The 45,063-nt window shown below is 71.2% G+C and carries 41 protein-coding genes and 1 pseudogene; 21 read left to right on the top strand and 21 right to left on the bottom strand.

From position 1 onward, the window contains the following. Positions 1-244: 244 nt before the first annotated feature. Positions 245-1,453, bottom strand: a complete 1,209-nt coding sequence (locus ABZU52_RS19010; protein WP_354972319.1) for a DUF349 domain-containing protein — start codon at positions 1,451-1,453, stop codon at positions 245-247. Between the two features lie 150 nt (positions 1,454-1,603). Here ABZU52_RS19010 and ABZU52_RS19005 point away from each other — a divergent pair, with 150 nt between their 5' ends. From ABZU52_RS19005 to dapF, 3 genes are read left to right on the top strand one after another with little or no spacing between them, the layout of a single operon-like run. Further along, positions 1,604-2,371, top strand: a complete 768-nt coding sequence (locus ABZU52_RS19005; RefSeq protein ID WP_354972318.1) for a hypothetical protein — start codon at positions 1,604-1,606, stop codon at positions 2,369-2,371. Beyond that, positions 2,368-3,282, top strand: coding sequence for a tRNA (adenosine(37)-N6)-dimethylallyltransferase MiaA (gene miaA, locus ABZU52_RS19000; RefSeq protein WP_354972317.1), 915 nt, complete (start codon positions 2,368-2,370; stop codon positions 3,280-3,282). The genes ABZU52_RS19005 and miaA overlap by 4 nt, the downstream gene beginning before the upstream one ends. Before the next feature lie 7 nt (positions 3,283-3,289). Then, positions 3,290-4,126, top strand: coding sequence for a diaminopimelate epimerase (dapF, locus tag ABZU52_RS18995; protein ID WP_354972316.1), 837 nt, complete (start codon positions 3,290-3,292; stop codon positions 4,124-4,126). A 96-nt stretch (positions 4,127-4,222) separates the two neighbouring features. On the opposite strand, the gene ABZU52_RS18990 is transcribed toward dapF, so the two are convergent. Further along, positions 4,223-5,689, bottom strand: a complete 1,467-nt coding sequence (locus ABZU52_RS18990) for an NAD-dependent malic enzyme (protein ID WP_354972315.1) — start codon at positions 5,687-5,689, stop codon at positions 4,223-4,225. 183 nt (positions 5,690-5,872) lie between these two features. Between ABZU52_RS18990 and hflX the strand changes: the two genes are divergently transcribed. Together hflX and ABZU52_RS18980 are read left to right on the top strand one after the other, a co-directional pair. After that, positions 5,873-7,327: a GTPase HflX gene (hflX, locus tag ABZU52_RS18985; RefSeq protein WP_354972314.1), complete on the top strand. Its 1,455-nt coding sequence runs from the start codon at positions 5,873-5,875 to the stop codon at positions 7,325-7,327. 50 nt (positions 7,328-7,377) lie between these two features. Next, positions 7,378-9,120, top strand: coding sequence for a hypothetical protein (locus ABZU52_RS18980; protein ID WP_354972313.1), 1,743 nt, complete (start codon positions 7,378-7,380; stop codon positions 9,118-9,120). Between the two features lie 73 nt (positions 9,121-9,193). Here the strand turns inward: ABZU52_RS18980 and lexA are convergent, their stop codons facing one another. Next, positions 9,194-9,979: a transcriptional repressor LexA gene (lexA, locus tag ABZU52_RS18975; protein ID WP_091400540.1), complete on the bottom strand. Its 786-nt coding sequence runs from the start codon at positions 9,977-9,979 to the stop codon at positions 9,194-9,196. A gap of 537 nt (positions 9,980-10,516) precedes the next feature. On the opposite strand from lexA, the gene nrdR reads away from it, so the two are divergent. Then, positions 10,517-11,017 carry a transcriptional regulator NrdR gene (nrdR, locus tag ABZU52_RS18970; RefSeq protein WP_091400542.1) on the top strand — a complete coding sequence of 167 codons (501 nt, stop codon included), beginning with the start codon at positions 10,517-10,519 and terminating at the stop codon, positions 11,015-11,017. A gap of 34 nt (positions 11,018-11,051) precedes the next feature. Continuing rightward, complete coding sequence (locus ABZU52_RS18965) at positions 11,052-13,958, top strand: vitamin B12-dependent ribonucleotide reductase (RefSeq protein ID WP_354972312.1); 2,907 nt, start codon at positions 11,052-11,054, stop codon at positions 13,956-13,958. Between the two features lie 125 nt (positions 13,959-14,083). Here ABZU52_RS18965 and ABZU52_RS18960 read toward each other — a convergent pair. Further along, a pseudogene (locus tag ABZU52_RS18960) lies at positions 14,084-14,632 on the bottom strand (bifunctional 5,10-methylenetetrahydrofolate dehydrogenase/5,10-methenyltetrahydrofolate cyclohydrolase). A gap of 206 nt (positions 14,633-14,838) precedes the next feature. Further along, positions 14,839-15,150 (bottom strand): NIPSNAP family protein, encoded by a 312-nt coding sequence (locus tag ABZU52_RS18955; protein WP_354972311.1) that lies wholly within the window; start codon positions 15,148-15,150, stop codon positions 14,839-14,841. A gap of 87 nt (positions 15,151-15,237) precedes the next feature. On the opposite strand from ABZU52_RS18955, the gene ABZU52_RS18950 reads away from it, so the two are divergent. The 3 genes from ABZU52_RS18950 to ABZU52_RS18940 all read left to right on the top strand — a co-directional run bounded on the left by ABZU52_RS18950 (position 15,238) and on the right by ABZU52_RS18940 (position 17,828). Next, positions 15,238-15,807, top strand: a complete 570-nt coding sequence (locus ABZU52_RS18950) for a sigma-70 family RNA polymerase sigma factor (RefSeq protein ID WP_354972310.1) — start codon at positions 15,238-15,240, stop codon at positions 15,805-15,807. Between the two features lie 16 nt (positions 15,808-15,823). Continuing rightward, positions 15,824-16,789, top strand: coding sequence for a CU044_5270 family protein (locus ABZU52_RS18945; protein ID WP_354972309.1), 966 nt, complete (start codon positions 15,824-15,826; stop codon positions 16,787-16,789). Between the two features lie 100 nt (positions 16,790-16,889). After that, positions 16,890-17,828 (top strand): DUF2332 domain-containing protein, encoded by a 939-nt coding sequence (locus ABZU52_RS18940; protein ID WP_354972308.1) that lies wholly within the window; start codon positions 16,890-16,892, stop codon positions 17,826-17,828. Between the two features lie 52 nt (positions 17,829-17,880). Here ABZU52_RS18940 and ABZU52_RS18935 read toward each other — a convergent pair whose 3' ends face one another. From ABZU52_RS18935 to ABZU52_RS18915, 5 genes are read right to left on the bottom strand one after another with little or no spacing between them, the layout of a single operon-like run. Continuing rightward, positions 17,881-18,822 carry a MerR family transcriptional regulator gene (locus ABZU52_RS18935; RefSeq protein WP_354972307.1) on the bottom strand — a complete coding sequence of 314 codons (942 nt, stop codon included), beginning with the start codon at positions 18,820-18,822 and terminating at the stop codon, positions 17,881-17,883. Positions 18,823-18,875: 53 nt separating this feature from the next. Next, positions 18,876-19,439, bottom strand: a complete 564-nt coding sequence (locus tag ABZU52_RS18930; protein WP_354972306.1) for a dihydrofolate reductase family protein — start codon at positions 19,437-19,439, stop codon at positions 18,876-18,878. Between the two features lie 38 nt (positions 19,440-19,477). Then, entirely contained in the window at positions 19,478-20,023 is a 546-nt protein-coding gene (locus ABZU52_RS18925; RefSeq protein ID WP_354972305.1) for a GNAT family N-acetyltransferase, read from the bottom strand. After that, positions 20,020-22,617, bottom strand: coding sequence for a methyltransferase domain-containing protein (locus tag ABZU52_RS18920; protein ID WP_354972304.1), 2,598 nt, complete (start codon positions 22,615-22,617; stop codon positions 20,020-20,022). The genes ABZU52_RS18925 and ABZU52_RS18920 overlap by 4 nt, the downstream gene beginning before the upstream one ends. Beyond that, a complete protein-coding gene (locus tag ABZU52_RS18915; RefSeq protein WP_354972303.1) occupies positions 22,614-23,672 on the bottom strand; it encodes a hypothetical protein in 1,059 nt (352 codons plus the stop codon). Before ABZU52_RS18915 ends, ABZU52_RS18920 begins: the two co-directional genes overlap by 4 nt. A gap of 388 nt (positions 23,673-24,060) precedes the next feature. On the opposite strand from ABZU52_RS18915, the gene ABZU52_RS18910 reads away from it, so the two are divergent. Both ABZU52_RS18910 and ABZU52_RS18905 read left to right on the top strand, forming a co-directional pair. Further along, positions 24,061-24,315, top strand: coding sequence for a DUF5522 domain-containing protein (locus ABZU52_RS18910; RefSeq protein ID WP_354972302.1), 255 nt, complete (start codon positions 24,061-24,063; stop codon positions 24,313-24,315). 88 nt (positions 24,316-24,403) lie between these two features. After that, a complete protein-coding gene (locus tag ABZU52_RS18905) occupies positions 24,404-24,952 on the top strand; it encodes a hypothetical protein (RefSeq protein WP_354972301.1) in 549 nt (182 codons plus the stop codon). Positions 24,953-24,971: 19 nt separating this feature from the next. On the opposite strand, the gene ABZU52_RS18900 is transcribed toward ABZU52_RS18905, so the two are convergent. Then, positions 24,972-25,661, bottom strand: a complete 690-nt coding sequence (locus ABZU52_RS18900) for a metal-dependent transcriptional regulator (protein WP_354972300.1) — start codon at positions 25,659-25,661, stop codon at positions 24,972-24,974. A 100-nt stretch (positions 25,662-25,761) separates the two neighbouring features. Between ABZU52_RS18900 and ABZU52_RS18895 the strand changes: the two genes are divergently transcribed. From ABZU52_RS18895 to ABZU52_RS18885, 3 genes are read left to right on the top strand one after another with little or no spacing between them, the layout of a single operon-like run. After that, the gene (locus ABZU52_RS18895) at positions 25,762-26,616 is read left to right on the top strand and encodes a sulfurtransferase (protein WP_354972299.1); all 855 of its coding nucleotides are present in this window, start codon (positions 25,762-25,764) and stop codon (positions 26,614-26,616) included. Between the two features lie 48 nt (positions 26,617-26,664). Further along, entirely contained in the window at positions 26,665-27,846 is a 1,182-nt protein-coding gene (locus ABZU52_RS18890) for an acetoin utilization protein AcuC (RefSeq protein WP_354972298.1), read from the top strand. 14 nt (positions 27,847-27,860) lie between these two features. After that, the gene (locus ABZU52_RS18885; RefSeq protein WP_354972297.1) at positions 27,861-30,416 is read left to right on the top strand and encodes a GNAT family N-acetyltransferase; all 2,556 of its coding nucleotides are present in this window, start codon (positions 27,861-27,863) and stop codon (positions 30,414-30,416) included. 10 nt (positions 30,417-30,426) lie between these two features. On the opposite strand, the gene ABZU52_RS18880 is transcribed toward ABZU52_RS18885, so the two are convergent. Beyond that, positions 30,427-30,834 (bottom strand): VOC family protein, encoded by a 408-nt coding sequence (locus ABZU52_RS18880; RefSeq protein WP_354972296.1) that lies wholly within the window; start codon positions 30,832-30,834, stop codon positions 30,427-30,429. A gap of 108 nt (positions 30,835-30,942) precedes the next feature. Beyond that, entirely contained in the window at positions 30,943-31,947 is a 1,005-nt protein-coding gene (gene sigB / locus ABZU52_RS18875; protein WP_354972295.1) for an RNA polymerase sigma factor SigB, read from the bottom strand. 244 nt (positions 31,948-32,191) lie between these two features. Here sigB and ABZU52_RS18870 point away from each other — a divergent pair, with 244 nt between their 5' ends. Beyond that, the gene (locus ABZU52_RS18870; RefSeq protein ID WP_354972321.1) at positions 32,192-32,980 is read left to right on the top strand and encodes a sporulation protein; all 789 of its coding nucleotides are present in this window, start codon (positions 32,192-32,194) and stop codon (positions 32,978-32,980) included. Here the strand turns inward: ABZU52_RS18870 and dtd are convergent. From dtd to ABZU52_RS18850, 4 genes are all read right to left on the bottom strand, one after another. Beyond that, entirely contained in the window at positions 32,977-33,399 is a 423-nt protein-coding gene (dtd, locus tag ABZU52_RS18865) for a D-aminoacyl-tRNA deacylase (protein WP_354972294.1), read from the bottom strand. The genes ABZU52_RS18870 and dtd overlap by 4 nt on opposite strands. A 46-nt stretch (positions 33,400-33,445) precedes the next feature. Beyond that, the gene (locus ABZU52_RS18860; RefSeq protein WP_354972293.1) at positions 33,446-34,930 is read right to left on the bottom strand and encodes a methyltransferase; all 1,485 of its coding nucleotides are present in this window, start codon (positions 34,928-34,930) and stop codon (positions 33,446-33,448) included. 144 nt (positions 34,931-35,074) lie between these two features. Further along, entirely contained in the window at positions 35,075-36,271 is a 1,197-nt protein-coding gene (locus tag ABZU52_RS18855; RefSeq protein WP_354972292.1) for a HipA domain-containing protein, read from the bottom strand. A gap of 1 nt (position 36,272) precedes the next feature. Further along, on the bottom strand, positions 36,273-37,862 hold the full coding sequence (locus tag ABZU52_RS18850) for a DUF262 domain-containing protein (protein WP_354972291.1): 1,590 nt from the start codon (positions 37,860-37,862) through the stop codon (positions 36,273-36,275). A gap of 123 nt (positions 37,863-37,985) precedes the next feature. Between ABZU52_RS18850 and ABZU52_RS18845 the strand changes: the two genes are divergently transcribed. Beyond that, positions 37,986-38,570 (top strand): HhH-GPD-type base excision DNA repair protein, encoded by a 585-nt coding sequence (locus ABZU52_RS18845; RefSeq protein WP_354972290.1) that lies wholly within the window; start codon positions 37,986-37,988, stop codon positions 38,568-38,570. Positions 38,571-38,573: 3 nt separating this feature from the next. On the opposite strand, the gene ABZU52_RS18840 is transcribed toward ABZU52_RS18845, so the two are convergent. After that, on the bottom strand, positions 38,574-38,885 hold the full coding sequence (locus tag ABZU52_RS18840) for a hypothetical protein (protein WP_354972320.1): 312 nt from the start codon (positions 38,883-38,885) through the stop codon (positions 38,574-38,576). 14 nt (positions 38,886-38,899) lie between these two features. Beyond that, positions 38,900-39,187 carry a hypothetical protein gene (locus ABZU52_RS18835; protein ID WP_124771959.1) on the bottom strand — a complete coding sequence of 96 codons (288 nt, stop codon included), beginning with the start codon at positions 39,185-39,187 and terminating at the stop codon, positions 38,900-38,902. A 104-nt stretch (positions 39,188-39,291) separates the two neighbouring features. On the opposite strand from ABZU52_RS18835, the gene ABZU52_RS18830 reads away from it, so the two are divergent. Then, positions 39,292-39,651, top strand: a complete 360-nt coding sequence (locus ABZU52_RS18830) for a DUF3099 domain-containing protein (RefSeq protein ID WP_354972289.1) — start codon at positions 39,292-39,294, stop codon at positions 39,649-39,651. A 27-nt stretch (positions 39,652-39,678) separates the two neighbouring features. Here the strand turns inward: ABZU52_RS18830 and ABZU52_RS18825 are convergent, their stop codons facing one another. Then, on the bottom strand, positions 39,679-40,578 hold the full coding sequence (locus tag ABZU52_RS18825) for a PfkB family carbohydrate kinase (protein ID WP_354972288.1): 900 nt from the start codon (positions 40,576-40,578) through the stop codon (positions 39,679-39,681). Next, positions 40,575-41,510, bottom strand: coding sequence for a pseudouridine-5'-phosphate glycosidase (locus ABZU52_RS18820; protein WP_354972287.1), 936 nt, complete (start codon positions 41,508-41,510; stop codon positions 40,575-40,577). Before ABZU52_RS18820 ends, ABZU52_RS18825 begins: the two co-directional genes overlap by 4 nt. Before the next feature lie 88 nt (positions 41,511-41,598). On the opposite strand from ABZU52_RS18820, the gene ABZU52_RS18815 reads away from it, so the two are divergent. From ABZU52_RS18815 to ABZU52_RS18805, 3 genes are all read left to right on the top strand, one after another. Further along, positions 41,599-41,817 (top strand): DUF3039 domain-containing protein, encoded by a 219-nt coding sequence (locus ABZU52_RS18815; protein WP_007456912.1) that lies wholly within the window; start codon positions 41,599-41,601, stop codon positions 41,815-41,817. Positions 41,818-41,857: 40 nt separating this feature from the next. Beyond that, positions 41,858-42,502 (top strand): trimeric intracellular cation channel family protein, encoded by a 645-nt coding sequence (locus ABZU52_RS18810; RefSeq protein ID WP_354972286.1) that lies wholly within the window; start codon positions 41,858-41,860, stop codon positions 42,500-42,502. A gap of 174 nt (positions 42,503-42,676) precedes the next feature. After that, positions 42,677-44,410, top strand: a complete 1,734-nt coding sequence (locus ABZU52_RS18805) for a DEAD/DEAH box helicase (protein WP_354972285.1) — start codon at positions 42,677-42,679, stop codon at positions 44,408-44,410. The last annotated feature ends 653 nt before the right edge of the window (positions 44,411-45,063 follow it).

The following is a 45,063-nucleotide window of genomic DNA, read 5'->3' as shown; positions in this document are numbered from 1 at the left end:
GTGCGGTGCGGTGCGGTGCGGTGCGGTGCGGTGCGGTGCGGTGCGGTGCGGTGCGGTGCGGTGCGGTGCGGTGCGGTGCGGTGCGGTGCGGTGCGCGAAGGCGCGAAGGCGCGAAGGCGTGAGGGCGCGGTGCGTGAGGGCGCGGTGCGCGAAGGCGCGGTGCGCGAAGGCGCGGGGATGGGCGGGTCGGACACGCGGGAGCCCCCGGTCCCGCGCGGGACCGGGGGCTCCGGACGTCGTCAGCTCAGCCGGCCTGCTCGGCGAGTTGCAGGAACTGCCGCTTGGAGGCGAGGGCCTGCTCAGCCTCCTTGATCCGGCGGGCGTCCCCGGCGCTCTGCGCCCGGGCCAGCCGGTCTTCGGCCTCCGCCACCTGCGCCCGCATCTGGGCGAGCAGCGGGTTGTCTTCCTTGGTGGTGCGCCGCCACGCCGAGTCCATCACGTCACGGACCTTGTCGTCGATGACGCGCAGTCGGCGCTCCAGCCCGGCGGCCGCCTCGCGGGGCACCCGGCCGGCCTCGTGCCACTGGGCCTGGATCTCCCGCAGCTTGGCCTGGGCGCCCTTCGGGTCGGCGTCGATGTCCAACGCCTCGGCCTCGGCGAGCAGGGCCTGCTTGCGCTCCAGGTTGCCGCGCTGCTCGTTGTCCCGCGCGGAGAAGACCTCGCTGCGCCGGCTGAAGAACGCGTCCTGCGCACCCCGGAATCGTTCCCAGAGCTTCTGCTCGGCCTCCTTGGAGGCGCGCGGGGCGGCCTTCCACTGGGTCATCAGGTCCTTGAGCTGGTTGGCGGTGGCGGCCCAGTCGGTGGAGTCCTGGAGCTTCTCCGCTTCGGCGACCAACTCCTCCTTGACCGTCTGCGCCTGCTTGCGCTGCGAGTCCAGGGAGGCGAAGTGGGCGCCGCGGCGGCGGGTGAAACCGTCCCGGGCGGCGGCGAACCGCTTCCACAGCTCACCGTCGGCCTTCTTGTCGACGCCGCGGATGGTCTTCCACTCGTCGAGGATCTCCTTGAGCCGGTCCCCGGCGGTCTTCCACCCGGTGGATTCGGCGGCCAGCTTCTCGGCCTCCTCGACCAGCGCGGTCTTGCGGGCCAGGGCTTCGCCGCGAGCGGCGTCCCGGGCGGCGCGCGCTTCGCCGGCCTTCTCCTCGGCGAGGGTCGCCAGCTTGTCCAGGCGTGTGGCCAGCGCGTCGATGTCGCCGACCACGTTGGCCTCGGGCAGCGTGGCACGGATCCGCCGGATCGTGCTCAACGAGTGCCCGGCGTCCGCCGCACCCGACTTGAGCCGAGCCTCGGTAAGGTCCACCTCGGTCACCAGGTCGGCGAAGCGACGCGCGAAGTGTGCCAGGCCCTCCTCCGGTGCTCCCGCCTGCCAGGATCCGACCACCCGCTCGCCCTCGGTGGTCTTGACGTACACGGTGCCGTCCGCGTCCACCCGTCCGAAGGCAGTCCAGTCGCTCATGTACCCATCCTCGTTCTCCCGGCGTCGAGGGATCGATCCCCCGTCGCCGCCACGGCGCAGCCAAGTTGCTTCCGGCATTGTCACAGGTCCGACCCGGTCCGCGTCGAGCGCCTATCGCCGACCGTGACCATACGGTGTCCTAGTGGCCGAATGACCGGATCAGCTCGGAGACGCACCGGGGATTCCCGCTACGGTGAACGGGTGCCACTGGTCGCCGCCGCTGTCTGCCCGCATCCGCCCCTGCTCGTGCCCGAGGTGGCCGGCTCCGCGGCCCCGGAGTTGGACGATCTGCGGGCGGCCTGTGACACCGCCGTACGCCGGCTGTTGGCGACCGATCCGGACCTGGTGGTGCTGTTGGGCACCGGCCCGGTGACCGGCCCGATCCGCACCCCGGCGACCGGTTCCCTCCAGCCCTGGGGGGTCGACCTGGATGTGCCGTTGGGTGCCGACCAGCCGGACCGGGGCGCGGTGCTGCCGTTGAGCCTGACCATCGGCGCGTGGCTGCTGGCCCGCCAGGACAGCCGACCGCCGGTGGTGGCCGTGCAGGTGGCCGCCGACGCCGGCCCGGCGGAGCTGGCCGCGCTCGCCGACGAGGTGGGTGCCGCCGGTGACCGGGTGGCGTCGCTGGTGCTCGGGGACGGGTCGGCCTGCCGGGGAGAGAAAGCGCCCGGGTACGACGACGCGCGGGCCCTCCCGTACGACCAGGGGGTTGCCGCGGCGCTGGCCGACGCGGACCTGGACGTCCTGCTCGACCTGGACCCGGTGGTGTCGGCGGAGCTGAAGGCCGCCGGTCGCGCTCCCTGGCAGGTGCTCGCCGGCGCGGCCCGCGCGGCCGGCGGAGGGTGGCGCGGCGAGTTGCTGCATGACTCCGCCCCCTACGGCGTGGCCTACTTTGTGGCGTGCTGGGAGCGGATGTGACCAGCGGCACGGTCGTCGCGGTGGTGGGCCCGACGGCGGCTGGCAAGTCGGCGCTGAGCATCGCGCTCGCGCACGCGCTGAACGGGGAGGTGGTCAACGCCGACTCGATGCAGCTCTACCGGGGAATGGACATCGGCACCGCCAAGCTGACAGTCGCCGAGCGGGACGGGGTGCCGCACCACCTCCTGGACATCTGGGAGGTCACCGAGCCGGCGAGCGTCGCGGAGTACCAGCGGCTGGCCCGCGCGGCGGTGGACGACATCCTGTCCCGGGGGCGGGTGCCGCTGCTGGTCGGTGGCTCCGGGCTGTACGTCCGGGCGGTGCTGGAGCGCTTCGAGTTCCCCGGCACCGACGCGGCGCTGCGGGAGCGACTGGAGCGGGAGTTGGCCGAGGTCGGGCCGGCCCCGCTGTACGCGCGGCTGCGCGCCGCCGACCCGGTCGCCGCCGAGGGCATCCTGCCCGGCAACGGCCGGCGGATCGTGCGGGCCCTGGAGGTGATCGAGCTGACCGGCGCGCCGTTCGCCGCCTCGCTGCCGCAGCCCACGCCGTACTACCCGTCGGTGCAGCTCGGCGTGGACCTGGACACCGGGCTGTTGGACGAGCGGATCGCCCTGCGGGTGGACCGGATGTGGGCCGACGGTCTGGTGCCGGAGACCCGCGAGCTGGTCGCGCGCGGGCTGCCCGAGGGGCGGACGGCGAGCCGGGCGCTGGGCTACCAGCAGGTGCTGCGCCTGCTCGCCGGTGAGCTGACCGAGGCGCAGGCGCACGACGAGACGGTCCGGGCGACCCGGCGTTTCGTCCGCCGGCAGCGGTCCTGGTTCCGCCGCGACCCGCGGATCCACTGGCTGGATTCGACCACCCCGGACCTGATCGGGGCCGCCGTGCGCCTGGTGCCGGCCGCTGCGCGATGATGGGGCGGTGGAGTTCACCAAGGGCCACGGCACCGGCAACGACTTCGTCCTCCTTCCCGACCCGGACGGTCAGCTCGACCTGACCCCGGAGTTGGTAGCGGCGCTCTGCGACCGGCGTCGGGGCATCGGCGCGGACGGCGTACTGCGGGTGGTCCGCGCGGCCAAGCATCCGGACGGCGCAGGCCAGGCCGGTGAGGCCGAGTGGTTCATGGACTACTGGAACGCCGACGGCTCGTTCGCCGAGATGTGCGGCAACGGCGCCCGCGTCTTCGTGCGCTACCTGCTCGACACCGGGTTGGCCACGCCCGCCGGCGCGGCGTTGCCGGTGGCCACCCGGGCCGGCGTCGTGCGCGCGCTGGTCGAGGGCGACGCCGTCTCCGTCGAGATGCGCCGACCCCAGGTGTACGACAGCTCCACCGCCACCCTCGGCGAGCTGACCCTGACCGGTGCGGTGGTGGACGTCGGCAACCCGCACCTGGTCTGCGTCCTGCCGCCCGGCGTGGAGTTGTCGGCGCTGGACCTGACCGTCGCGCCCGGGTTCGACCCGACGGTGTTCCCGGGCGGGGTGAACGTGGAGTTCATCGTGCCGGGCGACCCGGTGGACGGCACCGACGGGCACACAGTGATGCGGGTGTACGAGCGCGGCAGCGCCGAGACCCTGTCCTGCGGCACCGGTGCCTGCGCGGTGGGTGCGGTGGCCCTGCGCGACGCCGGCCGGGACACCGGAGTGGTCGCCGTGGACGTGCCCGGCGGCCGTCTGACGGTGACGGTCACCGAAAACTCCTGCTGGCTCTCCGGCCCCGCCGTCCTGGTGGCGACCGGCGAGCTAACCCTCCCCACCTGACCCCCCAACCGGGTTGATCAAGAGGTTTGCGTCAAATTTCACGTGGTTCCTGACGCAAACCTCTTGATCAACGTCGTGGCCCGTGGACGGTTCGCGTCAGGGGGTCGCGCTGGCGTTTGCCGCGATTTCCGGGAGGTCTGCCGGGCCGGGGTCGGCGGCCGGGAGCGGGCTGGGGTTGTGCGCGGCGGCGCGGACGGCGGCGGCGACCGCGGGGGCGACCCGGGAGTCGAAGACGCTCGGCACGATCACCGTCGGGTTGATCTTGTCCTCGCCGACCACGTCAGCGATGGCCCGGGCGGCCGCGATGGCCATCTCCTCGGTGAACTCCTCGGCGTGCGCGTCCAGCATGCCGCGGAACACCCCGGGGAACGCGAGCACGTTGTTGATCTGGTTCGGTTGGTCCGAGCGGCCGGTGGCGACCACGGCGGCGTGCTTGCGCGCCTCCCGCGGGTCGACCTCCGGGTCCGGGTTCGCGAGGGCGAAGACGATCGAGTCCTTCGCCATCTGCGCGATGTCGTCGCCGGTGAGCAGGTTCGGCGCGCTGACCCCGATGAACACGTCGGCGCCCCGGATCGCGCCGGGCAGGTCGCCGGAGTAGTTCTCCTTGTTGGTGTTCTCCGCCAGCCACTGCCAGGCCGAGTTGAGCCCGGTCAGCCCGCGGTGCAGGGCGCCCTCCCGGTCGTACGCGATGATGTCGCCGACGCCCTGACGCAGCAGCAGCTTCATGATCGCGGTGCCGGCCGCGCCGGCGCCGGAGACGACCACCCGGACGTCCTCGAGCCGCTTGCCCACCACCCGCAGCGCGTTGGTCAGCGCGGCCAGCACGCAGATCGCGGTGCCGTGCTGGTCGTCGTGGAAGACCGGGATGTCCAACGCCTCGCGCAGCCGGGCCTCGATCTCGAAGCAGCGCGGCGCGGCGATGTCCTCCAGGTTGATGCCGCCGTAGGCCGGCGCGATCGCCTTGACGATCTGCACGATCTCGTCGGTGTCCTGGGTGTCCAGCACCACCGGCCAGGCGTCCACCCCGCCGAAGCGCTTGAACAGCGCGGCCTTGCCCTCCATCACCGGCAGCGACGCGGCCGGGCCGAGATTGCCCAGGCCGAGCACCGCCGAGCCGTCGCTGACCACCGCGACGGTGTTGCGCTTGATGGTCAGTCGTCGGGCGTCGGCCGGGTTCTCGGCGATCGCCATGCAGACCCGGGCCACCCCCGGGGTGTACGCGCGGGACAACTCGTCGCGGTTGCGCAGCGCGACCTTCGAGGTCACCTCGATCTTGCCGCCCAGGTGCAGCAGGAACGTCCGGTCCGACACCTTGCGCACGTCCACGCCGTCCAGCGCGGTCAGCGCGTCGACCACCTGGTCGGCGTGACCGGCGTCAGCGGTGTCGCAGGTGAGGTCGACGATCACATGGGTCGGGTCGGAGTCCACCACGTCCAGTGCCGTGACGATCGCCCCGGCCTCGCCGACGGAGGTGGTGAGTCGGCCGATCGAGGAGGCGTCCGCGGTCACGGCGATCCGGATGGTGATCGAAAATCCGGCGCTCGGCAGTCGGGTGATGGCCACGGGATCCCTCCGTAACGGCTGTGCGGCCGTTCGGCCGCCGTCCGCATTTCTACCGGGTTGTCGCGGCCGACCAGCATTCGCCCCCACTTTTGGCGACCTTCACCATGGGCATATAGCAGGTGCGTTCGGCGTTGTGTCATGTCAGGATTACGTCCTACTTATCAAAACGGACAGGAGAACCGCTTGCGAGACCAGGAGAGCTTTGTCCCCGTCGAGGACGAGCTCGACGACGTCACCACCGGCGAGATGGAGCTGTCGGAGCGGCAGTCCCTCCGACGCGTCCCGGGCCTGTCGACCGAGCTCACCGACGTCACCGAGGTGGAATACCGCCAGCTGCGGCTGGAGCGGGTCGTCCTGGTGGGCGTCTGGACCGAAGGCACGGTCACTGATGCGGAAAATTCGCTGACCGAGCTCGCCGCGTTGGCCGAGACGGCCGGTTCGCAGGTGCTCGAAGGGCTCATCCAGCGTCGAACCCGACCCGACCCGGCCACGTACATCGGCCGCGGCAAGGTCGACGACCTCGGCGCGGTGGTGCTCTCCACCGGTGCCGACACGGTCATCTGTGACGGTGAGTTGTCCCCGTCGCAGCTGCGCAACCTGGAGCAGCGCACCAAGGTCAAGGTCGTCGACCGTACGGCGCTGATCCTGGACATCTTCGCGCAGCACGCCAAGAGCAAGGAAGGTAAGGCGCAGGTCGAGCTGGCCCAGCTCGAATACCTGCTGCCCCGGTTGCGCGGTTGGGGTGAGACGCTCTCCCGGCAGACCGGTGGTTCCGGCCGGGGCGGCGGTGCCGGCGGTGGCGTGGGTGTTCGTGGTCCCGGTGAGACCAAGCTGGAGACCGACCGCCGGCGGATCCGGCATCGCATCTCCCGGCTGCGCCGCGAGATCAAGAGCATGCGCACGGTACGCGTGACCAAGCGTGCTCGACGCACCCGCAACTCCGTGCCCGCCGTGGCGATCGCCGGCTACACCAACGCCGGCAAGTCCAGCCTGCTCAACCGGTTGACCGGTGCGGGGGTGCTGGTGGAGAACGCGCTCTTCGCGACGTTGGACCCGACCACCCGCAAGGCCACCGCCTCGGACGGGCGGCTCTACACCCTCTCCGACACGGTCGGCTTCGTCCGGCACCTGCCGCACCAGATCGTCGAGGCGTTCCGCTCGACGCTGGAGGAGGTCGCGGAGGCGGATCTGGTGGTGCACGTCGTCGACGGCACCCACCCGGATCCGGAGGAGCAGGTCCGGGCGGTGCACGAGGTGCTCGCCGAGGTGGGCGCGGACCGGCTGCCCGAGCTGCTGGTGGTCAACAAGACCGATGCGGCCGACGAGGACACTCTGCTGCGGCTCAAGCGGCTCTGGCCGGACGCGATTTTCGTGTCCGCGTACTCCGGGCGGGGCATGGACGAGCTGCGCGCGGCGATCGAGGAGCGGCTGCCGAGCCCGGCCGTGGAGGTCCGGGCCGTGCTGCCGTACGACCGGGGTGACCTGGTTGCTCGGGCGCACCGCACGGGTGAGGTGCTCAGCACGGCGCACCTGCCGGAGGGCACGCTGTTGCACGTTCGCGTCGGCGCGGAGCTGGCCTCGGAGTTGGCGGCGTTCGACGTGGAGCGGCAGGGACAGGCGGCCGGCAGCCGGTCCTGAGCGGCCACGGCGTCATCCATCGGAAACGCGCGGCATGCGACACTGGCCGAATGCGCCGCGTTGTTTCCTCGGTCACGGTTGCCCTCGGCCTGCTCGGGGCAACCGTGGCGCTCGCCGGAGTCGCCGCAGCGGCTCCCGCCCCTGGGTCGTCCGGGCAGCCCGCCGCCAACCCCGGCCAGAAGCGGTGCACGATCACCGACGAGCGCCTACGGGAGCTGTCCGGGCTGGTCGCCACCAAGAGCGGCTTCATCGTCATCAACGACAGCACCGAGGTCGTGGCACGTAAGCGGGTCTTCTTCCTCGACAGCAAGTGCAAGATCTCGAAGGAGCCGGTCCGCTACTCCGGGCAGGGCCCGTTCGACACCGAGGATCTCGCCCTCTCCAAGGACGGCAGCACCCTCTGGATCGCCGACACCGGTGACAACCCCGACTCGAAGGAGCGCCGCAGCCGCGTCGGGCTCTGGTCGATGCCGGTCACCGGTGCCAAGCAGCCGACGCTGCACCGGCTCTCCTACCCCGAGGCGAAACCGCACGACGCTGAGGCGCTGCTGATCGGCGACGACGGGAAACCACTGATCATCACCAAGGTGACCAGCGGCAAGGCCGAGATCTACACGCCGTCGTCCGCCCTGAAGAGCGGCGACACCGACCCGGTGCCGATGCGTAAGGCCGGCGAGTTCACGCTGCCGAAGACCCAGACGGAGAACGCCCTCAACACGTTCGGCCGGATCGCCATCACCGGCGCGTCCCGGGCTCCGGACGGCTCCCGGGTGGTCCTGCGCACCTACGCGGACGCCTTCGAGTTCGACGTGACCGGTGGCGACATCGTGGGCGCGCTCACCACCGGCAAGCCACGGGTGACGCCGCTGGCCGACCCGTTCGGCGAGGCCATCAGCTACACCCCGGACGGGAAGTCGTTCCTCACCGTCTCCGACGCGGGCCGGTTCACCGAGGACGAGCCCCTCGACATCCTCAGCTACACCCCGTCCACGTCGACCGCCGTGCCACTGGCGCCGGAGGAGGGCGGCAAGCCGGCCGCCTCGAAATCCTGGACCGACGGGTTGAGCCTCGACGACATCACGTACCTGGTCGGCGCGGTCGGGCTGATCGGCCTGCTGTTGGTCGCCGCCGGCATCTTCGGCATCGTGCGCGCCCGCCGTCGGCCGCCGACCGCTGACGAGTCCGACACGTCGGAGTCGGATGACGCGCCGTTCGGCCCGCGCGGTGGCCGTGCCGTCGACGGGTTCCCGGCCGACGACGACCGTAGGGGTGGTGTCTACGGGGGCGGCGCACCGGCCGGCGGCGCGGTGTACGGCGGTGGCGCGGGTCGCGGGGGTCCGACCCCGGCGGGTGGCGCGGGTCGCGGCGGCCCGGCCCCGGCGGGTGGCGCGGTGTACGGCGGTGGCGGCCGGCCCGCCCCGGCGGACGGTGGCTACGGTGCGCCACGACCGGACGGCGGCGGTGCTGGTGTCTACGGCGGCGGCGGTCGTCCGCCGGCCAGTGGCGCGGGTCGACCCCCGGCAGGTGGCGGTCGTCCCCCGGCTGGTGGCGCCGGCCGCCCGCAGGGCGGTGGCGGTGGTCGTCCCCCGGCTGGTGGCGGTGGCCGTCCTGGCGGTGGCGTGTACGGCGGCGACGGCGGTCAGCCCGGTCGCGCGGAGCCGCCCCGGCGCGGTGGTCAGGAGCCCGACTACCGGGGCCAGCGGCCCGGCCGCCGACGCGACGACGACGCGCCCGTCGACCCGTACGGGCAGTATCCCGGGGGCGGTCGCGATCACCGGGGCGACCGTTACTGATCGGCGCTGAGGCGCCCACCCGGGCCTGATGAGCGGTGCGGGTGAGCGCCGTCGGCACCCACCCGCCGACCGGTCAGATGCGGCGTAGCACCGCCACGACCCGGCCCATGATGGTGGCGTCGTCGCCGGGGATCGGGTCGAAGGCCGGGTTCTGCGGCATCAGCCAGACGTGCCCGTCGCGCCGCCGGTAGGTCTTCACTGTCGCTTCGCCGTCGAGCATGGCGGCCACGATCTCGCCGGAGTCCGCGGTCGGCTGCTGCCGGACGACCACCCAGTCGCCGTCGCAGATCGCCGCGTCGAGCATCGAGTCGCCCTTGACCTGGAGCATGAAGACCTCGCCCTCACCCACCAGCTCGCGGGGGAGCGGGAAGATGTCCTCCACGGCCTGCTCGGCGAGGATCGGCCCACCGGCGGCGATCCGACCGAGCATCGGCACGTACGCCGGGGTGGGCCGCTGCGCCCTCGACAGCTCGTCGTCGATCGCCTCGCTGGGGGCGCGGACGTCCACCGCGCGCGGTCGGTTCGGGTCGCGGCGCAGGAAGCCCTTCTTCTCCAGCTCCTTGAGCTGGTAGGCGACGCTGGACGGCGACACCAGGCCGACGGCCTCGCCGATCTCCCGGACGCTCGGCGGGTAGCCGTGTCGTTCCACCCAGGTGCGGATGAACTCCAGGATGCGGCGCTGGCGGGCGGTCAGGTCGACCGTCGCCGGGTCGGGGAAGGCGCTGACCACCGGGGTGACCGGGCGCACGGCGGGCTGACCCGTCCGGCTGCGCGCGGCGCTGCGGCGTCGGGTGGCCGGCGGGCCCGCCTCGGTGATCTGCTGCGGGCTCTTCGGCCGGCTGGCCCGGTCCTCGGTCACGTCCGTCCTCCCTGGTCGACGCTGGGTGCCTCGTCGGCTCGTGGTGCGTGCGGTGGTGCCACGTTGTTCATGACCGTATAGGTGAGATCAGTCATTTTCAAACATCTGTACGACCTCTCACCGGCGTGTCGGGGTGAAAACCACTCCGGTCGTACGGATGTTCTGATAAATGGTACGTCAGGTAGCACTGGTGTTCGATCGTCGACCGTTTTCCGGCCAGGTTTGGCCTGCCGGCCGGTAACTCTGGCTGGGTCCTGGCGTTGGGTCTTCGGGCGTTGTGCGGGGGGTGGGTGACCGGATGGTCCGTGACGCGCCGGACACGCCCGCCAACTTGACCCGGCTTCCCCGGCGACATACGGTCGACCCCTAGATGTAGTAGTGACACGGGCGTAAGTTGCCTACAGGTTGGGTCCGACTACCGACCGCACTCCCGTAACGTTGATCACGGCGGGCGTCATCCGAGGATGGCACCGTCGCGGTCAGTCGTGCCCGGGGTGTCCGGTCTGCTCGCAGTTGATCATTTTTAGGAGGTGGGCGATGCGGTGTCCGTACTGCCGGCACGCTGACTCCCGGGTGGTCGACTCGCGGGAGGCCGACGACGGCCAGCTCATCCGGCGGCGGCGTTCCTGCCCGGAGTGCGGCAAGCGGTTCACCACCGTCGAGGAGGCGGTCCTCGCGGTCGTCAAGCGCAGCGGGGTGACCGAGCCGTTCAGTCGCACGAAGATCATCGGCGGGGTGCGCAAGGCGTGCCAGGGCCGGCCGGTGGACGACGACTCACTCGCGCTGCTCGCGCAGCGGGTGGAGGAGACGGTCCGGGCCAAGGGGGCCGCCGAGATCCCCAGCCACGACGTGGGCCTGGCGATCCTGGGTCCGCTGCGCGACCTGGACGAGATCGCGTATCTGCGGTTCGCCAGCGTCTACCGCTCGTTCGACTCGCTCGCCGACTTCGAGCGCGAGATCGAGACGTTGCGGGCCGCGGCGCGAGCCCGGGAGCAGGGCCGGGCCGATGCGGTTGAGGCCGCCGGCCGTACCAGCTGAGTCTTCACGGTTTTTCGAGAGATTGGGACGCGCGGTGGGTGACCGCGCAGACGAGGGGGGCGACGGCGTGACAACTAGCCGTTCACGAAGCAAGGCAGGCGCGGGGCTGAAGATCGAGCGGGTGTGGACGACCGAGGGGGTCCACCCGTACGACGAGGTCTCCTGGGAGCGCCGGGACGTCGTGATGACGAACTGGCGGGACGGCTCGATCAACTTCGAGCAGCGTGGGGTGGAGTTCCCGGAGTCGTGGAGCGTCAACGCGGCCAACATCGTCACCACGAAGTACTTCCGGGGAGCGGTGGGGACCCCGGAGCGGGAGTGGTCGCTGAAGCAGCTGATCGACCGGGTGGTCGGCACCTACCGCACCGCCGGTGAGGAGTACGGCTACTTCGCGAGCCCGGCCGACGCCGAGGTCTTCGCGCACGAGCTGACCTGGATGCTGCTGAACCAGGTGTTCAGCTTCAACTCGCCGGTCTGGTTCAACGTCGGCACGCCGTCGCCGCAGCAGGTCAGCGCCTGCTTCATCCTGGCCGTCGACGACTCGATGGACTCGATCCTCGACTGGTACAAGGAAGAGGGGCTGATCTTCAAGGGCGGCTCCGGCTCCGGGGTCAACCTGTCGCGCATCCGTTCGTCCCGTGAGCTGCTCTCCTCCGGCGGCAACGCCTCCGGCCCGGTCAGCTTCATGCGCGGCGCGGACGCCTCGGCCGGCACCATCAAGTCCGGCGGCGCGACCCGCCGGGCGGCCAAGATGGTCATCATCGACGTGGACCACCCGGACATCCAGGAGTTCGTGGTCACGAAGGCGCGCGAGGAGGACAAGATCCGCGCGCTGCGCGACGCCGGGTTCGACATGGACCTCGGCGGCTCCGACATCGTCAGCGTGCAGTACCAGAACGCCAACAACTCGGTCCGGGTCTCCGACGAGTTCATGTCGGCGGTGGAGAACGGCAAGGGCTTCGACCTGCGCGGCCGGCTGGACGGCTCGGTGATCGAGACCGTCGACGCCAAGAACCTGTTCCGCTCCATCTCCCAGGCAGCCTGGGAGTGCGCCGACCCCGGTCTGCAGTACGACGACACGATCAACGACTGGCACACCTGCCCGGAGACCGGGCGGATCACCGCGTCGAACCCGTGCTCGGAGTACCTGCACCTGGACAACTCCTCGTGCAACCTGGCCTCGCTCAACCTGATGAAGTTCCTCCGCGCCGACGGTGGCTTCGAGGTGGAGAAGTTCGTCAAGTCCGTCGAGTTCGTCATCACCGCGATGGACATCTCGATCTGCTTCGCGGACTTCCCGACGGAGAAGATCGGCGAGACCTCCCGCGCCTACCGGCAGCTCGGCATCGGCTACGCCAACCTCGGCGCCCTGCTGATGGCCACCGGCCTGCCGTACGACTCGGACCAGGGCCGCTCGGTCGCCGCGTCGATCACGTCCCTGATGACCGGCACCGCCTACCGCCGCTCGGCAGAGCTGGCCGGCGTCGTCGGCCCGTACGACGGCTACGCCCGCAACGCCGAGCCGCACAAGCGGGTCATGCGCAAGCACGCCGCCGCGAACGACGAGATCAAGCCGACCAGCCCGGTGGCCACTGCGATCGTCCGCGAGGCGACCAAGCAGTGGACCCAGGGCAACAAGATCGGCGACAAGTTCGGTTGGCGCAACGCGCAGGCGAGCGTCCTCGCCCCGACCGGCACGATCGGCTTCATGATGGACTGCGACACGACCGGCGTGGAGCCGGACCTGGCGCTGGTCAAGTTCAAGAAGCTGGTCGGCGGCGGCTCGATGCAGATCGTCAACCAGACGGTTCCGCGCGCCCTGCGCAGCCTCGGCTATCCCGAGGAGCAGGTCGAGGCGATCGTCGAGCACATCGCCGACCACGGCCACGTCGTCGACGCCCCCGGCCTCAAGCCGGAGCACTACCCGGTCTTCGACTGCGCCATGGGGGAGCGGACGATCGCTCCGATGGGTCACGTGCGGATGATGGCGGCCATCCAGCCGTTCGTCTCCGGCGCCATCTCCAAGACGGTCAACATGCCGGAGGCGGCCACCGTCGAGGACGTCGAGAAGATCTACTTCGAGGGCTGGAAGCTCGGCCTCAAGGCGTTGGCGATCTACCGGGACAACTGCAAGGTCGGCCAGCCGCTCTCGGTGGCCAAGTCGAACAAGGCCACCGAGCCGGCCGCCGTCGAGACCGCAGCGGCCGCGCCGGCCGCGGTCGAGAAGGTCATCGAGTACCGGCCGGTGCGTAAGCGCCTGCCGAAGAAGCGCCCGTCCGAGACGGTCAGCTTCTCCGTCGGTGGCGCCGAGGGCTACCTGACCGCGTCGTCCTACCCGGACGACGGCCTCGGTGAGGTCTTCCTGAAGATGTCCAAGCAGGGCTCGACCCTGGCCGGCGTGATGGACGCCTTCTCGGTGGCCATCAGCATCGGCCTGCAGTACGGCGTGCCGCTGGAGACGTTCGTCAGCAAGTTCACCAACATGCGCTTCGAGCCGGCCGGCATGACCGACGACCCGGACGTACGCATGGCGGCCTCGGTGATGGACTACATCTTCCGTCGCCTGGCGCTGGACTTCCTGCCCTACGAGCGCCGCGCCGAGCTGGGCATCTTCACGGCCAGCGAGCGGGCCGCGCAGCTGCGCGCCGAGGCCGACGCGGAGGCCGCCGGCGTCACCGGTGTCGAGCTCACCGCGATGGCGTCGTCCGCTCCGGTGGAGACCCCGGCCAAGCCCGAGGCCGTCGCCCAGCCCGCCCAGGAGATGGCCGACGTGGCCGCCGCCAAGCCGGCTCCGAGCGTGGGCTCCAGCACCGAACTGCTGGAGGCCGTCATCGGCAAGGCCGCCGACGCACCGCTCTGCTTCACCTGCGGTACGAAGATGCGCCCGGCCGGTAGCTGCTACGTCTGCGAGGGCTGCGGCTCCACCAGCGGCTGCAGCTGACGTACGCGAAACGCGGCGCTGCCCCGATCTCCTTGCTGGAGGTCGGGGCAGCGCCGTTTCCAGGTAGCGGTCCTACCGGTATTGCCATGATCAGGTGATGAAAAATAGGTCTCAGGGGCCTTCTCCTACCTACTTTTCATCACCTGATCACCGAAGGCGGAAGGGAAGTTTGACCAGAACTGGCCACTGAATTGCTCGGCGGCGCGTACGGCGTTGCGGAACAGCATCGCGACGCCGCCGACCCGGGGCGTGATGGTGCCGGCGACCTCGGCGCCCCGGCCGAGGATGACGACCTCACGACCGGAGACAGGGATCTCGTGGTACGCCAGGAGGGCTTCGATGCCGGCCGGGGTGCACGGCAGCGGGCCGGGCAGGCCGACGGCGAGACGCCCCATGTTGAGCGGGTGCATCCGTCGACGTCCTTGTCCGGGTCGATGGTCTGCAAGGCCGCGTCGTAGTCCAGATGCCTCGGAACGGGGTACTGCACGAGCAGTCCGTGCACGGCCGGATCGTTGTTGAACCGGGTGATGGCCTGGTGCAGCTCGGCCTGGGTGACGGTGGCCGGCAGATGCGGCGGCGGTCTCGGCCAGGACGGCTTCGGCGACGGGTGCCCCCGGCAGCAGCCGGGCCGTGCCCGACGGGGTGTGGTGTGCGGACTCGCTGGTCGTGGTCATGACGGTTCCTCGACGCAGGCGCCCAGGCGGTCGACGCCCGCGAGAGGCTCCCCGATGGTTCCACCATCCCCGTGCCGCCAGTCGCCGCTGCTTCGATGATGCCGCATCACCAGGGCGTCTGCCCAGTTGAACCAGCACAGCCGCCGTCAGCGCCGGGCAGGCCCGCACCGGGCGTGCCGCCGCTGAGCCGGCTGCGGCCCGAGCGCTCAAACGGTCGGCAGGAGCGGGCGCATGAAGGTTCGCTCGTACCGCACCACGCAACCCGACTCGTCGCGGATGCTGTCGGCCGCGACGAACTCCGGGTCGTTGCCGAACCGTGCGCGGTAACGCTCGTAGGCCGCCAGGCTCTCGAAACTGAACAGCGCCTCCGCCTTGTCGCTGGCGCCCTCGGCGGGCAGGAAGTAGCCGTGGTGCACACCACCGTGCTTGGCCACCAGCCGCATCCATTCCCGGGCGAAGTCTTCGAACGCGTCGATCTGCGCGGGATCGATGGTGTAGTGCACGACGCAGGTGATCACGCCGTCACCCTACGGGCCGGATGTTCGGTAACGCTCGTGCTCCGCCTGACGAAGAAGGAGTGTGAAGGCTACGAGGGAGGGCGGCCTGTGAATGAGCCGAGCCGAGCCGATGACGACATCTCCGGCATCGGAGCCGATCCGGTGGCCTTCGAGGTCTTCTACCGGCGGCACCTGGAGGCGGTGAGCCGGTTCGTGGCGCGGCGGGTCGACGACCCACATCTCGCCGCCGACCTGACCGCCGACGTGTTCCTGGCGGTGATCGAGTCGGCGGCCGGCTACCGGCCGGACCGGGGCAGTCAGATCGGCTGGCTGTACGGGGTGGCCCGCAACGTCATCGGCGACGAGCGGCGTCGGGCGGCCCAACGGCTGCGGGTGACCGGTCGACTGGCCGGACGACGGGACCTGGGCCCCGATGACATCGCCCGCATCGAAGAGCGGATCGACGCCGAGTCGGCGGCCCGCCGCACCCACGGAGCGCTGAGCGAACTACCCGAGGGCACCCGAACGCTTGTCGAACTCGTCGCCGTGGACGGCCTCACCGTCGCGGAGGCGGCGACAGTGCTCGGGATGTCACCGGTCGCCGCTCGGGTCCGCCTGCATCGTGCCCGCCGCGTCGTCCGCGCCATGCTCGCCCGCCCGGTCACCACCCTCGCCTGATGAGACGGAGATGACGATGAACGAGACCGAACGGTCGCCGCAGGGTTTCGACGAGCAACTCCTCAGGGATCTGACCGCACACGTCGCCCAACGGGCTGAGATGGCGGCGGCGGGCAGCCCCGCCCGACGCCGTACCCCGTTTCTGCGCGGTTGGCGCCTCGCCGGAGCGTTCGGGCTGGCAGTGACGCTGACCGCCGGTGCGCTGGCGGTCCAGACCATGAGGCTGGGCGATCAGCCGCCGCCCACGGCCAGCGCGGCGGAGATCTTCCACCTGGCGGCCGAGGCCGCCCGGCAGCAGCCGGAGCTCACCGCCCGACCCGATCAGTACGTCTTCACGGAATCCCTGGCGACGATCCGGGAACTGCCGGACAGTGGCCCGTACCGGACCATCCGGAACCAACTGTGGCAGTCGGCCGGCGGAGTCGCGTACACGCAGGGACGGTACCGACCGGAGACCGATCCGAACGGGTGGAGCGAGCTGAGGGTGCTCCGCATGGGCGATGCCGCCGATCCCGAGAAGAAGCTCGACGCGTTCCAGCCGCCCGCGTACCACGGCGACCTGCCCACCGATCCGGACGAGCTGCTTCGATACCTTCGGGAACACCCGGTCGACCTGCATCTCCCCGCGGGAGTCGATGAAGAGGCCGTCTACGGGGACGCGAGCATGGTGTACACCACGGCGCGGTCGATGCTCGACGGCTACGTGCCGCCCGGAGCGCTCGCTGCGCTGTTCGAACTGCTGGCGCGGGAGCCCGGAGCGGTCGTCATATCGGGCGACGTGGTGGACGCCGCAGGTCGGCATGGGGTGGCGATTCGGATGCCCGGCGTGATCGGTGGTAATGAGGACTTGCTCTTCGACCGCGACACCCACGTCTTCCTCGGCCGCCGTGGGTCGGTGGTGCGGGACGGCAAGGAGTCCCTGCACACGGCTGTCGCGCTACTCCGCATCGCCATCGTCGACCGGCCGGGCCAGCTGCCCTGAGCGCCAGCAAACGAGCGACGACCGTTACTCCACGAACGGGTGAGTCAACCCACGGGAATGGGGGCTGAATTACCGAGGAATGGGCTGCGACGATGAGGGCATGACGACGACCGCTGAGGCGTACACCGAGTTCGGCAGCCGCGAGGCGCGCGGCATGTCGCCCACGTACGAGCGACTGTCGAAGGCCGTCGCTCGGGACGACGACCTGATCGCCCTGCTCGACGGGCTCCCGCCGGAGAAGCGGCAGCCGAACCTGCTGTTCGGTGTCGTCCGCTGGCTGGGTGGCCCGGTCGACGAGCCAGCCGCGTTCCACGACTTCGTGTTGACGCACTGGCCGGCCGTCGAGGCGGAGTTGCGCACCCGGGCGACCCAGACGAACGAGGCGGGCCGGTGCGCGGTCCTGCTGCCGGTGCTCGCCGCGTTGCCGCAGCCCCTCGCCCTGCTGGAGGTCGGTGCGTCCGCCGGGCTCTGCCTCTACTCCGACCGGTACGCGTACCGCTACGGCGATCATCAGGTCGGCTCCGGCGAGCCGGTCCTCGACTGCGCGGCCACCGGGTTGGTGCCGCCGGCACGCGTACCCCAGGTGGTGTGGCGGGCCGGCCTGGACCTCAACCCGCTCGACGTGACCGACCCCGGCGACGTGTCCTGGTTGGACGCCCTGATCTGGCCGGAGCAGGCCCACCGACGGGCCCGGCTGCGTGCCGCGGCCAAGGTCGCCGCCGCCGACCCACCGCTGCTGGTCCGCGGCGACCTGGTGGACGACCTGCCGGCGCTGGCCGCGCGGGCGCCGACCGGCGCGACGCTTGTGGTCTTCCACACCTCCGTGCTCTACCAGGTGCCGCCGCCGCGCCGGGACGCGTTCGTCCGGTTGGTCCGCGAGCTGCCCGGACACTGGGTGGCGAGCGAAGGGCCGGAGGTGCTCCGGTACGACGGGCTGCCCGACCCGCCGAGCGACGCTCTGCACAACGTCCTCGCGCTCGACGGAAAGCCGCTGGCCTGGGCCAGAGGCCACGGCCAGGCGCTCACCTGGTTCGGCTGACGTCACCCAGCCGCCAGCTGCCAGCCGCAAGCTGCAAGCCGACCCGGTCAGCTCAACGAGCCGGCTCGGGCATCCGGTGGCGCAGGGCCCGGATGAACCAGTCCACCGCTGGGGCCGTCGCGTCGCCTGTCGACCAGCCGTTGATCACCGCCAACAGGTCGAGGTAGCGGTCCCGGCGGGGGTCGTTGGCCGGAACCAACCGGTCGAGCAACCGCTGACGTAGGTCAGCCTCGTCGGAGTTTCCGTGCAGGCTCGCGTACCGGGCGGTGACGGCCGCGACCACCGGATCGGCGTCCGGGCTGATCGGGTCGAGGCCGGCCGCGACAGCGGGGGTCACCGCGTCCCGGACCACCGCGACGGCGTCCGGGCGGGGCAGACCCGGGACGTCGTGGTCGGCGGCGTGCTGTCGCGCCAGTCGCCGCATCCGGGCCTGGAAGTCCGGGTCCCGACACAACTCGGCCAGCTCCAGCCACGCCTCGACCTGCGCGGTGCTGGGGTCGTCGGGCAGCTCCGGTGTCATTGAGACGATCACACCCGGGTTCCCGGGTTGGTCTCCGAGGCCGGCGAAGACGCTGCCCAGGAAGTCGGCCACCAACTGCCCCCGTTCGTGGGTGGTGAGCTGGGCCAGCCGGTGCAGCTCGTCCACCCTGGCCGGGCCCGACCCGTGCCGCGCCGCGACGGCGAGCACCGCCTGGCGCAGCCGCAGGACCCTGATCTGCACGGCCAACGCCTCGGCGTGCGCGGCGGCCACCTCGTGCAGCGGCACCTCGTGATCCACCACCCGCCGGATGGTGGCCAGGTCCAGGCCCAGGTCACGCAACGTCCGGACCAGCTCCAACCGGGCCACTGCCGCCGGGCCGTACCGCCGGTAGCCGGCCGGGCTCCGATCGGTTGGTGGCACGACCCCGCTGTCGGCGTAGTACCGGATGGTCTTGACGCTCAGGCCCGTCCGTCGGGCCAGGTCGCCGATCGTGTGACGCGTCTCCCCGCTCATGCCCCCACCCTCGCGTCTCCCCCCGGTGGAGACTCAAGCCGCCGCGCTGATCGTCAGCGGACCCGCTCGTGACGGAGCAGGACCACGCCGTTGCCGAAGACGCGGCTCTCCACGAGTCGTAGGCCGGTCGGGGCGTCCGCGTCGGGGAAGAGCCGGCGGCCCCGACCGAGCAGCACCGGGTGGACGTAGATCCGGTACTCGTCGATCAGGCCGTGCCGGGCGAACGTCTCGGCCAGGTCGGCCCCGCCGAGTGCCAGGTCGCCGCCCGGCTCGGCGGTGAGCTTGCGAACCTGCTCGGCGTCGACTTCACGCACGATGGTGGCGTTCCAGTCGGCGTGGTCGAGGGTGCGCGAGTAGACGATCTTCGGCTTGTCCCGCCAGATGCCCGCGTACTCGCGCATCGGCGCGCTGCTCGCCGGATCCTGATCGGCGGTAGGCCAGAACGCGGCCATCAGCTCGTAGCTGACCCGGCCGTTGAGGAACCCGCCCATCGGGGCGATCACCTCGTTGAAGTGCCAATGCAGCTCTTCGTCGACCTGGTGCCAGCCGATGTCGCCGCCCGGGCCCTCGAAGAACCCGTCCAACGACAGGCTCATGTGCACAACGACCTTCCGCATGGTGCTCCTTTGCGCTCGTGAGGGTGGTCGACCCCGAACTACCGCGGGCGAACGTAGTAGACGGTGTCGATGCCCGGGCCGCGATGGTCCGACAGGTTGGCGACGCACCGAAAGCCCAGCTCGGCCAGGAGGCTCAGGTGACTGTCGTTCGTCGACCACGTGCGGGTCGCCACGTGCGGGCTGGTCGACGTGGTCTGCGCGAACAGGTGCGCGTAGAGGCCGCGGGCGATGCCCTGCCTGCGTGCCTCGGGCAGGACGGCGATCGTGCTGACGTAGTCGCAGGGCGACCAGTCGGACAGCAGCGGCTCGGTGTGCCCGGCCCGGAACGACAACAGCCCGGTCACCTCACCATTCAGCGCTGCCAGAATCACGTGTTGTGCCAGGACCGCGTTGAGGTAGAGCGCTGGTGCCGCTCGCCCCCCGCCGGGGACGTCCGGAGCACCGGTGAGGGACTTCGTCGTGGTGCTGGCCCGACTCGACAGCGGCGGCACGAATTCCGCGTCCACCTGGGTCAGGATCTCCGCGATGGCCGGTGCCGCCGCGTCGAGTTGGCGGCCCGGCGTCAACAGCCGGAACTGCGTCACGGCTTCCTGGCCAGGGCGAAGAGCCGATGCTGGTAGAGGCTGGGCTTGGACGCCTCCGCGTGGCGCAGGAACTCGTCCCGGAACAGCTCGCGCTTGTCCGCCGGCACCTGCCGCAGAAACGGCAGCAACCCGGCGTGCGCGAAGTCGCGGATCAGGGAGGGATGCTCATGCCCGTCGCTCTCGACGGCCTCGATCTGGAGATCGACGAAGCCGATCAGGGTGAGCAACCGCTCGAATTCCTTCTTGGTCGGGTAGTAGGCGGGGTAGCTCCACCCCGCGAAGTTGGAGGCCAGCTGCAGCTCCTCGACGACGTCCAGCGCACACCGCCACAGACCCGAGTAGGTCTGGTGGCCGCCCTGGTGCACCGCGAGTTGACCGCCGTCGGCGAGCACCGCGAAGACCCTGCCGTACGCCACCTCCGGTGGCAGCGCCCAGTGCATGGAGCTGTTGGAAAACACCACGGCGAACTGGCGGTTGGAGTGGAAGTCGAGGATGTTCGCCTCCTCGAAGGTGACCGAGTCGGTGGGTGCGGCGGTCAGCCGGGCCCGAGCCGTTTTGATCATCTCGGGTGAGATGTCGATGCCGTGCGTTCGTACCCCGGGGAACCGGCGCGTCAGCTCGATGGTGAGCCGCCCGTCCCCGCAACCGACATCGAGGATGGACTCCCCGCTCCGCAGTCGTAGTTTCTCGATGAGGCGCTCAGCCTGCGACTGCTGGCTCGCGGAGCTCTTCGCATAGCCCTCGGCGTCTCTGAACAGCACATCGGTCTCCATGTCTGCCTTTGGTACCAGAACAGGATCGGCCACCACCGATCGGGCGGGCAACATGTAGTAGTGCGTCGTGCCGGTAATGCTCTCATGCGTGCTGGAGCCGGTCACCGCGAAACGCAGCCGCCGCCCCACCGAGTCGACAGCGGTGAAGGTGCGTCGACCGAACTCGTCGAAGACGACCTCGGTCAATTTGATCACCGCGGGGAAGGCGCCCTCATTCAACTCCTCGCACAGCTCCTGGGCGCTGTCGACCAACGCGGAGACGAGTTCGGTCGGTAGGCGGCGGTCGCCTCGCCCCTCCGTCGGCGGGTGGACCAGCCGGTTGCGGGCCGCGACGTAACGGCTGATCGCGTCGAGCAACCGCGGGCCGAACGGCTTCGGCCGGCGAACCATCATCAGCCCCACGTGGTAGCGGACGTCGGTGGACCCGGCACTTATCGTTCTGAGCAGTGCGGCGATGTCACCGCTCGTCAGTCGGTCCGAGCGGAGCAGCCGACCGGTATGGGACTCGTTGTGCAGGGCCACCAACTGCCGCAGCGAGCCGTAGAGCAACGTTGCCCAGAAGTAGACCAACTCGAAGAGCATCTGCTCGATCTCGGTGATCAGGTTGAGGCCGACGCCCCGCAGCACCTCCACCGACGCCCGCTCCGCGCCCTTCACCCGCAACGCCTGCCCGGCCGAGCGCACTGCCTGCTGATAGGACTCGAGGCCCTGCGGCGTGTCGGTCACGCTGAACCCGAGCCCGCGGGCCAGCAGCCGGGCCCGCGCCTCGGTCCGTTCGAACAACCGGGTCCGGTCAAGCTCCCGGACCTTGATCTGGTGCAGGATGTCCCGTGGGCCCAGCAGGGCGCTGATCAGCTCCACCGGCGACCGGGTCATGCACAACGTCATCAACGTGTCCTGATAGGACTCGCGGGCCTCGTTGCGAAACGACTCCCCGTCGAAGTCGTGGAGCTTCTCCTCGCCGATGAGCGCCAACTCCTCCGGGATGTCGTACAGGCCGAGCAGGATGTCGCGAAGTATTTCCGTCTTGTCCTTGGCTCGGAAATGGATGCGGTTACCGGCCGTGAAGGCGAACTCCGGGAAGGCCCGGAAGTCCTGCAACTTCCGGTCCCCGCGGATGACGCCGTGCAGGTCGACCTCGCCGAGCACACCACCGACTCCCCGTGCCCGATCGATCAAGAGGCGCAGGACCCGGTCCACCGCGCGGAAGTCCGGGCAGTATGTCTGCATCTGGAAGAGCGCCGTGCGGACGGCGCGGGGAAAGGTCTCCAGGGGCACCGCAGCCTTGTCCAGCACACGGTCCAGGTACTCGTCGAACTCCGTCCGATCCGCGTTGCGGTGTTCGAGACTGCACACCTCGACGGGCATCGGGTAGACGTGCCCGCGAGGAAACGACTGGCAGGTGACGACAAGCAGATTCACGTCGAGCTTGCTCACGATCCGCCGGACGAACGCGGGAAACGCGAATTCCGCGTCGTTGTCGAAGTCGTCCATGAAGTCGGCGTCGATGTCGTCGTAGAGGACCGTCCAACCGCGCTGTCCGTCCGGTGTCTCGGCGGTGCCCGCGCAGTGCGCCACAATCGCGTCCACCGCCGCCGCCAGAGCGGTGCGGTCGACGCGCAGGGAGACACCCGCGGCCGATGCGTGGTCCCGCACGTCGAGGATCCGGTCACCAGCCAGGGCGTGCGCCGCCCAGCGCAGGACCATGCTCTTGCCGCTGCCCGTTCCGCCGGTGAGCACGAGCATGCTTCCCGGCTTGCCGCCGGTGCGGTGCCCCAGCACGAACTCCTGGCTCCGTCGGTGGCCGAGCAGGTCGCTCATCGCGGGCCGCCTGACCGGTGCCAGATTCGGCCCAGTGACCGGCCGGAGGCGCCGAGGAAGTCGCGGGTGGATTCGCGTACGCCGGGCGCGAGGTGCAGCAGCGCCAGCAGGGCGAATGCGAGGAGCAGACAGACCGCGAGAGTACGCGGCCCGGGCCCGAGCAGAGCGCCGGCGGCGAAGACCAGCCCGAAGGGCAGCCCGACCGTACTGATCACGTTCACCGCGACCTCCCGCCGACGGGCGGACTCTGCCTGATTGAGTCGTGTCGACCGGTCCAGGCCGGTCTCGATCTGTTGCAGCAGCTCGGTCAGCGCGTTCTGCCGGTGAAATCCGTCCAGCAACGCGTTTGCCACTCCGCCCGAGTTCACCCGACGCGACCACAGGGTGTTGCGGAGTCTCGCCAGCCGCCCCTCCATCCGGGTGAGGTCGGCCTGAGCGGGCTTGTGGGTCCGGAGCAGGGCCAGGTCCTGGGCGATGTCCTGCAGAGACTGGCGCTGGGCCAGTCCGAGGGCGAAGACGTCGACGTACACCGAGGGCACGAGCACCGCGGCGAGGTCCAGGAAGTCTCCGGTGTCGGGCCGGTGGCCGCGCAGCCCGACGAACGCGGCGCCGTCGCGGAGCACCAGTGCCCGCCAGTCCGCGGAGAGGTGCACCAGGCCGGCGAACGGGGTGGCATCGGCCGGATCGGGTGGATAGCGCGACTCGGTGGTGCCCGATGCCAGCCCCCAGAGCCACTGACGGTCGGGCGGCCAGTGCCGATAGGTGAAGCTCATCCGGCGGCGGGGCTGGTCGGTGAAGGAGACGAACGTGATCGACAAGGCGCGGAACGCGCCGCCGCGCAGCCGGGCGGCGGGAGCCAGCGCGGAGTCCAACGCCCTGCGGACCGGATGATCCGGGTCCTCGCCCACGCCGGAGACGGCGCCCAACGACCGGATCGGATCGGTGCCGAGGTTGTAGTGGATGAAGGCGAAGGCGCTGCCCGTGCTGGAGAAGCGCGGCGGCGTCCAGATCTCGGCGGCCCAGGCATGGATCGGTCCGACGGCGACGTCGGTCAACCGCCGGTGCCACCGGGCCGGTTGATCCGACGTTCCGTACAGCGCCCGCGCCAGGTGCGGTTCGAAATAGGTACTGCGGGTCCGGGTGTCAGTGCGGGAAGGGACGCCCGCCGACGACGGAAGGGGGAGCGGCAGTGGGCCCGTCGTCCAGTCGGGTCGGGATCTGACATCTATCTGGTAGAGAATGACGGCGCTCTGAGTAGCGATGTCTGGCATGCCCACCCAGCCTCACGAGTGGCGGAGGTTTGGCCGTCCTCTGCAACTTCGATGTGGCGGACGACCAGGAGAGAGGTTTCATCAACTGTAGGTCACGTCGACAAATGTCATTACGCCGATCCGGCTTCGTCGTCGTCGGTCCTTCGGCTCCGACCATCTCTACACTTCCTGGGTGACCGGAGAGCGACGACCCCTGGCCGACCGGCCGCTCACCGAGCCGCACCCGTCCCGGCTGTCGCCGACGCACCCCGACCGGGCCCGGATTCTCGCGGCGCACGCTGCCGCGTTGGCCGCCGGTGAGGCCGGCTACCTCGACCCGGCGAGCGGGCTGTTCGTGCTCAGCGCCGCTTTCCTGGCCCGCCGTGGCACGTGCTGCGGGCGCGGCTGCCGGCACTGCCCGTACGTGGACGATCCACCCTCGGAATGAGGACTTCCGCCCGACCCACACACCCCGTACGGTGTCCGACGGACATCCGGCGGGCGCTTTCCGCCGTCGGTCGGCGAGAGGGTGGAATGTGCGCGGGCGGATCGTGGTCGCCGGGCTGGCCGGCCTGCTGGTGAGTGGCTGCGCCGACGAGGCGGAGCCGGTGGCGGTGCCACCACCGGTGCCGATCACGGTGGACGTGGCGGCGGCCTCCTCGGGTGGCGCCTGCCGGCTGCTGGACTTCACTGTCATCGAGCAGGTGGTCAAGACGCGCTTCGACGTGGCGGCGTCCAGTGAACAGGGCGACACCCACACCTGTGTGGTCCGGGCCGCGGGCGCGACCCTGCCGGAGTTGACGCTCAGCGTGACCGAGACCACGATCGACAAGACCAGCTTCGGCGCGGACGTGGTGCCGGACAAGGCGGCCAAGGTCACCGGGCTGGGTCAGCAGGCGTACAAGCGGACCACCGCCGCGGCAGCCGGGCGCGGGCCGGTCGCCGAGGTGGGCTGGTTGGCCACCGACGGACGGCTGGCCACGGTGAGCTGGACGGCGGCCCGTGGCAGTGAGCGCTCGGCGGTGGAGAAGCTGACCGGCGACCTGGCCGCGCTGGCGAAGAAGGTGGACACCCGGGCGTTGTGACGCCCGGGCGCCCGGTTGGTCAGTTGGCGGCGACGAAGACCCGGGAGGCGACCTCGCGGGGCAGCCGCACCCGGTCGCCGGAGCGGTCGATCGACACTCCGTCGCGCTCCTGGGCCACTGTGACCGTGGCACCCGGGTCGACACCGGCGGCGTGCAGCTGGCGCAGCACGTCACCGTCGGTCTGCACGCTCTCGCAGATCCGCCGGACCACGACCGGCCCGGAGAGGCCGGGGAACGCCAGGTTGCGCTCACCCTCGCCGGCCTGGGTGGTTTCGGCCTCCGGTGAGCCCAGCTCCTCAAGACCCGGGATCGGGTTGCCGTACGGGGAGCGGGTCGGCCGGTTGAGCAGGTCGTAGACCCGCTTCTCCACGGCGTCGCTCATCACGTGCTCCCAGCGGCAGGCCTCCTCGTGGGCCTCCTCGTAGGGCATCCCGATGACGTTGACCAGCAGCAGCTCGGCGAGGCGGTGCTTGCGCATCACGGACACGGCCGTGCCGCGACCCAGCGCGGTGAGCGTGAGGTGTCGGTCACCCTCGACGGTGAGCAGGCCGTCGCGCTCCATCCGGGCGACGGTCTGGCTCACTGTGGGGCCGCTCTGTCGTAGCCGCTCCGCGATCCGGGCACGCAGCGGCGGCACCCCCTCCTCTTCGAGTTCGAGGATGGTGCGCAGGTACATTTCGGTCGTGTCGACCAGGTCGTGAGACTTCATAACGTCAGCGGCCCTCCGGTGCACGATGTTACCTCGGGGAAGGGCTGGCGACCGCCGCCGAGCCGCGTGCCGTCGGGGCGAATGGTGTTGGATGGTCGCCATGTCCGGTACCCAGGAGCCGTTGGTCGAGGTCGAGCGGCTCGTCACCGAGCTCGACCAGGCCGATCCGCCCACCCTGCTCGATGTCCGCTGGCGGCTCGTCGGGCCGCCCGGCCGCGACGACTACCTCGCCGGCCACCTGCCCGGGGCGGTCTTCGTCGACCTGGACACCGCGCTCTGTGGGGCGCCGGGCGCCGGCGGTCGGCACCCCCTGCCCGACCCGGCCGCGTTGCAGGCCGCGCTCCGGGCCGCCGGCGTCCGCGCCGATCACCCCGTGGTGGTGTACGACGGCGGCGACGGCATGGCCGCCGCGCGGGCCTGGTGGACGCTGCGCTGGGCGGGGCACCGCTCGGTGCGCCTGCTGCACGGCGGCTATCCGGCCTGGCTCGCCGCCGGCCGGCCCGTCTCCACCGATCCGCCCGCCCCAACCCCCGGTAACGTCGTGGTGCGCCCCGGTGATCTCCCGGTACTCGATGCGGGGCAGGCCGCCGCGCTGGCCGCCGCGGACGACGCCGTGCTGCTCGACGTACGGGCGGCGCCGCGTTACCGGGGCGAGGTCGAGCCGATCGACCCGGTCGCCGGGCACGTGCCGGGAGCGGCGAACCTGCCCGCCGGGGAGTACGTCGGACCGGATGGTCGTTTCCCGGCCGCCGAGGTGTTGCGCGAGCGGTTCGCCGCCGCCGGGGTGACCGGGGCCGTCGGGGCGTACTGCGGCTCGGGTGTGACCGCCGCGCAGGCGGTGCTCGCGCTGCATCTGGCCGGCCGCACGGACGCCGCGCTCTACGTTGGATCGTGGAGCAACTGGGTGGCCGACCCGGCTCGGCCGGTCGCCTCCGGGTCGACACCCGGTCGCTGACCAGCGCATGCGGTGGGCCGGTGCCGGTCTTCGTGCGACGATGGGCTGATGTCCGACGACACGGTGGTGGTGTGGGACGAGTCGCTGCTCGCCTACAACATGGGTGACCATCCACTCGACCCGGTGCGGGTGGAGCTGACCATCGCGCTCGCCCGCGAGCTGGGCATCCTGGATCGGCCAGGGGTTCGCCTGGTCAAGCCGGAGCCCGCCGACGATGCCCTGCTCACTCGGGTGCACGAGCCGGCCTACCTCGCCGCGGTGCGCAACGCGCCGCGCGACCCGCTCTTCGCCGGGTACGGGCTGGGCACCTCCGACAACCCGGTCTTCGAGGGGATGCACGAGTCCAGCGCGCTCATCGCCGGCGCGACGGTGGCCGCCGCCGAGGCTGTCTGGCGTGGCGACGCCCGGCGGGCGGTGAACGTGGCTGGTGGCCTGCATCACGCGATGTCCGCCCGAGCCTCCGGCTTCTGCGTCTACAACGACCCCGCGGTGGCCATCGCCCGCCTGCTCGACCTGGGCGCCGAGCGGGTCGCCTACGTGGATGTCGACGTGCACCACGGCGACGGGGTGCAGCAGATCTTCTGGAACGACCCGCGGGTGCTCACGGTCAGCGTGCACGAGACCCCGCTGGCGCTCTTCCCCGGCACGGGTTTTCCGGACGAGACGGGTGGGCCGGGCGCGCAGGGCACGGCTGTCAACATGCCGTTGCCGCCGGGTGTGGACGACAGCGGCTGGCAGCGGGCGTTCCACGCGATCGTGCCGTCGGTGCTGCGCGCGTTCCGGCCGCAGGTGCTGGTCAGCCAGTGTGGTGCCGACGGGCACCGGCTGGATCCGCTCGCCGATCTGAACCTGACGGTGGACGGGCAGCGGGCCACCTACCTGGCGATGCGGGCGCTCGCCGACGAGTTGTGCGACGGCCGGTGGGTGGCCACCGGCGGCGGCGGGTACGCGCTCGTCGAGGTGGTGCCCCGGGCCTGGAGTCACCTGCTGGCGGTGGCCACCGGCGACCCGATCGACCCGGCCACGCTCACCCCACCCGGGTGGCGGGACCTGGTCGTCTCCCGCCGGCTGGGCCGGGAGGTGCCGCTGCGGATGACCGACGACGCCGACCCGTCGTACGAGCCGTGGCAGCCGACCGGCGAGCCGAACGCGGTGGACCGGGCGATCGCCGCCACCCGCAAGACGGTCTTCCCGCTGCTCGGGCTCGACCCGCACGATCCGCGGGACTGAGCCGGGCCGTTTCGGTGACGAGCCTTCACCAGCCGGTCGACGTGCTGCTCAGCGACGGCAGCACGGTCCAGTTGCGACCGATCGACCCGGCCGACGCGCCGGGCATCGTGGCGATGCACAGCCGCTTCTCCGAGCGCACCCGCTACCTTCGGTATTTCTCCCCGTACCCGCGCATCCCGGAACGGGATCTGATCCGTTTCGTCACCGTGGACCACCACGACCGGGAGGCGTTCGTGGTGCTGGCCGCCGACCAGATCGTCGCAGTGGGCCGGTACGAGCGGCTCGGCCCGCAGGCTCCCGAGGCGGAGGTGGCCTTCGTGGTGGAGGATGCCTACCAGGGTCGGGGCATCGGCTCGGTGCTGATGGAGCACCTGGCCGACGCGGCCCGCCGCAACGACATCATGAGCTTCGTCGCCGAGGTGCTGCCGGCCAACGGGACGATGCTGCGGGTCTTCGCGGACTTCGGCTACCAGGTCCAGCGCGAGTACGCCGACGGCGTGGTCCACCTGAGCTTCCCCATCGCGCCCACCGAGGCCAGCCTGGAGGTGCAGCGCGGCCGGGAACACCGGACCGAGGCCCGCTCGATCGCCCGGCTGCTCGCCCCGCGTGGCATCGTCGTCTACGGCGCCAGCGCCACCGGCCAGGGCGTCGGCGCGGCGGTGCTCGGGCACCTGCGCGACGGCGGGTTCACCGGTGCGGTGGTGCCGGTGCATCCGAGCGCGTCGACGGTGGCGGGCCTCCCCGCGTACCCGTCGGCGGTGGACGCCGGTGCGTCGGTGGACCTGGCGGTGGTGGCGGTCCCGCCGGAGGCGGTGACCGCGGTGGTCGCCGACGCCGCCGCCGCGGGGGTGCACGGCCTGGTGGTCATCTCGGCCGGCTTCGCCGAGGCCGGCCCGGAGGGTGCGGCCACGCAGCGGGCCCTGGTCCGCGCGGCGCACGCGGCCGGCATGCGGGTCGTCGGCCCGAACTGCCTGGGCGTGGCCAACACCGACCCGACGGTACGCCTCAACGCCACCCTCGCCCCGGCGCTGCCGCCGGCCGGTCGGGTCGGCATCTTCAGTCAGTCCGGTGCGTTCGGGGTGGCGTTGCTCGCCGAGGCGGACCGGCGGGGTCTCGGGCTGTCCAGCTTCGTCTCGGCCGGCAACCGGGCCGACGTCTCCGGCAACGACCTTCTGCAGTACTGGCAGGACGACAGCGGCACCGACGTGATCATGCTCTATCTGGAGACCTTCGGGAACCCGCGCAAGTTCGCCCGGCTGGCCCGGCGGATCGGCCGCGCCAAGCCGGTCGTCGCGCTCGCCTCGCCGGCCCGCCCGCCCGGGGTCGGTGACGCCGCCGGGCCGGACGAGGTGGCGGTGGCCGCCCTCTTCGCGCAGTCCGGTGTGATTCGGGTGGACACCGTGCCGGAGTTGCTCGACGTGGGTGTGCTGCTGGCCAACCAGCCGTTGCCGGTCGGCGGTCGGGTCGGTGTGGTCGGCAACTCCTCGGCCCTCACCGGGCTCGCCGCGACCGCCTGCGCCGGGCACGGCCTCAGCGTGGCCGACGGTTATCCCCGCGACGTCGGGCCGAGCGCCGGTGCCGCGGAGTTCGCCGCCGCTCTCGCCGAGACGGCCGCCGACGAACGGGTGGACGCCCTGGTGGTGGTCTTCGCCCCGCCGCTACCCGGGCAGCTGACCGATGTGGACGCCGACGTGACCGCCGCGCTGCCGGCCGCCCTCGCGCTGGGCAAGCCGACCGTGGCGACGTTCCTGGTCGGGCGGCTGCCACCGGGGGTGCCGGCGTACGGCGGGGTGGAGGAGGCGGTCCGCGCGCTCGCCCGCGCGCACCGGTACGCCGAGTGGCTTCGCCGGCCGCCCGGGGTGGCACCGGAGCTGCCCGGCCTCGATCGGGCTGCCGCGCAGGCCGCGCTCCGGTCCGACGCCACCGACCCGGGTGCGCTGCTGGCCGCGTACGGCATCGACGTGGTGGCCTCGGTGCCCGTCAGCTCGCCCGACGCGGCGGTCGACGCGGCCGTACGGCTGGGCTTCCCGGTGGCGCTCAAGGCGGCCGCTCCCGGGCTGCGGCACCGGCTCGACCTCGGCGCGGTCCGGCTCGACCTGCCCGACGAGCGGACCCTTCGCCGCGCGTACGCCGACCTGGCGGCGACCTTCGGCGCGGACGCGTTGGTCCAGCCGATGGTCCCGCCCGGGGTGGCCTGCGTGGTGGAGGTGGTGGAAGACCCGGCGTTCGGGCCGGTGGTCGGCTTCGGCCTCGGTGGGGTCGCCACCGAGTTGCTCGGCGATCGGGCCTGGCGGGCGGTGCCGCTGACCGACCGGGACGCGGCCGAGCTGGTCGACGAGCCGCGGGCGGCGCCGCTGCTGCGCGGGCACCGGGGGGCCGCGCCGGTCGACCGGGCGGCCCTGGCCGATCTGCTGCTGCGGGTGGGTCAGCTCGCCGACGAACAGCCCCGGGTGCGATCGCTGACCCTCAACCCGGTGCTCGCCCGCCCGGACGGCATTTCGGTCCTGCACGCCCAGGTAGGGGTGGGCGGCGTGGTCGCCCGCCCGGACACCGGCCCCCGCCGCCTCTGAGCGGGCCCGGTCAGGCGCGGCTGGAGATCTGCTGGACGCCCCAGGTGTTGCCGTCCGGGTCGGCGAAGAAGACGAAGCCGACGTTGTCCAGTGGATCCGGCACCGGCCGGGGGTTCTGACCCACCACCTGGATGTCGCTGACCTCCACGCCCCGCCCGACCAGCTCCTGGTGGGCACGCTTCAGGTCGGGCACCACCAGTTGCAGGCCCTTGAGTGAGCCGGGCGGCATCTCCGGGACGACGCCTTTACCGATCACGATCGAGCAGCCGGAGCCGGGCGGGGTGAGTTGGACGATGCGCGCCTCGTCGCTGATCACCGTGTCGTGGTCCACCGTGAAGCCGAGCTGGTCGGCGTAGAACTTCTTCGCCCGGTCCACATCGGAGACCGGCACGATCACCACTTCAAGCGTCCAGTTCATTGTTGTTCTCCTCGTGTCGCCGGTTGGCGGATCGGTATCCCAGTCAACACCCCGACCGCACGGGAGGCCCCGGCGAACCGCCGGGGCCTCCCGTGGGAACCGGGTGCGTCAGCAGGCGTACGCCTCCAGGCGCTGGGCCCGCTCCGGGGCGCGCAGCTTCAGCAGCGTCACCTTCTCGATCTGCCGGATCCGCTCCCGGGACAGGCCGAACTCCCGGCCGACCTCGTCCAGGGTGCGCTGGCGGCCGTCGTCGAGGCCGAACCGGAGGCGGATGACCGCCTGCTCCCGCTGGGACAGGGTGGAGAGCACGATGCTGACCTCGTTGCGCAGCTCGCCCTGGGCGGCGGTGTCACCCGGCTCGGTACGCGGGTCCACCGAGGCCACGAAGTCGCCGAGCGCGCTCTCACCGTCGTCGCCGACAGCCTGGTCCAGGCTGACCGGCTCCCGGTCGTAGGAGATCAGCTCGATGACCTGGATCTCGGGGATCTCCAGCGCGCGGGCGACCTCGGCGACGGTCGGTTCGCGGCCCAGCGTCACCGCCAGTTCGCGGCGGGCCCGGACCATCCGGTTGACCTGCTCGACCATGTGCACCGGAATCCGGATGGTGCGGGCCTGGTCGGCCATGGCGCGGGTGATGGCCTGCCGGATCCACCAGGTGGCGTACGTGGAGAACTTGTAACCCTTGGCGTAGTCGAACTTCTCCACCGCCCGGATCAGACCGAGGTTGCCCTCCTGGATCAGGTCGAGAAACGCCATGCCACGGCCGGTGTAGCGCTTGGCGATGCTGACCACCAGCCGCAGGTTCGCCTCCAACAGGTGGTCCTTGGCCGCCCGGCCCTCCGCGACGATCAGCTCCAGGTCGGCCCGCAGCTCCGCGGAGACCGGGGTGCAGGTGGCCAGCTTCTCGTCGGCGAACAGGCCGGCCTCGATGCGCCGGGCCAGGTCGACCTCCTGCGCGGCGGTCAGCAGCTTCGTCCGGCCGATCCCGTTGAGGTAGGCCCGGACCAGGTCGGTGGAGATGCCGCGCTCGTCGGTGGCGTCCAGGTCGACGAGGGCCTCGGAGGCTCCGTCAGTGTCGGTCGTGGTGGCCGGGCGCGTCCGGTGTTCCGTCATCTGCAGGACCATCTCTGTCTCTCCCCGTTTCCACGTCGGTGCCGCGTTCCCGGCCCAGTGGTGCCGGTGTGACAACAGCTTGGCGGGCAGGGCGTAAAACGGGAGTGAGGCGATCGGGCACCCGACAGGAATCGGGTCGGATCGCTGGTGCGGTGTGTCGTCCCGCTGTGTGGTTGCCCGCCCCGGCTACGTTGCGGACGGCCGGCCAGCTCTGGTCGGTCGAGGACGACAGATGGAGGACGGTGTGGTCTTCAAGCGGCTCATGAAGGCGATGGGCGTCGGCGGCCCGTCGGTGGAGACGGTGCTGGCCAACCCGAACTGCCGCCCCGGCGGCCAGCTGGAGGGCCGCATCCAGGTGCTGGGCGGCGACCACCAGGTCGACATCGACCACGTCACCCTCGGTCTGGTCACCCGGGTCGAGGTGGAGAGCGGCGACAACGACTACGACACCACTCAGGAGTTTCACCGCCAGCGGGTCACCGGCGCGTTCCGGCTGGAGCCGGGGCAGCGCTACGACCTCCCGTTCCGCTTCGACGTGCCGTGGGAGACGCCGGTCACCGAGCTGTACGGGCAGCACCTGCACGGGATGACGATGGGCCTGCGTACCGAGCTGGAGGTGGCCCGCGCGGTCGACAAGGGTGACCTGGACGCCGTGTCGGTGCACCCGCTACCGGCGCAGCAGCGACTGCTGGACGCGTTGCTGCGGCTGGGTTTCCGGTTCGCCCGCGCCGATGTGGAGCGTGGCCACATCTACGGCGTACACCAGACGTTGCCGTTCTACCAGGAGATCGAGTTCAGCCCGGCGCCGCAGTACGCCCGCTCGATCAACCAGTTGGAGGTGACCTTCATCGCCGACGCGCGGCAGATGCAGGTGGTGCTGGAGGTCGACAAGCGCGGCGGCGTCTTCACCGAGGGCCGGGACGCCTTCGGCCGGTTCACCGTCGATCACGCCACCGCCGACCACACCGACTGGGCCGCCGAGCTCGACAACTGGCTCCGCCAGTCCCTGACCCGCCGAGGCCTCTTCGGTTAGAGGTCCAGGAGGAGGGTTTGGGGGCCTATGTTGACGCTCTCCACCAGCATGTGGGTGCGGAAGCGGCCGGTCTCGACCTTGGCTCCTCGCTGACGCAGGGCGTCGACCACCGCTGTCACCAGCGGTTCGGCCACCTCGGCGGGGGCGGCGGCGATCCAGCTCGGTCGGCGGCCCTTGCGGACGTCGCCGTACAGGGTGAACTGGCTGACCACCAGGATCGGTGCGCCGGTGTCGGCGGCGGACCGTTCACCGTCCAGGATGCGTACCTCGTGCACCTTGCGGGCCATCGTCTGAGCGGTCTGCGCGGTGTCGGTGTGGGTCACCCCGAGCAGCACCAGCAGGCCGTTCTCGATCGCACCGACCACCTCGCCGTCGACCGTCACGCTGGCCCGCCCGACGGTCTGCACCACCGCGCGCATCAGCGAACCACCGCCGGGCCCGTCACCGCTGAGCAGACCGCGCGCATCACGTGGTCACCGGCTCGATGAAACCGCGCTCCACCAGGTGCGCCACGATCGGGCCGGCGGCCTCGGCCATCTCGTCCGGCTCGACGTCGTGCGCGGCGGCGAGCAGGGCGAGCTGGTCACGCAGCGGCAGCCGGCCGTCGGCGCCACCGACCAGCGCCAGCACCAGCGGGTCGATCTCCTCGGTCCAGCGCAGGCCGTGCGGCATCGCGAGGACCTGCCGGTCCACCCCCCAGCCCTCGTCGCCCATGGTGGCCTCCTGCCGCAGTTGGAGGCCCTCGGCGGCCCGGTAGCGCTCGGCGAGCAACGCCTCGGTGTCGCGTACCCGGAGAAAGTCCCGGCGGTCGAACCAGGCGGCGATCTGGTCGCCCAGCGGTGGCTGCACCCGCTGGCGCAGGTCCTCCACCCGGACCACCGGGTCGGCGTGTCCGCTCCGGCGTAGGGACACGATGCCGAAGCCGATCCCCTCCACCTTGTGCGCGTCGAACCAGTCCAGCCAGGCGGCCATCCGCTGCGGGTCGGCGGTCTCGCCGGCGTCGGTGAGCCACAGGTCGACGTACGCCATCGGGTCGGCCACCTCGCGCTGGATCACCCAGGCGTCCAGGCCGGTCCCGGCGAACCAGCCGGCCACCCGCTCGTCCCACTCCTCGCCGGCGACATGCACCCAGTTCGCCAGGTACTGCATGGTGCCGCCCTCGGTGAGCAGGCCCGGGGCGGCGGCGGCCAGCTCGGCGCCGATCGCGTCACCGACCCGGCCGGAGTCGCGGTACACGTGGGTGGTGGTGCCCGGACCGACCACGAACGGCGGGTTGCTCACCACCAGGTCGAACCGCCGGCCGGCCACCGGGGCGACCAGGTCACCGCGGAGCAGCTCCCAGTCCTGACCGTTCAGGGCGGCGGTGGTCGCGGCGAAGCGCAGCGCCCGCTCGGAGACGTCGGTGGCGGTCACCGACCTGGCGTGGGTGGCCAGGTGCAGGGCCTGGACGCCGGAGCCGGTGCCCAGGTCCAGTGCGGTGTCGACCGGCCGGCGCATGGTCGCGCCGATCAGGGTGTGGGTCGCCCCGCCGATGCCGAGGACGTGCTCGGCGTGCAACGGGCGACCCGGGCGGGCGCTGGCCGGCACGTCGGCGAGCACCCACCAGTCCTCGCCGTACGGCTCCAGGTCGACGCCGGCGCGCAGGCCGTCGCCGTACCGCTCGACCAGCCCGCCCGCGAGGGCCTCCTGCACGCTCAGCGGCGTCAGCGCGGCGGCCACCGCGGCCTCCGGCTCGGTCTGGTCGCAGATGAACACCCGGATCAGGGTGCCGAGCGGGTCGTCGTCCTCGGTGGCGCGTAGCGCGGCCCGGTAGTCGTTGCGGGCGACCGCGGCGGTCGCCTGGGCACCCAGCCGCTCGGCGATGCCGTGGCTGGTGAAACCGGTCCGGGTCAGCGCGGTCCGCAGCGCGTCCACGCCGGCGGGGGAGAGCAGCATGTCGTGTTCGTCCACCCCGACATCCTGCCCCCCGTCGCGCCCCGGGTCAGCGCCACCCGGCAGATCCGTGCCGCCAGCGGTGCCAACCGAGAATGATCGACGGGGCAGTGGCTGCTGCGTGTGCATCGTCGTACCTGAACGGTCGCGTCGTAGGGAGGATCAGCCGTCTGAGTTGCAGATCGGCAGGGTGCCGAGCCGCTCGGTGTAGTGGTGCGCCAACGCGTCGAATCGCACCCGGGCCTCGCCCGCCATGACCGCATCCCACGCCGAACGCAGCCGTGCCACGGTCTGCGCCACCGTGTCGAATGTCCGCTCCGGGTCCGCGCCAGCCCGCTCGGCCAGCCGCCGAAAGTGATCGCCAGTGACAGCGCTCGGTACCGTCTCCCCATCCAGGCTGAGCGCCAGCGGCGCCCAACGGTAGGTGGAGTAGACCGATAAAGAGTGAAAGTCGTAAACCGGAGCGAGGTGCGGAGTCCGTCCGTCCGGGTACCTGATCGCCCAGTTCTTCAAATGCCCATCCGTATTGCCCACGATCAGTAGGGCGGCGAGACGAGCGATGAAGTCGTGGTAGCCCTCGTCCCCGGTCAGTTGCCGGATCGCGGTGGCGAGACTGTCGTACGAGGCACCCGACTCGCTGTACTTGAACATGGGTTCGACGTCCGCGATCTGGGCGAAGTCCTCCACGTGGATGCGTTCGCCAGGGGCGCGATCGAACCGTTGGATGACGTAGACGAGATCGGTCGGGCGGACCAGGCCGTCGGGCAGCCCCTTGATCTCATCCGCCCGCAGGAGATGCACCGCCGGCACCGGGAATCCGGCTGCAGCCAACCAACTCATTGTCAGGTATTCGTTGGTGGGTAGGTCACGCAGACCCTGGTCGGGCAGCTTGACGATCCACCAACCGCCCTGTCCGCTCACTGGTACGGCGAGCCGGTCCGTTGAGATCGAATATTTGAGCTGCACTCCGGCCAACGAGTGGCGCAGCGGGTGGTCTAGCTGACCCGTCTCCGGCGGAAAATCGTCCTCCGGCTCGCTGTCGGCGTGCACGGTGACGGCACCCGGCAGGTTGCTCCCCACTCTGAGTAGCAGGGTGAAGTCCCCCACTCTGCCACCTCCGAGTTCACGAACGATCTGGCGACGCAGAGCGCCCTCGGGCAGCAGGTTGGCGAACCAGGGAGGCAGGCCGACCCGGGTGCGTCGGACCGACCGGGGATCGTCCTCGAAGATCTGGCCGAGAACCCGGTGGTCGGGCGAGGAGAGGTCATCGTCGTAGATGAATTCGGACCCGCCCTGGTGAAACTGAAGTTCGCCGACCCGCCGACCGTGTAGCCGCACCTCGGCTGTCGTTCCGGTCATGTCACGCGGCCGTCCGCAGTATGTCCGTGAGTGATCGTCCGTCCCGTGCCCCCCACTCGGCCATCCGATTGACGTGGCCGGTGATGGTCCGGGAGCACTCCTGAGCCCGCAGCTCCAGGAAGCCGGCCCAGTCGTCGCGGAGTGCCAGACTCCGGGCGTCATCGGTGATCAGATGGCTGGCCGCGACTGCCGTGGAGGCGCCCACGAGGGCTGAGCGGGTGACGCGTTCCCCGGGGGGAAGCACGAAACGGTTGGCGATCGTACCCAGGGCGGAGCCGCTGCTGTCGGGCAGCAGCGGCCGTAACGGACTGCCCTGTTCCAGTAGCCGGGAGATGTCGATGATCTCACCGCTGCTGAAATCGCGTGGCTCGGCCGAGAGCAGTCCCAGAGTGTTGAGTTTGGTCATCGCATGGTTGAAGTGGACCTTGTCCAATTCCGCCGAGAAGTCGGGGAAGGATTGCACCTGCCGCAACACGTTGGACGCAGCCGTCAGCGCGTCGGGTGCGTCAACCGAGTCCACCTGATTACGGACGTCGGCAACGCTAATCCCACGGGCTCGTGTACCCGCGACAGCACTGCGCCAGACCCAGCGTCGCAGCAAGGTCGCTGGTCGGCCGGCCGGTGTTCCGTGCAACCGAATGAACCGGACCAGGATCGGCAGTACATGTGAGTAGGGCAAGAGTCTAATGTGCGGGATGCCGCACTCGCCGCGCAGGAAATCGACAGCCTCCCGCAGTCGTGCGGCCACCTCCCGCAGCGTCTCCGCCGGGTCGTCCTGAGGGCCGAACTCCTGCCGGAAGTCTTCTCGGAAGATGTCGCCGCCCCGATACGCAAGGACGCAGCGCAGGGCCAGCCGGTCGTCGAGCGTTCCGAACCCGAGCGTGGCCGGAACCCGACCGAGGCCATGCAAGCTGCTCAGTTCGTCACTAACGGCACCAGTGTGCAAGGCCTGAAAGACTTCGGACTTGGTCAGCCGCTTCCCTGTGGTGTTCATCCGGGTGAAGATTTCGAGCAGGGCCTCCTCATCCGCCGAGTGAACGATGTATGTCGGGATCTGGTACTCACGTATCGCCTTTGCTGCCTGATCAGCGAGGGCGAGTTGATCCTCAGAAAGCCAGTCGGAGTTGTCCCGCATCCATCGGAGCAGGACCGCAGTGTCCAGCAGGGAGCTGACCGGCACCCAGGAACGCGGCGGCCGTTGACGGTTACCGATGGTGTGAAACTCGCCCGCGTCCAGGTCGAGATGGACCCGGAACCGCGGGTCGACCGAGCGGTCCGCCCGGGTAAGAGCACCAACGAGAGAGACGATGCGCTGCTGGCCATCGACGACCCAAAGAGCTGCGGCCGTCTCGGGTGCCACAACTTCCAGCGGGCCGACCTGGAGGCGTTGCGCCGGTGCCGGACGCCGCCACAGCAGCAGATTGCCGATCGGGAAGCCGCGTAGCAGACTGTCGAAAAGTCGGACGATGTCCGCCGCTTCCCACTTGAAGGATCGCTGGAATGGCGGAATCCGCACCAGTCCGGCGGTGACGTCGCGTACCAGATCCTCCGGCGTGCGGTACTCGACGCGGGGCCTCTCCAGGCTAGGCACGGCCACCTCCTTCCAGGGACTCACCGACAGTATCGGCAACGTGTCTCAAGTCCCAGCTACACCGCCGACGAAACCCGCCGACGTCAGGGCTGTTGTCCACCCTCGTCCGAGCGGCAGGGCAGGATGGTCCGCATGACGCTCGTTCTGCCCATCGACCCGGAGGCCAACCGGTTGCTGGAGCGCAGCCCGCTGGCCCTGCTCCTCGGCATGGTTCTTGATCAACAAGTGCCGATGGAGAAGGCGTTCTCCTCGCCGTACGTGCTCCAGCAGCGGCTCGGCCACGAGCTGGACGCGGCGGAGCTGGCCGGGTACGACCCGGAGGCGCTGGTCGCGCTCTTCGCCCAGCCGCCCGCGCTGCACCGGTTCCCGAAGGCCATGGCGGCCCGGGTGCAGGAGGTCTGCCAGGTGCTGGTGGAGCGCTATGACGGTGACGCGGCGCTGCTCTGGGCCGAGGTCACCGACGGGCCGGAGCTGCTGCGCCGGGTCGCCGCGCTGCCCGGCTTCGGCAAGCAGAAGGCGCAGATCTTCGTGGCTCTGCTCGGCAAGCGGTTCGGGGTGACCCCGCAGGACTGGCGGAAGGCGGCCGGAGACTACGGCGACCCGGGCGCGTACCGGTCGGTGGCCGACGTCACTGACGCCGATTCGCTGCGTCGGGTGCGGGAGTTCAAGCAGCAGATGAAGGCGGCGGCCAAGGCTGCGGGGGGATGAAGCTCAGGCGGCGGTGGGGTGCGCCAGCGAGGCCAGCGCGCGCCGGACGTCGGCCAGCGAGACGGTGGCCGAGTCGTCCAAGTCGGCCAGGCCCGCCTCGATCCACTGCCGCATCAGTGTGGTGACGCCGATGCCCCGGGCGTCGGCGGCGACGCGGACCCGCTCGTAGGTGTCCAGTGGCAGCCGCACCGATCGGCTCACCATCGGCACGTCGCTGTCGGGGGTGGGCAGCTCCACCGCCGGGCTCTCGTCGATCAGATCGGCGATTCGGTCGTCGCCGCTGTGGAACTGCTTGGTCGCGTCGTTACGGTGCATCGTCACGGCCCCCCTCATCGGCGGTCTCTCCGTACGGCCTCGTCGTAGCGCTTGGACTCGACGTCGCTCAGCTCGCGGGCGGAGAGGATGTCCCAGTCGTTGTCGGTGCCATCGGCTTCGGCGAGCAGCACGGCCAGTCGGCGGCCCCGGCGGGCGGCGGCGTAGACCACCATCACGTCGTCGCCCAGGTGGCGGATCACCCGTCGGGCGCTGTGCAGCGCCTCCCAGACTTCCCCGGGTGTGACGTCGTAGACCCTCAGGTTGGCCAACGCCTCGTCGGTGAAGCTGAACCTGCTGCCCACGTGGCCGAGCGTACCACGCGCGTAACACGTACCGGGCTGGGTCAATTTTCACTGATCACGCCTCCGTGGTGACAGGATGGGGCGTAATCCCTTCGAGGAGGTCCATGGTGAAGCGTCAGGCGTACCAGCCGATTCTGATCACCGATGCCTCGCGCAGCCAGAATGATCAGCTCACCAGCCGTCAGCGCCGCTATGTCCTCATGATGGGTATCCGGGTGGCCTGCATCATCGCCGGCGCGATCCTGGTCGGCGCGAACGCTCCACTGCTCTGGCTCTGGCTGCCGCTGTGCGCCCTCGGCATGGTGCTCATTCCGTGGCTGGCCGTGCTGCTGGCCAACGACCGGCCGCCCAAGGAGGAGCACCGGCTGGCGAATCGCTTCCATCCCCGGCGGCGGGACGACACCCCGCCGATGAGCCTCACCGCCGAGGAACGCCCGCACAAGGTCATCGACGTCGAACCCTGACCCGCGAACGGGCCAGGGTTCGAGCAGTCAGAGCTGTGGCCGGGCGCCGGCCGTCGAGACGGCCAGCGCGCCCAGGTCGGTGGCGCGGCTCAACGCCGCGGCCGGGGTGGCACCGGCGAGCCACGCGGTGAGCAGACCGGCAGCGAAGGCGTCGCCCGCGCCGGTGACGTCCACCCCCCCCACCCGGCGCGCCTCGGCCACACAGACCGCCGCCCCGCGGTCGACCCAGACCGCGCCGGCCGCGCCGCCCTTCACCACGACCCGCCGAGCCGTCGCCGACAGCGCCCGCCCCTGCGCCGCCGGGTCCAGCCCGCCGGCCAGTGCCGTCGCCTCGTCCGCGTTGACCAGGAGCAGGTCGACATCGCGTACCCAACTCAGGAACGCCGCCGCGCCGACCCGCCGCAGCGGCGCCGCGGAGGCCGCGTCGACGCTGGTGGTGAGCCCGCGCTCGCGGGCGGCGGCCAACGCCCGCAGCCCCGCGCCGCGCGACTCCACGTCCAGCAGGGTGTACGCGGACAGGTGCAGATGCCCAGCGTCGGGCGCCGCCGCGAGGGCCCGCTCGACGTGCGCGGCGCTCAGCCGCAGGTTCGCGCCCCGCTGGCTGACCATGGTGCGCTCGTCGGCGGCGGCCAACACGATGACCGTGCCGGTCGGGGCGCCCTCGACCCGCTCGATCGCGCAGTCGACGCCCGCCCGTTCGAGTTCGGCCACCCGGTCCCGCCCGGCGTCGTCGTCACCGACGGCGCCGACGAGCGTGACGTCCACCCGCTGAGCGGCGACCCAGGCAGCGGTGTTGGCCGCCTGACCGCCGCCACCGACGCTGATCGCGGCCCCGGTGTCCGAGCCGGCCGCGAGCGGCCCGGACAACACCGCGATCACGTCGGTGATCACGTCCCCGACGACGACCATCCGGGCCGGTCGGGTCATGCCGGGACGGCGGTGCCGCGGGCCGCCGAGGCGACCGCGATCCGCGCGGCCAGGTCGGCGTTGCGCAGGATGATCCGCACGTTCACCGCCAGGCTGGCGCCCTCGGTGGCCGAGTGGAAGTGCGCCAGCAGGTACGGGGTGACCGCCTTCCCGGTGATCCCGTCCCGCTCCAGCAGGGCCAGGCCCTCGGTGAGCGTCCGGTCGTGCAGCTCCGGGTCGAGCTGCTCGTCGACCGGCAGCGGGTTGGCGATGAGCAGCCCGCCGGTGTGCACGGCGTGCCCGTCCCGGGCGGCGAGCACGGCGGCGACCTGCTCCGGCGAGTCCACCGACCAGTCCAGGTCGAAGCCGGAGTCGGTGAGGTAGAAGCCGGGGAACCGGAGGGTGCGGTAACCGACCACCGCGACCCCCAGGGTCTCCAGCCGCTCCAGCGTCGCTCCCACGTCGAGGATCGACTTGACCCCGGCGCAGACCACCGCGATCGGGGTCTGCGCCAGGGTGACCAGGTCCGCCGACTCGTCGAAGGTGTGCGCGGCCTCCCGGTGCACCCCGCCCAGCCCGCCGGTGGCGAACACGCCGATACCGGCGGCGGCGGCCACCGCACTGGTCGCGGCCACCGTGGTCGCGCCGTCCGCGCCGCTCGCGGCGGCCACCGCGAGGTCGCGGACCGAGAGCTTGGTCACGCCGTCGACCGTGGCGAGCCGGGTCAGCTGCGCGTCGTCCAGGCCGACCACCAGCTCACCGGCGATCATGCCGATCGTCGCCGGAACGGCCCCGGCGTCCCGAACCGCCCGTTCGATCTCCCTGGCCACCCGCAGATTCTCCGGTCGGGGCAGACCGTGCGAGACGATGGTGCTCTCCAGGGCGACGACCGGCCGGCCGTCGCGCTGGGCTTCGGCCACCTCGGTGCCATAGCTGATGCGAAAGTCAGTCACACGGGCACCGTACGGGGTGGGACCTCGGCCGGCCTCAAGTGGACCCGGCCGTGATGACCTGCCAAACTTGACGGTTGGAGGTGCAGACGTGAGCACAGAGGTTCTCGAGCGTCCGGAGCTGAAGGACGCCGATACCGGTCCCGAGATGTTCCACTACGTCCGCAAGGAGAAGATCGCCGAGAGCGCCGTCATGGGCACTTTCGTCGTCGCTCTCTGCGGCGAGACCTTTCCGGTCACCAAGGCGGCCAAGCCGGGATCGCCGGTCTGCCCCAAGTGCAAGGAGATCTACGACTCGTACCGCGAGTGAACCTCGGCCGGCGCTCCGGCCGGCGACGTAGCCTGCGGCGGTGACCACCTCCACCGCCCTGCTCCTCGCCGACCTGACCGGGGTGGCGGTTTTCGCAGCGTCCGGTGCCTCGGCGGCGGTGGCCAAGCGACTGGACCTGTTCGGTGTCGCGTTCGTCGGCTTCGTGGCCGCCCTCGGCGGCGGGATCTTCCGGGACCTGGTCATCGACGAGGTGCCGCCGCTGGCCTTCGCCGACTGGCGGTACGCGGCCACCGCCGCGATCACCGCACTCGCCGTTTTCTGGCTGCACCCGCAACTGGCCCGCCTACGGACGACCGTGCTGGTGCTGGACGCGGCCGGCCTGGCGCTGTTCACCGTCACCGGCACGCTCAAGGCGCTCGACGCCCGGGTGCCGGCGGTCGGCGCCTGCCTCATCGGCATGCTCACCGCGATCGGCGGCGGGCTCGGTCGGGACCTGCTCACCGCCGAGATCCCGGTCGTGCTGCGCCGGGAGATCTACGCGCTGGCCGCGCTCGCCGGTTCGATCCTGGTGGCGCTGCTGTACGCCGGCGGGCAGACCGGGCCCGCACCGCTCACCGGCGCCGCCGTCCTGGTCTTCGGGCTGCGCCTGATCGCGCTGCGTCGGCGCTGGTCCGCGCCGGTGGCCACGCTGCGCCCGCCGCGCACCGGTGACCCGGAGTGGTGAGGTCGCTGGGGTGCCAGATGTGACCAGCGTGGCGTCGCCTGGGCCCGAGGGCCCGCGCTGGTTATGCTGAGTCGGCCTTCGCGGCAGCTTCTGCGCGGAGGCGTTTTCATGGGCGGCGGATCCTCGTGGCCCTCGCCCGGGGTCCGCCATCGTGCGGTCGGAGAGGAGCTTCGCGTGGCAGCCCGGACGCCGGTGCTCGAGACGTTCCCGGCGCTACGCGCCTGGCAGCGCAAGGCCCTGGTGGAGTACCTGCGTCGCCGTACCGAGGACTTCACAGCGGTCGCCACGCCCGGCGCCGGCAAGACCACCTTCGCCCTGCGGATCGCGGCGGAGCTGCTCGGTGACGGCACCGTGGAGGCGGTCACCGTGGTCGCCCCGACCGAGCACCTGAAGAACCAGTGGGCCGACGCCGCGGCCCGGGTGGGCATCCAACTCGACGCCGCGTTCCGCAACGCCGACGTGCACTCCGCGGCCGACTTCCACGGCGCGGTCGTCACCTACGCGCAGGTGGGGATGGCCCCGCAGGTGCACCGGCGGCGCACCATGACCCGGCGCACCCTGGTCATCCTCGACGAGATCCACCACGCCGGCGACTCCCGGTCCTGGGGCGACGGGGTGAAGAACGCCTTCGAGCCCGCCGTACGCCGGCTGATGCTCACCGGGACGCCCTTCCGCTCCGACGACAACCCGATCCCGTTCGTCAGCTACGAGCGGGGCGGGGACGGGCTGCTGCGCTCTCGCGCCGACTCGGTGTACGGCTACTCGGACGCGCTGCGCGACGGGGTGGTCAGGCCGGTGCTCTTCCTGGCGTACTCCGGGGAGACCCGCTGGCGGACCAACGCGGGGGAGGAGTTGGCCGCCCGACTGGGTGAGCCGATGACCCAGGACCTGGTGGCGCAGGCGTGGCGTACCGCCCTGGACCCGGCCGGCGACTGGATGCCGCAGGTGCTGCGGGCCGCCGACGCCCGACTCACCGTGCTGCGCAACGCGGGCATGGCCGACGCCGGTGGCCTGATCATCGCCACCGACCAGCAGACCGCCCGCTCGTACGCCAAGCTGATCGAGCAGGTGACCGGCGAGAAGGCCGCCGTGGTGCTCTCCGACGACCAGGGCGCGTCCGCCCGGATCGCGACGTTCGCGGCGTCCGACCAGCGGTGGCTGGTCGCGGTGCGGATGGTGTCCGAGGGGGTCGACATCCCGCGACTCGCCGTCGGCGTCTACGCCACCAGCGCCAGCACCCCGCTCTACTTCGCCCAGGCGATCGGCCGGTTCGTGCGGGCCCGCCGGCCCGGGGAGACCGCGTCGGTCTTCCTGCCCAGCGTGCCGCACCTGCTCGGGCTGGCCAGCGAGATGGAGACCGAGCGCGACCACGTCCTCGGCAAACCCAAGGAAGCCGACGGTTTCGACGACGACCTGCTGGAACGCGCACAGCGCGACGACCAGGCCAGCGGAGAGTTGGAGAAGCGGTTCGCGGCGCTCTCGGCCACCGCCGAACTGGACCAGGTGATCTTCGACGGCGCGTCGTTCGGTACCGCGGCCCAGGCCGGCACCCCCGAGGAAGAGGAATACCTCGGCCTACCCGGCCTGCTCACCGCCGACCAGGTTTCGCTGCTGCTGACCAAGCGCCAGGCCGCACAGCTCGCCGCCCAACGCCGTCGTACGGCCGACGGGCCCGCTCAGCCGGCCGCTGCGCCCACGGCGGCGCCCCCCGCACCCATGAGCGCCGCCCAGCGTCGCGTGGCGCTCCGGCGCCAACTGAACGCTCTGGTGGCCGCCCGACACCACCGCACCGGCCAACCCCACGGCAAGATCCATGCCGAACTGCGTCGCCTCTGCGGCGGCCCGCCGAGCGCCCAGGCCACCATCGAGCAGCTAGAGGAACGCATCGCCACAGTGCAGACCCTCTAAACCCGTCCGCCCCACCGGCAGCCGCCTGTCGGGCTGGGGCTGAGCGGCGGGCGGGGGCTGCGGGGCTGGCGTTGGGTGGGCTGAGCGGCGGGCGGGGGCTGCGGGGCTGGCGTTGGGTGGGCTGAGCGGCGGGCGGGGGCTGCGGGGCTGGCGTTGGGCGGGCTAGCGGGCTGGCAGCGTCTTGCTGTGGTCTGGGTCCGGGCCCGCTGCTTGATCCACTCGGTTTTCTTGAAAACGCGGTCTTCGCGCGAGGTGGAAAGCGCGACTCCCGTGAAACCGAGTGGATCACGGGGCGGGTCGTGGGCCGCGCCGAGGATTGCCCGCTAGGTACGCCCGCGGATGCCCGGCTGCGGAGCGTCCCGGCCTCAAGATCGCGCAACAACCAGGATGTAGTGGCATCGGTGCGTCGATGAGGCGACTACATCCTGGTTCGAGCGTGGTCTTGGCGGCGGTGGAGGCCAAACCCCGCTTCTTCCGGCTCTCGGGCGCGGTGTTCGTCGTCAAGATCTGCGCAACATCAGGGATGTTGCTGTCTCCCGCGTGTCGGAGGCAGCAACACCGGGGAAGTTGCTCGGATCTTGGGCGCGGGGCGCGGGGCGCGGGGCGCGGGGCGCGGGGCGCGGGGCGCGGGGCGCGGGGCGCGGGGCGCGGGG

Source organism: Micromonospora sp. NPDC005220 (assembly GCF_040607895.1).
GTDB lineage: Bacteria > Actinomycetota > Actinomycetes > Mycobacteriales > Micromonosporaceae > Micromonospora.
Note: the sequence above shows the minus strand (reverse complement) of the source record. Positions and strands in the feature narration are given on the sequence as shown.

Coding starts and splice junctions, on each gene's coding strand:
- ABZU52_RS19010 (WP_354972319.1), bottom strand. CDS start 1,453: ATGAGCGACTGGACTGCCTTCGGACGGGTGGACGCGGACGGCACCGTG.
- ABZU52_RS18840 (WP_354972320.1), bottom strand. CDS start 38,885: ATGCACCGTAACGACGCGACCAAGCAGTTCCACAGCGGCGACGACCGA.
- ABZU52_RS18830 (WP_354972289.1), top strand. CDS start 39,292: ATGGTGAAGCGTCAGGCGTACCAGCCGATTCTGATCACCGATGCCTCG.
- ABZU52_RS18935 (WP_354972307.1), bottom strand. CDS start 18,822: ATGAGCGGGGAGACGCGTCACACGATCGGCGACCTGGCCCGACGGACG.
- ABZU52_RS18855 (WP_354972292.1), bottom strand. CDS start 36,271: ATGACCGGAACGACAGCCGAGGTGCGGCTACACGGTCGGCGGGTCGGC.
- ABZU52_RS18980 (WP_354972313.1), top strand. CDS start 7,378: ATGCGCCGCGTTGTTTCCTCGGTCACGGTTGCCCTCGGCCTGCTCGGG.
- ABZU52_RS18845 (WP_354972290.1), top strand. CDS start 37,986: ATGGTCCGCATGACGCTCGTTCTGCCCATCGACCCGGAGGCCAACCGG.
- ABZU52_RS18945 (WP_354972309.1), top strand. CDS start 15,824: ATGAACGAGACCGAACGGTCGCCGCAGGGTTTCGACGAGCAACTCCTC.
- nrdR (WP_091400542.1), top strand. CDS start 10,517: ATGCGGTGTCCGTACTGCCGGCACGCTGACTCCCGGGTGGTCGACTCG.
- dtd (WP_354972294.1), bottom strand. CDS start 33,399: ATGCGCGCGGTGGTGCAGACCGTCGGGCGGGCCAGCGTGACGGTCGAC.
- ABZU52_RS18940 (WP_354972308.1), top strand. CDS start 16,890: ATGACGACGACCGCTGAGGCGTACACCGAGTTCGGCAGCCGCGAGGCG.
- ABZU52_RS18825 (WP_354972288.1), bottom strand. CDS start 40,578: ATGACCCGACCGGCCCGGATGGTCGTCGTCGGGGACGTGATCACCGAC.
- ABZU52_RS19005 (WP_354972318.1), top strand. CDS start 1,604: ATGACCGGATCAGCTCGGAGACGCACCGGGGATTCCCGCTACGGTGAA.
- ABZU52_RS18895 (WP_354972299.1), top strand. CDS start 25,762: ATGTCCGGTACCCAGGAGCCGTTGGTCGAGGTCGAGCGGCTCGTCACC.
- ABZU52_RS18900 (WP_354972300.1), bottom strand. CDS start 25,661: ATGAAGTCTCACGACCTGGTCGACACGACCGAAATGTACCTGCGCACC.
- ABZU52_RS18890 (WP_354972298.1), top strand. CDS start 26,665: ATGTCCGACGACACGGTGGTGGTGTGGGACGAGTCGCTGCTCGCCTAC.
- ABZU52_RS18880 (WP_354972296.1), bottom strand. CDS start 30,834: ATGAACTGGACGCTTGAAGTGGTGATCGTGCCGGTCTCCGATGTGGAC.
- sigB (WP_354972295.1), bottom strand. CDS start 31,947: ATGACGGAACACCGGACGCGCCCGGCCACCACGACCGACACTGACGGA.
- ABZU52_RS18920 (WP_354972304.1), bottom strand. CDS start 22,617: ATGAGCGACCTGCTCGGCCACCGACGGAGCCAGGAGTTCGTGCTGGGG.
- ABZU52_RS18930 (WP_354972306.1), bottom strand. CDS start 19,439: ATGCGGAAGGTCGTTGTGCACATGAGCCTGTCGTTGGACGGGTTCTTC.